Below are 56,697 nucleotides of genomic sequence, written 5' to 3' on the forward strand. Positions count from 1 at the left end.
TCTGTGCACGGCCGCATTGTGACAGTCATACCGATGCTTCGGTAAGGCGCCATTTCGTCATTTGGTCCTGCACTGAACTGTCCGTGGAGGAGTGCTCACGGACGCGGACTGCTCACGGACGGGGACCGTCGAACGCCGGGACGACGTCGGCCGGACCACCGACCCGAGGTCAGTGGTCCGGCCGATGCGGCTGGAAGGCAGACGAGACGCAGCCGGGACGCAGGTGGGCGACCGGGCGGGTGATCAGCCCCCGGCCCCGGCGCCCGCCCCGCTGAGCGCGTCCGTCCCGCCGGTGGGCTGGGTGGTCGGCTGCGTGGTCGGGCCGGTGGTGGGCTGGGTGGTCGGCGTCGGCCGGGTGGTGGGTCGGGTGGTGGGCCGGGAGGTGGGCTGGGTGGTCGGCTGCGTGGTCGGGGCCGTGGTCGGCCCGGTGTCGGAGCCGTCGGAACCGGAGCCGGAACCGGAACCCGTGCCCGAGCCGCCCGAGGAGGTCGCGCCGGAGTTGCCGCCCGACGGGTTGCCGGCGCCGGTGCTCGGCGTGGCGCCGCCGGTCGACGGGGTGCTGCTCGGCGTGCCCGGGGCGGTCGGCAGGTCGGTGGCGCCCGAGGAGTCGTCGCCGTCCGCCGGGGTCGGGAAGTCGCTGACCGGCTGGCCCTTGAGCGCGGCCTTCATGTAGCTGGTCCAGATCTGGGCCGGGTACTGGCCGCCCGCCGCGCCGTCGATCCCGCCGATGCCGCTGAGGCTGACCTGGGCGCCGGTGCCCGGGTCCTGGCCGAACAGGGCCACCGAGGTGACCAGTTCGGGGGTGTAGCCGACGAACCAGACGGACTTCTGGTCGTCGGTGGTGCCGGTCTTGCCCGCCACCGGGCGGCCCAGTGCCTTCGCCCGGAAGCCGGTGCCGCCCGGGTCGCTCACCACGCCCTGGAGCATCGAGGTGACCTGGTTGGCGGTGTCGGCGCTGATCGCCTGGGTGGCCTTGTGCGCGGGCAGCGACACGGACTCGCCCTCGCGGTCCACCGACTGCACCAGCCACGGGGAGATCTGCTTGCCGCCGTTGTCCAGCGTGGCGTAGACGCCGGCCATGTCGAGCACGCTCGGGGTGGCCGCGCCCAGCGGGATGGACGGCACCGGGTCGAGCCCCGGGGTGTTGGCGGGCAGGCCCAGCGCGACGCCCGTGTCCTTCACCTTCTGCAGCCCGGTGTCCTGCGCCAGCTGGGCGAAGGCCGAGTTGACCGACCAGTCGGTGGCCTGCTGCAGGCTGATCTGGCCGTAGCTCCTGTCGCCCTCGTTCGGCGGCGCGTACGGGGTGCCCTTGCCGCCGCGGACCTTGCGGCCGCTGGTGCCGTCGTAGACCGTGCGCGGGGTGACGGTCCGGCCGTCCTGGGTCTTGGCGTTGTTCTCGAAGGCGGCGGCCAGTGCGATCGCCTTGAAGGTCGAGCCGGCCTGGTAGTCGCGCCGGGTCGCGTTGTCGACGTAGTGCTTCACGTAGTCGACGCCGCCGTACAGGGCGACGACCGCGCCGGTCTTCGGGTCCACCGAGACGGCGCCGGCCTGGGCGGCCGCGTCCTTCTTCCGCTTGTCCGGGTTCAGCGTGTCGTGCAGCTGCGCCTGGACGGAGTCCTGGAGGGCCTGCTGGCGGTTCGGGTCGATCGTCAGCTTGATCGTGTAGCCGCCCTTGGCCAGCTCGGTCTCGCTGATGATGTTGTTCGAGGTCAGGTACTGGGTGGCCGCGTTGACCAGGTAGCCGGACTGGCCGGACAGGCCCGGGTTGGGCTGCGGGTCCTTGACGTCCGGGAAGGTGGCCTTGGCCCGGTCGTCGGCGGAGAGCCAGCCCTCCTTGACCATGCCGTCCATGACGTAGTTCCAGCGGTTGACGGCGTTCTGCTTGCCCGCCGGGGTTGCGGTGGCCACGTCGTAGGCGCTCGGGGCGTTCAGCAGGGTGGCCAGGTAGGCGCCCTGGGCCGGGTCGAGCGCGGAGGCGTCGATGCCGAAGTACGCCTGGGCGGCGGCCTGGATGCCGTACGCGCCGCGGCCGTAGTAGGAGGTGTTCAGGTAGCCGGAGAGGACTTCGTCCTTGCTCTCGGTGGCGTCCACCTTGATCGCGATGAAGAGTTCCTTCACCTTGCGGGTGATCGACTGCTTCTGGTCCAGGTACGTGTTCTTCACGTACTGCTGGGTGATCGTGGAGCCGCCCTGGGTGCCCTCGCCCTTGGCGGTGTTGAGGGCGGCCCGGGCCAGGCCCTGCACGTTGATGGCGCCCTCGTTGTAGAAGTTGCGGTCCTCGGCGGCCAGCGCCGCGTGCTGGGCGGCGGGGGAGACCTTGTCCAGGCCGACGTTCTGCCGGTTGGTCTGGCCGGTGCGGGTGATCACCGAGCCGTCGGCGTAGAGCCAGGTGTTGCTCTGGGCGGTCGCGGCGGCGTGCGCGTCCGGGACCTTCACCAGCGCGACACCCAGCGCGAACAGGCCGACGCCGAGCAGCAGCGCCGCGGCGAAGCCGAGCAGCGTCATCCGCCAGGTGGGTATCAGCCGGCGCCAGCCGGTGCGCTTGCGCTTGGGGCGGCGCGGCTTCCCGCCGCCGGACGTGGTGGCGGTGTTCTTGAGCCGCTTGACCGGGCGGAGGCCGATCGACGGCTTGGGACGGCCGCCGCTCTGGGCGTTTCGGAACAAGGCGCGGCCTTTCCTGCGGGCGGACCGGGCCAGCCTGCACGGACGGGGACATCGGCGGTTAGGGACCTTTGTCCCGATTCCGGTTTACTGCCCTGGACGCGTCGGATGGGCCCAATGGCTCCATCGGAACGACAATCGAGACCGACATCACACGCAAAACGGACGTCGAGGGCCAAAAAATCGGGGAGCCCCTCGCTGTTGCGAGAGGCTCCCCAACTGTCTGTGCGCCGCCAGGGACTCGAACCCCGGACCCGCTGATTAAGAGTCAGCTGCTCTAACCAACTGAGCTAGCGGCGCTTGCTGACCTGGAGAACAATACACGGTTCCGGGGGGTGCCTCGAACCGCGCCCGCTCCGCCGGGTGCCCCGCCAGTGCTCCGCCACCGCGAGAAGGCGCCCCGGTCCGCCCGTTTCCTCCCGGTTGGGAGGGAGTTCGTGCCCGGTTAGGGTGGAAACGTGCCCAGCTCCCGGCCGGACGACCGCGCGAGGGACGACCGCGCGCGGACGGCGGTCGCCGTCCTGCTGCTGCTCAGTGCCGTGGCGTACACCGCGTGGGTGCTGGAGGTGGTGCTGAGCACCGGGCTCGACCCGGTGCAGGCGTACATCAGCGAACTCGCGGCCGAGGACCAGCCGCTGGGCGGCCTGTTCCGGGCCACCGACCTGGTCGCCGGGCTCTGCGTGCTCGCCGCCGCCGTCACCGCCCTCGCCACCGGGCAGGCCCGACATCCCGGTGCACCCGGCAGGCCCCCCGGCGCCGACGGTTGGGACCGGTGGGCCCTGGTCGGCTGGTCCGCGCTGGCCCTGTTCGGCGCCGCGACCGCCGCCGACTCCCGGCTGCCGCTCAGCTGCGCCCCCACCAGCGACGAGATGTGCGCCGCCCGGGAGACCGCCGGGCTCGTCCCCGCCACCCACACCGCGCACGCCGTGACCAGCAGCCTCGCCATGCTCGGCGCGCTCACCGGACTGGTCGCGCTCACCGTCGCCGCCCGCCGCCACCACCGCTGGCCGGCCGTGCGCCGGCTCGGGCCCTGGCTGCTCGGTGCCGAACTGCTCGCCACCGGCTGGAGCCTCGGTGCGATCGCCGCCTTCCAGGCCGGTCGCGGCACCTGGGCGCTGGGCGCCGGGCAGCGGCTCCAGGTGTTGCTGGTCGCGTTCTGGCTGGGCGTCCTGGCGGTGGCCGTCGCCCGCGCGGACCGCTCCGGTGGGGCGGGCCGCCCGGCCCGGTCCGACGGCCGGCCCGAGGCCGCCCCGGATCGGCGGCGGACATGACCGAGCCCACCGGCCCTGCCGGCCCCAACGACCCCGCCGGCCCCAACGACCCCGTCGGCTCCGAAGGCCCCGCCCGCCCCGAGCCCCGGGCCCGCTTCCTGCGCATCGACGGCGTCCCGTTGCACGTCCGCACCGAGGGCAGCGGCCCGGTCTGCCTGCTCACCGGCGGCCTCGGCAGCAGCTGGTTCGACTGGGACCTGGTGGTCCCGTTCCTCACCCCGTACCGCACCGTGGTCCGCTTCGACCGGCCCGGCTACGGGCTCAGCGCCGCCGAGCCCGCGACCGGGAGGCGGCCCGCGCCGACGGTGGCCGGCGAGGTCGAGCGGATCCGCGCGGTGCTGGACGGCCTGGGGTTCGACGGGCCCTGCACCCTGGTCGGCCACTCGCTCGCCGGCTTCCACGTGGAGGCCTTCGCCCGGCTGCACCCCGAGCGGGCGGCCGGGCTGGTCCTGGTCGACAGCAGCGTGGAACCGGAGGCCCGCCCGTACCCGGCGCCCGTCGCGCGGGACCGGGCGGCCCGGGCGGTGGCGGGCGCCGCGACCGCGCTCGCCGTGCCGTACCTGCTCGGTCCGACCGTGCGCCGGATGACCGCCCGGCTGTCCACCGTCCGGCGCGAGGACCTGGCCCCGGCGCCGCTGGTCCGGCACTGCTACTGCACCGGACGGGCCCTGCGCGCGCTGCTCCGGGAGAACGGGCGGTACCTCGACATGGCCGCCGAACTGGACGGGTTGCGGCGCAGCCGGCCGCTGCCCGAGGACCTGCCGATCACCGTGCTGGCCGCCGACGACGGGTGCCGGAACAGTCGGACCGAGTCCTGGTTGGCCGAGCAGCGGGAGCTCGCGACGCTGCTCGGGGCCGACTACCGGACCACGGCCCCGGCCGGGCACCTGGTGATGTTCGACCGCCCGGACGCGGTGGCCTCCGCCGTCCTCGACACCCGCTGAGGCGGGGACGTGGGCGGACGGCCCCCGGAAACGCCTCAGGCCGCCCACCGGAGTGGACGGCCTGAGACCTTGCCATGTGCGCCGCCAGGGACTCGAACCCCGGACCCGCTGATTAAGAGTCAGCTGCTCTAACCAACTGAGCTAGCGGCGCTTGCTGACGTGGAAGACAGTACACGCCGCCGGGCCGATCCGCCGAATCGTATTCGGCCGATCACCCACCGCTATCATCCCGGGTGGTGGCAGGCGGCCTGGTGGTCCGTTGCGGCCCGGTCGCCGTCGAGCGTCGGCCGTTCCTGCTCGCAGCGCGCCCGGGCCGTCGCGTCCGCCAGTCCGGCGTAGAGCGGGCAGCGGGTGCGGAACGGGCAGCCGGTGCGGCGCTCGGTGGGGGAGGGCGGGTCCCCGGCGAGCAGGATGCGGTCGCGGGCGCGTTCGGCGGCGGGGTCGGGCAGCGGGACGGCGGAGAGCAGCGCCCGGGTGTAGGGGTGGCGGGGGCGGTCGAAGACGGCGGAGACCGGGCCCTGCTCGACCGTCCGGCCGAGGTACATCACGCTGACCCGGTCGGCGAGGTGCCGGATCACCGAGAGGTCGTGCGACACGAACAGGTAGGACAGCCCGAGCTCGGCCTTGAGCGACTGCAGCAGGTTGAGCACCCCGGCCTGGATCGAGACGTCCAGGGCGGAGACCGGTTCGTCCAACACCAGCAGCTTCGGCCGGACGGCGAGCGCCCGGGCGATCGAGACGCGTTGGCGCTGCCCGCCGGAGAACTGGTGCGGATAGCGGACCGCGTGGTCCGGGTCGAGGCCGACCTGGTGCAGCAGCTCGGGCACCCGGCGGGCGATCTCCGCGCGCGGGGCGCGCCGGGCGCGCAGCGGTTCGGCGACGATGTCGCCGATCGGCATCCGGGGGTCGAGGCTGGCCATCGGGTCCTGGAACACGATCTGCAGTTCGGACCGTAGGCGTTCGGCCTCGGCCCGGGTGAGCCGGGCGGTGTCCCGGCCGAGCAGTTCGATCCGGCCGGTCTCCGGGGCGCCCAGCTTGAGCAGTTCGAACAGGGTGGTGGACTTGCCCGAGCCGGACTCCCCGACCAGGCCGAGGGTCTCGCCCTCCCGCAGGTCCAGGTCGACGCCGTCCACCGCGTAGACCTCGCCGACCTTGCGCTTGAACACCGCGCCCTTGAGCAGCGGAAACGTTTTTCCGAGCCCGCTCACCGACAGCACCGACGCCCGTTCGGAACGGTCCCGCTCCGAATGGTCCCGGTCCGTCGCCCCCGTGGTCTGCAGCGGCACCGGCAGCGACGGCACCGGGTACACCTCGTGCGGTGCGGGCCGCCGCTCGGCCAGCTCGTCCGAGCGCACGCACGCGGCCGAGTGCCCGTCCGCGCCCGCCAGTTCGGGTTCCGCGGTCGAGCAGCGCGGCTCGACCAGCGGGCAGCGCGCGGCGAACGGGCAGCCGGGCGGCAGTTCGGCCATCGGCGCCGGGGTGCCGGGGATCGGTACGAGCGGACCGCCGGGCCCGTCCAGCCGGGGCAGCGCGCCGATCAGTCCGAGGGTGTACGGGTGGCGCGGGGCCGCGAACAGCTCGTCCACGCCCGCGGTCTCGACCACCCGGCCCGCGTACATCACGGCGACCCGGTCGGCGGCCCCGGCGATCACCCCGAGGTCGTGGCTGACCAGGACGAGGGCGGCGCCGGTCTCCGCGCGGGCGGTGCGCAGCACGTCGAGCACCTGGGCCTGGATGGTGACGTCCAGGGCGGTGGTGGGCTCGTCGGCGAGCAGGATGTCCGGCTGGTTGGCGATGGCCATCGCGATCATCGCGCGCTGGCGCATGCCGCCGGAGAACTCGTGCGGGAAGCTGTCCAGGGCCCGGTCGGGTGTCGGGATGCCGACCAGGTCGAGGAGTTCGGCGGCCCGGCGGCGGGCGGTGGCCCGGTCGACCGGCTGGTGGATCCGGACCGCCTCGGCGATCTGGTCGCCGATCCGGTAGACCGGGGTGAAGGCGGATAGCGGGTCCTGGAAGACCATGGCGACCCGGCGGCCGCGGATCGCGGCGAGCTCCTTGCCGGGCAGGCCGACCAGCTCCCGGCCGTCCAGCCGCACCGAGCCGGACACCCGGGCGGTGCCGGGCAGCAGGCCGAGCACGGACAGCGCGGTGACGGACTTCCCGGAGCCGGACTCGCCGACGATGCCTAGGGTCTCCCCGCGGCGCAGGGTGAGGTCCACCCCGCGGACGGCGGGCACCGGGCCGTGCGGGCCGGCGAAGTCCACCCGCAGGTCCCGGACGGCGAGCAAGGGGGTCTCGACGGCAGTGGTCACTTGGACTTCCTCGCAGGGCTACCGGGACGAGCGGAACGGCGGGAGCGGCGGGAACGGCGGGGCCCGGTCCCGGAGGTGGGGTCGAGGGCGTCGCGCAGCCCGTCCCCGACCAGGTTGACCGCGAGCACGAACAGCACCAGCAGCCCGGCCGCGAAGTAGAACATCCAGGGGAACACCGGGGCTTCGGAGGTCCCGGCGGCGAGCAGGGTGCCGAGCGAGACGTCCGGCGGCCGGACGCCGAAGCCGAAGTAGGAGAGCGCGGTCTCGCTCATCACCGCGCCGCCGACCGCGATGGTGGCGTCGACGATCAGGAAGGAGGCGACGTTCGGCAGGATGTGCCGGGTGATGATCCGCAGCGGCCGGACGCCCATGAACCGTGCGGCGCGGACGAATTCGCGGTCGCGCAGGGAGATGGTCATCGAGCGGACCACCCGGGCGGTGATCATCCAGTTGAACAGGGCGAGCAGCAGCACGAAGGCGATCCAGCCGCTGCTGCGCAGCCGGGGCGAGACCACGGTGATGATCAGGAAGCTGGGGAAGACCAGCATCAGGTCGACCAGGAACATCAGCGCCCGGTCGGCCCAGCCGCCGAAGTAGCCGGCGCAGGCGCCGACCAGGGAGGCCAGCACGGTGGAGAAGAGGGCCACCAGCAGGCCGATGATCAGCGACTTCTGCAGTCCGCGGACGGTCTGGGCGAACACGTCCTGACCGACCCCGTTGGTGCCGAACCAGTGCTCGGCGGACGGGGGTTGGTGCAGGGCGGTGAAGTCGGGGGCGGCGTAGTCCCAGGGGATCAGGTGGGGGCCGCCGAAGGCGAGCAGGAAGAGCAGCAGGATCAGCCCGGCTCCGACCAGGGCGCCGCGGGCGGCGAGCAGCCGGGCCAGGACGAGTCGGCCCCGGCCGGCGGCCCGCGGCCGCTCCGGGACGCTCATGGATCCTGCGGGTCCAGCAGGGCCGGCAGGTCCGGCGGGTCCGGAGGGTTCCTCGGGGCCAGTGGGTTCAGCGGCGACGACGGTCATCTCGGTCCACCTCCGGTCAGGACCGCACGCGCGGGTCGAGGGCGGCGTGCAGGGTGTCGGCCAGGAAGCCGGAGGCCAGGACGACGACGGCGGTGAACAGGTTGATCGCCACCACCGAGTTGACGTCCTGTTCGTTGATCGACTGGATCAGCCACTCGCCCATGCCGTGCCAGCCGAAGATCGTCTCGGTGAAGATCGCACCGGTGAAGATGCCCAGGAAGCTGTAGGCGAACATGGTCGACATCGGGATCACCGCGGTGCGCAGCCCGTGCTTGAGCAGGGCCCGGCGCCGGGTGAGGCCCTTGGCCTCGGCGGTGCGCAGGTAGTCGGAGCCGAGCACGTCGAGCATGGTGCCGCGCTGGTAGCGGCTGTAGGTGGCGAGGCCGCCGAGGGCGAGCGAGACGGTGGGCAGCAGCAGGTGCAGGGCCCAGTCGGTGAGGTGGGTGCCGAGGCCGCCGGCCAGTCCGGGGGTCTCGTAGCCGGTGAACGGGACGACCTCGTGGCCGGCCGCGTCCTTGGCGGCGATGGCGCCGTTCTTGAGGAACAGCGCGACCAGGAAGACCGGGGTGGAGAGCAGTACGAAGGACACCACGGTGAGCAGCCGGTCGGAGATCCGGTACTGGCGGACCGCGCTCCACGCCCCGGCGGCGACGCCGAGGAGCGTGCCGAGCAGGCTGCCGATCACCAGCAGTCGCAGCGACACCCAGACCCGGCGGCCGAAGTCGTCGGTGACCGGGGTGTCGTGGATGGTCCGGCCGAGGTCGCCGTGCAGCAGGTCGCCGGCCCAGTGGCCGAAGCGCTCGACGACCGGGGTGCGGTCGTTCAGGTTGAGCGCGGTGAGCTGGCGTTCGACCGAGGCGGCGGACGGGCGGGGGACCTTGGCGTCGAAGTAGGCCCGCGGCTGCAGGGCGCTCGCGGAGATCGCGTACGCCAGGAAGACGGCGGCGATCAGCAGCGCCGCGTAGTAGCTCAGCCGCTTCGACAGGTAGCGGAGCATCAGCGGCCGCCCGGGGTCGGGGCGGGGGCGACGCGTCTGGAGGGCATTGGGTGGTGGCCTTCGGTCGGGGCCCGATCGGGCGTCAGCTGGCAGGAGCGGCCGGGCGGTTGGGAAACCGCAGGTCAGAGTGAAGCACCGGGGTGTTGCGGCTGGATTGCCGCGTGTGACTTTTGGATCAGGTGTCCGGTCCTCCCCCTGGTGGCGGATCTGATCCGCTGTTACGTTCCTCTGGCTCGGTGCCGGATTGAGTGCCCACGCTCAAGCCCGGTCATGCCTGTCGCGCCCCAACTCCTGCTTCCCGTACCTGACGCATACCTGTCGCTCGCCCGACGGATGTCGGACGCCCACCTCGCGCCTACCTCGCGCCCACGCCGCGCAGACCTCACCAGGGGGACCCTCATGGACGCTGTCACCACGCCCCGTCGTCTCGGCCGGGCGCTCGCCCTCGCCGCCGCCGTCGCGCTGGCGGTCACCGCGTGCACCTCGGGCGGCGGCGGTTCGGCCGGTGACGTGGCCAAGAGCGAGCCGCCGAGACAGGACTCCGAGGACATCAACGCCAAGTCGCTGGACCAGATCAAGGACGGCGGCGAGGTGCGCTTCCAGCTGGACCAGTGGATCACCCAGTGGAACCCGCTCCAGGTGGACGGCGGCTCCTACAACGACACCGTGGACCTGATGCGCACGCTGGAGCCCACGCTGTTCAGCACCGACGCCTCCGGGACCTTCCGGGCGAACCCGAACTACCTGACGGAGGCCAAGGTCACCTCCGACTCGCCGCAGGTGGTCACGTACAAGCTGAACCCGAAGGCCAAGTGGTCGGACGGCAAGCCGCTCAGCTACCTGGACTTCAAGGCCGACTGGCAGGCCAGCAACGGCAAGAACCAGGCGTACAACCTCTACGACCCGTCCGGCTACGAGCTGATCTCCGCGGTCGAACAGGGTGCCGACCCGACCGAGGTGAAGGTCACCTTCTCGCAGCCGTACGCGGACTGGCAGAACCTGTTCCGCCCGTTGATCCCGGCGGCGGGCATCGCCACCCCGGAGGACTTCAACAAGGGCTGGGTGGAGAAGATCCCGATCACCGCCGGCGCGTTCAAGATCGGGACGGCGGACAAGACCGCGCAGACCATCAGTCTGGTCCCGGACCCGGCCTGGTGGGGGACCAGGGCCAAGCTCGACAAGATCACCTTCCGGGTGATGGACAAGTCGGCGAGCATCCAGGCCTACCTCAACAACGAGATCGACTTCGCCTCGGCCGGCACCGCCGCCGCGTACGGCCAGCTCAAGAACGCCAAGGACACCGTGATCCGGTCCGCCAGCCCGTGGGACGAGGTGCACATCTCCTTCGGCGGCACCGGCGCGCTGGCGGACCAGAAGGTCCGCCAGGCGCTCGGCAAGGCGCTCGACCGCTCGGCGCTGATCAAGATCGCCAACAACGGGGTGCCGGTGGAGTTCAAGCCGCTCGGCAACCACATCATCATGCCCAACCAGACCGGCTACCAGGACAACTCCGGGCAGTGGGCCACGTTCGACCTCGCGGCGGCCAAGAAGCTGCTGGACGACGCCGGCTGGAAGGAGGCCGGCGCCGGCCAGCCGCGCACCAAGGACGGGAAGCCGCTGGAGCTGCACTGGATCCTCAGCGACGGCACCGCGCAGGCCCAGCTCGACCTCGCCACCGCGGCGGCGGCGATGTGGCAGACCGCCGGGGTCAAGGTCGACCTGGACAAGGTGGCCGCCAACGACTACTTCGACAAGTACATCACCCCGGGCAAGTTCGACATCGCCAGCTGGCGCAACACGGACTCGTTCCCGAACTCCAAGAGCCTGGCCAACTTCCGCCTGCCGGTGGGCGACAACACCTTCAGCAACCCGTCCCGGCTGGGCACCCCGGAGATCGACGACCTGCTGAAGAAGGCCTCCGGGACGGTCGACCCGGCGGAGGCCGCGAAGCTCTACAACCAGGCGGACGCGAAGATCTGGGAGCTCGGCCACACCGTCGAGCTCTACCAGCGGCCCGCCGTGGTGGCGACCCGCAAGGGACTCGCCAACTACGGCGCCTTCGGCCTCGGCCAGGAGGACTACAGCACGGTCGGCTGGGAGAAGTAGCCCGAGCCGCCGGGGCGGCCGCAGCGACGGCGACGGCGAGGGCACGGCAGGCGCTGGCGAGCAGCGCGGTGATCACGAGGCCGGTGGTACGGACACGGGTGGGTCGGAACTGCCGCCCCCGCTGTCCTGCCACCGGCCTTGACCTTCCGCGTTGCCCGCAGGCCGCCCGTGTCGTGGGGCCCCGCAGGGGGCCCGCGCCCGCTTCCAACCGGGGACGAATCTAGCGGGGCGTTCCGGCCGCTCGCGGTGCAGCGCGCGGGGCGCGCCCGGAAACCCGCCGTGCTGTCACCCACTTCGCGCACCGGGGCGTCAACTCTCGCTGACGGCAAGGAGAAAAAGGGCATAATGGGGCATCGTGCCCCGGGTCGAACGGAGTTGCCGTCCGTGGACGCACCCGGCGGGCTCCCGCGGCGCACCCGTGGACGCACCCGCGCGCGGACGGGGTACCCGCGCCGCGCCGGTGCGTGCGCCGGGCCCGGACCGCTGCCAGGATGCGCGGGACGGCGCGCCCTCCCGGGCCCCGGCCGCCCTTCCCGCGGACCCCGTCCGCCTCCTCCCGACCCACCCGGAGCAGCACCGATGGCCAGTGACCCCGCCGCCGCGGCACCCCGAGCGCACCGTGTCGACCCGCCCCCGGTGCGCCGGATGGTCCCGCGCGACCGCGCCGAGCCGCACCGGGTCGCCACCCCGCTGGAACTCTTCTTCGACCTCTGCTTCGTGGTCGCGGTCGGCCAGGCGGGCCGCGAACTCGCCCACTCCCTCGCGGCCGGGCACTACGGCGAGGGCCTGCGCGGCTACGCCATCGCCTTTTTCGCCATCTGGTGGGCCTGGATGAACTTCACCTGGTTCGCCTCCGCCTACGACTGCGACGACGTGCCGTACCGGATCACCACGCTGGTGCAGATCGCCGGCGTGCTGATCCTCGCCGCCGGGGTGCCGAGGCTGTTCGCCACCCAGGACCTGCGGCTGTCGATCGCCGGCTACGTGGTGATGCGCCTGGCGATGGTCACCCAGTGGCTGCGCGCGGCGGCCGCCGAGCAGGGCGAGGCGCGCCGGGTCGCGCTGCGCTACGCGGTGGGGATCGCGCTCTGCCAGATCGGCTGGGTGGTGGTGGTGCTGCTGCCGGCCGCCGCCCGGCCGTGGGTCATCCCGATCGGGGTGCTGTGCGAGCTGGCCGTGCCGGTGGTGGCCGAGCTGCGGATGCAGACCTCCTGGCACCCGCACCACATCGCCGAGCGGTACGGGCTGTTCACCCTGATCGTGCTCGGCGAGACGGTGGCCGCCGCGACGGTGGCGGTGCAGTCGGCGGTGGACGAGCACGAGGAGCTGGGCCGGCTGGTGCCGGTGGCGGTCGGCGGGCTGCTGATCTGCTTCGCGGCCTGGTGGATCTACTTCGCCCGGCCGGTCCACGACCACCTGCGCTCCAACCGGCAGGCCTTCGCCTGGGGGTACGGTCACTACCTGGTGTTCGGCTCGGCGGCGGCGATCGGCACCGGGCTGGAGGTGGCGGTGGAGTCGGCCGTGCACCAGGCGGAGATCTCCCCGGCGGCCGCCACCGCGACGGTCACCGTGCCGACCGCGGTCTACCTGGTCACCGTCTGGTACCTGCACTCCCGGCACACCAAGCGCGGGGTGGTGGCCCAGTCGGTGGCGCCGGTCGGCGCGCTGCTGGTGCTGGCCTGCACGGCGCTGGGCGGCTCGGGGGTGCTGGCGGCGGGCCTGGTCTGCGCGCTGATGGTCGCGACGGGCGTGCTGATCCACGGCCGGGAGAGCCGGGCGAGCCGGAACAGCCGGGAGGGTCGGGAGGGCCGGGCCGGATCCTAGGCCGAGAGCCGCCCCAGCAGCACCGGTTCGTGCCGGGCCAGCCAGGCCAGGTACGCCGGGTTGACCTTGGCCAGATCCAGGTAGGCGGCGCGCAGTTCGCCGTAGAGCGCGTCCAGGGCGGGCGGGCTGAGCACCCGGGGGCGCCAGGTGAACAGCAGTCGGACGGCCAGCGGGTCCCCGTGCACCGGGCGGACCACGGTGCCGGGCCCGGGCAGTGAGGTGGGCTGGCAGGGGCGGACGGCCTCGCCGGAGGCGACCAGCTCGGCGGCGGTGGCGTTGTCCCGCACCTGGACCACCCGGGGGTTGAGCCCGGCCTCGCTGAACACCCGGCGCATCGCGGCGTACTCGTGGTCGGCGGTCGGGTCGACCATCCAGGTGTCCTCGGCCAGGTCGGCCAGGTGGACGACCGGGCGGGCGGCGGCCGGGTGCCCGGCGGCGAGCGCGACGAACTGCGGCTCGCGGGCCATCAGCACCCGGTGCTCGGCGTCCGGCGGCACCCGCAGCGGGAAGCCCTCGCTCTCGTACACGAAGGCCACGTCCAGCTGGTCGGCGGCGACCATCCGCAGCAGCGCGCTGGCGGAGATGTCGACGTGGATGGTGGTGTCGGTGTCCGGCAGCCGCTCGTGCACCCGGCGCAGCCAGGCGGCGACGGCCCGGCTGCCGACGCTGCCGATCCGCAGCCGCCGCTGTCGGCCGGGCCCGGTGGTGTCCCGGGCCTCCTGGCGGGCGGCGGCGACCAGGGCGGCCATCTCGCTGATCACCGGCCGGGCCCGGGACAGCACCGAGTGGCCGAGCGCGGTGGGCCGGCTGCCGGTCTGCTCCCGGGTGAACAGGGTTCCGCCGATGGCCCGTTCGATGCGGTGCAGCTGGGTGGTGAGGGAGGGCTGGGTCATGCCGAGTTGGAGCGCGGCCTTGCGGAGGCTGCCGGTGTCGGCGATCGCGCACAGCACCCGGAGGTGTCTCACGTCGAGCTCCACGACGGGAGCATAGACGTCATCGCGCCACATCGCCAAGGACATGACAGGGATTCAAGGGCGCGCTGACAGGACCGGCGGCGGACGCCCCGCCGGTATGCGGCCGGACTATCGCCGGTTGACATCATCCGCGACGGGCCCGGGCGGGTCGAAGCTCAGGGGCACCACACCGCCCCGGTGCCCCGCCGGGACGGCCCCCACCGCGCGCCGCCACCGTCCGGTCCGGCCCCCACCGGCCCCGGCGGACCGGCGCGCCGCGAATCCGGAGCCCCCACATGAAGCGATCCGTGCTGTCCGCGACCCTCGGCCTCGCCCTCGCGGCGGGCCTCGTCGCCCTGCCGGCCACCGCGGCCACCGCCGCCCCGACCCACGCGACCGACAGCCACGCCACCGACGGCCGGGCGGCCAACGCCCGGTCGGGCTACGCCGGTTCGGCCGACCGGGCCGCGAACGACCAGGCGTTCTTCCGGGCCGTGATGGCCTCCGCCCGGGCCCGGCAGGCCGCCGAACCGTGGCTGCAGACCGTCACCGTCACCTACGACACCACCCAGGCCCCCTCCTACACCGCCGACATCGCCAACGCCGTGCAGATCTGGAACAGCTCGGTGCACAACGTCCAGCTCCAGGAGGCCAGCGGCACCGGCGACTTCTCGTACACCGAGGGCGACGGCAGCGGCTCGTACGCCAGCACCGACGGGCACGGGCACGGCTACATATTCCTCGACCACCAGCAGACCCAGGAGTACTACTCGCTCCGGATCGTCGCCCACGAGACCGGACACGTGCTCGGCCTGCCCGACGACTACTCCGGTCCGTGCAGCGAGTTGATGTCGGGCCACGGCCCGGGCACGTCCTGCATGAACGCGCACCCCGACGCCAATGAGAGCGCCCAGGTCGACTCGCTCTGGGCGAACGGCGCGGCTCCGGCCAACTGACCTGCCCCGCCGGGGAATCGGGTGCGGCGGCCCGCCCGGCCGGAAACGGGCGGGTCGCCGCATGGGTACTTCCCCGTCCCGGAGCCTAGCCGCCCCCGGAACGGAATGCCAGGGGCATGGCTGGGTCAAGACGAGGAAAAGGCGACCCAATCCTCCGGGGGTCCGGGGGATTGGACCGGGCTATCGCGGGTTGACATCATCCGCCCGGCCGCCGGGCTGCCCGAAGCTCTGGGGACACCCGGTCGCCAGGTGTCCCCCAGAGGCCGTCCCCAACCGGCCGCGACACCCGGGACCGGAGCCCCCACCGTCTCCAGGACCCCTTCAGGAGCCCCCACATGAAGCGATCCGTGCTGTCCGCGACCCTCGGCCTCGCCCTCGCGGCCGGTCTCGCCGTGCTGCCCGCCACCGCGGCCACCGCCGCCCCGGCCGCGCCCGCCGCCCAGGCCGCGCCCGCCGCCCAGGCCGTCCAGGGCTACACCGCCTCGACCTACGCCGGTTCGGCCGAGGAGGCCGCCGACAACCAGGCGTTCTTCCAGGCCGTGATGGCCTCCGCCAAGGCCAAGCAGGCCGCCAGCCCGGGCCTGGCCACCGTGGTGGTCACCTACGACGCCAGCTCCGCGCCGTCCTTCCGCAGCCAGATCGCCAGCGCCGCGCAGATCTGGAACAGCTCGGTCGGCAACGTCCAGCTGCGGGCCGGCTCGGCCGCCGACTTCCGCTACTACGAGGGCAACGACCCGCGCGGCTCGTACGCCAGCACCGACGGGCACGGGCGCGGCTACGTCTTCCTCGACTACCAGCAGAACCGGCAGTACAACTCGGTCCGGGTCACGGCCCACGAGACCGGGCACGTGCTCGGCCTGCCGGACCACTACTCCGGTCCGTGCAGCGAGCTGATGTCCGGCGGCGGCCCCGGCCCGTCCTGCACCAACCCGTACCCGAACAGCGCCGAGCGCAGCCGGGTCAACTCGCTCTGGGCGCGCGGCTGACCGTCCTGAACCCCGGGTGAGCGCCCCCGGCCCGGCCGCGTCCGCAGCGGCCGGGCCGGGGGTGCGTCGGGCGGGCCCGGTCGGTGGTGCGTCGGGCGGGCGCTGTCGGTGGTGCGTGCGAGCATGCGGGCGAGACCCGTTCGTCCCCGTCCCGAAAGGCGCCGCCGCCATGCCCCGTCCCGTCCCCGAGCAGCTCACCGACCTCCCGTACGCCGAACTGCTGCGCCCGCACACCGGCCCGCTGCGCAGCGACGACCGGTACGACACCGCGCACTTCGACGGTGGTGAGCACACCGACGAGTCGGGCTCCGGGGCGGCGTTCCTGGAGTGCGCCTTCACCGGGGTCGCGCTCAGCGGGGTCAAGCTCCGCCAGGCCCGGTTCAACGAGGTCTGGGTGCAGGCCGGCCGCTGGGTGGCCTGCGACCTGAGCGACACCGAGTGGCAGGACAGCTCCTTCGTCGGCGGGGTGCTGGCCGGGGTCGCCGCGCACGGCTCGGCGCTGCGCCGGGTGGTGTTCCGCGGCTGCAAGCTGGAGGCCGTCAACCTGCGGGCGGCCGTCCTGCGGGACGTGGTGTTCGAGGACTGCCTGCTGCGCGACGTGGACTTCGGCGACGCCAAGCTGACCGGGGTGTCCTTCCCCGGCTCGACGCTGGAGGAGGTCCGGCTGCGCGGGGCGGCGCTGAGCAAGACCGATCTGCGCGGTGCGGTGCGGCTCGGCCTGGCGGACGGCCACCTGGGGTTGCGCGGGGCGGTCATCAGCTCCACCCAACTGCTGGAGCTGGCACCGCAGTTCGCCCATGCGCTGGGCATCGAGGTGAAGGACCGCTGACCGGGCCCCGGGCTCTCCCTGGCCTTCCCCGGTTCTCCGGGGTTCTCCGGGGTGGAGACGTCTCCCCGTCGGGTCGGCCGGGTGTTCAGCCCGGCGTCGCTCGGTGACACCCGGGCGAACAGTCCGACAACCCTGCTGCGCGCATCTGGTGGCCCGCTCCGGCTGCGGTGGACACTTCACCGCGATCGATGGCCCCGAGTTGTGTACACAACATCGCCAGTGAAGGGACGGACCGGTCTGATGGCCGAGTTGAGTCGTAGAAAGTTCGTCGCGCTGTCCGGCGCCACCGCGGCCGGTCTCGCGGTGGCCGGCGCCGACGTGGTGGGCGCCGCCACCCCGAGTGCCGCGGCCGCCTCCAGCACCACGCTGAGCACCACCGGCACCATCAACGACGTGCAGCACGTGGTGATCCTGATGCAGGAGAACCGCAGCTTCGACCACTACTTCGGCACCCTCAAGGGCGTCCGGGGCTACGGCGACAAGGCCACCATCCAGCTCTCCGGCGGCTACAGCGTCTTCAACCAGCCCAACGGGCTGTTCGCCCGCCAGTACCCGTGGGCCTTCAACCCCTCGGGCGCCAGTGGCAGTCCCGAGACCCAGGCCCAGTGCAACGGCGACCTCTCGCACGCCTGGTCGGACCAGCACAAGGCCTGGAACGGCGGCAAGATGGACTCCTGGGTGTCCGCCAAGGGCACCGTCCGCACCCTGGGTTACCTGCAGCGCGGCGACATCCCGTTCCACTACGCACTGGCCGACAACTGGACCATCTGCGACGCGTACCACTGCTCGGTGCTGAGCGCGACCGGCCCCAACCGGACGTACCACTGGAGCGGCATGATCGACCCGGCCGGCACCGCCGGCGGCCCCGCCTACGACGGCGGCTCCGAGTCCAGCCTGCGCTGGCAGACCTACGCCGAGGCGCTGGAGGCCGCCGGCGTCAGCTGGAAGGTCTACCAGAACGCCGCCGACAACTTCGGCGACAACGCCCTGGCCTACTTCAGCCAGTTCACCGGCGCCGCGGCCGGCAGCCCGCTCGCCGTCAAGGGCATGGGCTCCGTCCCCAAGGCCACCGGCCGCACCCCGGACGACATCGCCGCCGCGATCCGGGCCGACGTGCAGAACGGCACCCTGCCGCAGGTCTCCTGGATCGTCGCCGACCAGCAGTCCTCCGAGCACCCCTACGCCACCCCGCAGGACGGCGCGCACTTCGTCCACCTGGTGATGGACGCCCTGAACGCGGACCCCAACGTGTTCAACTCCACCGTCCTGCTGATCAACTACGACGAGAACGACGGCTTCTTCGACCACGTCCCGCCGCCGGCCGCGCCGGCCGGCACCGCGGGGGAGTTCTACAACTCCACCAACATCGGCCTCGGCTTCCGGGTCCCGATGCTCGCGATCTCCCCGTGGACCCGCGGCGGCTGGGTCAACTCCGAGACCTTCGACCACACCTCGGTGCTGCGCTTCCTGGAGGTGTGGACCGCCGCCCTCGGCACCCCCGCCACCAGCCCCAACATCAGCGACTGGCGCCGCAAGGCGTGCGGCGACCTCACCTCGGTCTTCGACTTCGCCAACCCGGTCTACGGCATGCCCGCGCTGCCCGACACCTCGCAGACCATCGGCCTGTCCACCTGCGGCCCGCTGCCCAACCCCTCGCCGAGCAACAACGCGCTGCCCGCCCAGGAGCCCGGCACCCGCCCGGCCCGCCCGCTGCCGTACCAGCCCAACGCCAACCTGGACCACTGGGACAGCAACTCCAGCGGGATCATGCACGTCTGGGTGAAGATGGCCAACGAGGGCGCCGCCCGGGCCGCGCACTTCTCCGCCTACGCCAACGCCTACCGCAGCGGCGGCCCCTGGCAGTACACCGTCGACTCCGGCAGCCCGGTCACCGACTTCTTCAACTGCGGCACCAACAACTTCGGCAACGGCAAGTACGACCTGACCGTGGTCGGCCCGAACCGCTTCCTGCGCCGCTTCACCGGCGACCTCACCAAGCCGGGCAAGAACGCCGCCGTCACCGCCTCGTACGCGGTCGAGCCGGGGAGCGGCCAGCTGGCCGTCTACTTCGCGATGGCGAACTCCGGCACCTCGCCGATCACCTTCACCATCACCTCCAACAACTACCGCACCGACGGCCCCTGGACGTACCAGGTGCCGGCCGGCGGCAGCGTCAGCGACTTCTTCAACGCGGTCGCCTACAACAACGGCTGGTACGACTTCACGGTCACCGTGAACACCGACAGCAGCTGGTCGCAGCGGTTCACCGGGCACCTGGAGACGGGCGCGCCGAGCGTCAGCGGCTGATCCGACGGGCCCAGACGACGGGTTCAGACGACGGGCCCGGACGACGGCTCCCGACGCCGGCTTCATACGGACGGGCCCCGGGGGAACCACGGATCGTGGACCTCCCGGGGCCCGTCCGGCGTCAGCAGGGTGAGGCCGCGCACCCCGGCCCCGGCCGCGTACTCGGCCAGCTGCACCGCGCCGTAGCGGGTCTCCAGTTCGGCCTGCACCGGCACCGGCAGCTTGCTCAGCGCCCGGCGCAGCTGCAGCGCGTCCCGTCGGCTGATCGGCTGCGGGGCGCGCAGCACCAGCCGCAGCGGGCTGAGCGGCCCGGTCACCGGGACGCCGGTGCCCAGTTCGTAGCCGACCGCGCCGATCGGCCCCCAGACCAGCCGGTGGTCCGCGACCAGTCGGCCGACCTCCGGCAGCAGGGCCAGCGCCGGGATCCCGGTGAGCCGCCCGGGGGTCAGCCGCTCCCGTCGGCCGGGCAGCCGCTCGGGCCGCAGGGTGCGGGCCACCGCGGCCCAGGGGGCCAGCGCGTCCAGTCGCTGTCCGGGGTGCGGGCCGCGCACGGTGACCGGGATCCAGTGCTCGGGCGCCGCCTCCGGGTCCCGGGTGCAGCGCTGGGGGCGGGGCAGGTCCAGCGGGGTGCCGACCACCGGGTGCGCCCGGCCGACGGTGACCCACGGGTGCGCCCGCAGCACCGGCCGGGCCCACTCCGGCAGCTCGCCGCCGGCCAGCGGGCGCAGCGAGCCGGGGCACTGCATCAGCAGCAGGTCGTGGGTGCCGGGCAGCCGTCCGTCCAGCGCGGCCAGCGCGCCGACCCGGCGGCGCGGTCCGTCGTGCAGTTCCTCGGTGGAGTTCCTCACACCGCCACCCTCCGCCCGTCGCCCGTTCCCGGCTACGGCCCTTGGGCGCGTCCACCCGGGACCAAAGGCTCAACGTGCGACCACTGGTCCCCGGTGTGAGAGTGGGGGCAGCCCGGTAATCCGTTCGGAGGAGGAGTCATGGGCATCCTGGACAGGCTGTTCCACCGTCCGCCGCAGCACGAGTCCACCGGCCAGGAGGCCGCCCAGCGCGCCGCCCTCGCCCACGACGAGGCCGCCGACGCGTACAGCGACGAGGTCGAGCGCACCCGGGACACCCAGGACCGGGTGTCCCGGGAACGGGCGGCCCAGGAGGAGGCGGACCGGCGCGCCGCCGAGAACATGACCTCCGAGGGCGACCCCTGGAGCTGAGCCTCCGCTGCCGCCCCGGGGTCATCCGCTCCGCGGCGGCAGCGGCGGTCGCCGCAGGTCCGGCCGGGGCGTGGACTCCGGCGGGGGTGCCGCCGCGGGCGCGTCCTCCAGCAGCTCCAGGGCCAGCTGGACGGCGGTGACCAGCTCCGGGTGGCGCCCCCGCGCCCAGTCCCGCGGGGTGCGCAGCACGTGCACGTCCGGCTCGACGCCCCGGTTCTCCACCGACCAGCCGAGCCCGCCGCCGAACCAGGAGGCGTTCTTCGGCACCGAGATCTGGGTGCCGTCGCCCAGGGTGTGCCGCCCGGTCATCCCGACCACCCCGCCCCAGGTGCGGTTGCCGATCACCGGGCCGAGGCCGAGCAGTTTGATCGCCGCGATGATCACGTCCCCGTCCGAGCTGGTCGCCTCGTCGGCGAGGGCCACCAGGGGGCCGCGCAGCGCGTGCCGGGGCCAGCGGACCGGCTGGCGGTCCCGGCTGAAGTCCCAGGCGAGGACGTGCCGGGTGAGCTTCTCCAGGACCAGTTCGGAGACGTTGCCGCCGGCGTTGCCGCGCACGTCCAACACCAGTGCGGGCTTGTCCAGTTCGCGCCGCAGGTCCCGGTTGAACTGTGCCCAGCCGGAGCCGCCGAGGTCCGGGATGTGCAGGTAGCCGCACCGGCCGTCGCTGAACTCCCGTACCAGGGAACGGCGTTTGGCCACCCAGTCCTGGTAGCGGATGGCCCGTTCGTCGGTCAGCGGGGTGACCGCGATCCGCCGGACCGGGCCGTCCGGGCCGCTGCGCAGGGCCAGTTCGACGGTGGTGCCGCCGGTGCCGGCCAGCAGCGGCAGCGGACCGCGCACCGGGTCCACCGGGCGGCCGCCGACCTCCAGCAGTTCGTCGCCGTCCCGGACGCCCTGGGCGGCCAGCGGGGCGCGGGCGCGCGGGTCGGAGGACTCGCCGGGCAGCACCCGGTCGACCAGCCAGCGGCCGTCGGGGGAGCGGTGGGCGTCGGCGCCGAGCAGGCCGAGCGGCTGCTGGGCGAGGGTGGGGCCCTCGGCGCGCCGGGAGGGGGTGACGTAGGCGTGCGAGGTGCCGAGCTCGCCGAGGAGTTCGCGCAGCAGGTCGGCGAAGTCGTCGGGTGAGCAGATCCGTTCCAGCAGCGGTTCGTACTGGGCGACCAGCGCGGGCCAGTCCAGGCCGGACATCCGCTCGTCCCAGAACTGGTCCCGGACGATCCGGGCTGCCTCGTGGTACGCCTGGCGCCACTCGGCGGCCGGGTGCACGGTGTGGGTGATCCGGCGCAGGTCGACGGACGTCCCGGCGGAGGGGGCGCCGACCGGGACGACCCGCAGGGTGCCGGCCGAGTAGACGACGATCGAGCCGCCGTCCCCGGAGACCGCGTAGCCGTCCAGCCGGTCGGCCAGGGTGCTGCGGGTGCCCCGGGCCAGGTCGAAGTGCTCCAGCGAGGGGCGGCCGGAGGTGTCCTCGGGGCTGGCGAAGGTCTGCCCGAGGGTGCCGGAGATCGGCCAGCGCAGCCAGACCAGGCCGCCGCGCACCGCGTCGGTGGCCGAGTACTTGGAGGCGATCACCGGGAACGGCAGCAGCCGTTCGCCGAGGCCCTCCGGGTCGACCCGGACGGTGCCGTCGCCGCCGCCGTCCCCGCGCGGGGCGCCGTCCTCGACGGGCGCGGCGAACGGGGAGGGGGTGTCGGCGGCGAGCGGGACGAGGTACGGGCGGCAGCCGAGCGGGAAGGAGAGGTCGCCGGTGTGCACGTCGTGGACCGGGTCGAAGCCGCGCCAGGACAGGAAGGCCAGGTAGCGGCCGTCCCGGGTGAACACCGGCTGCTCGTCCTCGAACCGGCCGTCGGTGACGTCGGTGGTCGGCCCGGGGGCGTCGGTGCGGGTGAGCCGGATCCGGCGCAGCGAGCGGCCGGCGGCGGGCTGGGACCAGGCGATCCAGTGCGAGTCGGGGGAGAACCGGGCGCCGGCGACCGGGCCGTGCTCGGAGGCGGCCAGTTCGCGCACCCCGCCGTCGTCGGCGGAGACCAGCAGCAGCCGCCCGTCCGAGGTGGTGGCGGCGAGCCGGGCGCCGTCGGGGGCGGCGGTGAGCTCCAGGACCCGGCCGAGCTTCCCGGCGGCGAGCACCCGGTGGCGGTGCCGTTCACCGCCGGTCGCCCCGGAGGGGCCGTCGTGGCCGGGCAGCGGCACCACCTCGATCGCGTCGGCGCCCTCGGCGTCGGTGATCCAGGCGGCCTCGCCGGTGTGCCCGAGCACCACCGGCAGCCGGGTGCGCACCCCGGGGGTGTCGGCGAGCGCGCGGGCCGGGCCGTCCTTGTGGGTGAGCCAGTACTGGCTGCCGCGCACGGTGATCACCCCGGCCCGGCCGGTCTGGTCGCAGGCGAGGTCCTTGACCTGGGAGGCGGCGCCGACCTGGTACGGGCGGCGGCCGGCCCGGGCGCCGCCGAGCGGCACGTGCAGCCGGCGCGGGCCGGGGGCGTCCAGTCCGTCCAGCAGCCAGAGGTCGCCGGCGTGCTGGTAGACGATCCGGGTGCCGTCGGTGGCGGCCTCGCGGGCGTAGTAGGAGGCGTGGTCGGTGTGCCGGCGCAGGTCGGTGCCGTCCGGGCGGCAGGAGTAGACGTTGCCGATGCCCTCGTGGTCCGAGAGGAAGGCGATCCGGTCGTCGGGGGGTTCGCCGACCGGCATGGGGGAGGCGAGGTGGCCGGTGTGCCCGGTCAGGACCGGTTCGCCGTCGACCCAGAGCCGGCCGATCGCGCCGCCGCGGTAGCGCTTCCAGGCGGCGGGCTCGTGCGGTGCGGAGCCGGTGAGCAGGACGGTCCGGTCCCGGCTCAGCTGGGCGTCACCGACCGGCCCCCAGGGCATCCGGCGGCCGGGGGAGCCGTCCGGGGGCAGGGCGTGCGCCCAGGTGTAGTGGCCGAAGGGCTCGTGGTAGGAGGTGACGGCCAGCACCTCGCCGTCCGGCAGCCAGCCGCGCACCCGGGTGTCCTGGCTGCCCCAGAAGCTGAGCCGGCGGGCCTCGCCGCCGTCGACCGGGGCGGTCCACACCTCGGGGGTGAGGCCGAGCCAGCTGGTCCAGGCGAGGGTGGTGCCGTCGGGGGAGAAGCGGGGGTGGCTGACCCGGGTGCGGTCGCAGCCGACCCGCCAGGCCCGGCCGGTGGCGGCGGCGCCGGCGTCCAGCGGGGCGATCCAGACGTCGTCCTCGGCGGTGAAGGTGAGCAGGCCGCCGTGCAGGTGGGGGTGGCGGAGGTAGCCGGGCGGGGTCACCCCTCCATCCTTCGACGGGGTGTCACCCCCGGCAACCGGGGCGGTCCTCCCGGACCCCTCTCGACCGGTCTGGACCATTGACGGCACACTGCCGGATCCGCTTCAGTGGTCTAGTCCAACTTGGGTGCCAGGCCGGGCCGTTCCCCCCACTGGCGCGTGCTCCGGCGTGCCCTCGGACGTCCCCCACGACCGCGCCACCGCAGGAGCACCCCGCATGCGCAGATCAACCGTGCCCAGATCAACCGTGTCCGGACACCGCCGTGCCGCGATCGCCGCCGGCACCGCCTCCGCCGTCGCCGCGGCCACCCTGGTCGGCGTCACCCTGGGCCTGGCGCCCGCCGCCTCGGCCGGCGAGTTCCTGGTCAACGGCGGCTTCGAGTCCGGCTCGCTCGGCCCCTGGAGCTGCACCGGCAACTCCGGCAGCGTCGTCACCGCCCCGGTGCACAGCGGCGGCTACGCCCTCGCCGCCGCGGCCACCGCGGCCGACACCGCCCAGTGCTCGCAGACCGTCGCCGTGGCGCCCAACACCACCTACACGCTGAGCGCCTGGGTCAACGGCTCGTACGTCTACCTGGGCGTGGACGGCGGCGGCCCGAGCACCTGGACGCCCGGCACCGGCGGCGCGTACCAGAAGCTCAGCGTCGGCTTCACCACCGGCGCCACCCAGACCACCGCCACCGTCTACACCCACGGCTGGTACGGACAGGGCACCTACTACGCGGACGACGTCTCGCTGGACGGCCCGGGCGCCCCCAGCCCTTCGCCGACCCCGACCCCGACCGGCACGCCCACGGGTACGCCCACCGGCACCCCGACGGGTACGCCCACGGGAACCCCGACCGGCACGCCCACGGGTACGCCCACCGGCACCCCGACCGGTACGCCCACGGGAACCCCGACCGGCACCCCCGGCGGCAGCCACACCCTGGTCGGCTACCTCCACGCCAGCTTCGCCAACGGCGCCGGCTACACCCGGATGGCCGACGTCCCCAACTCCTGGGACATCATCGACCTCTCCTTCGGCGAGCCCACCTCCCCGACCTCCGGCGACATCCGCTTCAACCGCTGCTCGGCCACCGACTGCCCGACCGTCGAGTCCGACGCCGACTTCAAGGCCGCCATCGCCGCCAGGCGCGCCCAGGGCAAGAAGGTGCTGATCTCGATCGGCGGCCAGAACGGCCAGGTGCAGCTGACCACCATCGCGGCCCGGGACACCTTCGTCAGCTCGGTCTCGGCGATCATCGACAAGTGGGGCCTGGACGGCCTGGACATCGACTTCGAGGGCCACTCGCTCTCGCTCGACACCGGCGACACCGACTTCAAGAACCCGAAGAGCGCGGTCATCGTCAACCTGATCTCGGCACTGAAGACCCTCAAGGCCAAGTACGGCCCGGGCTTCGTGCTGACCATGGCGCCGGAGACCTTCTTCGTCCAACTCGGCTACCAGTACTACGGATCCGGCCCCTGGGGCGGCCAGGACCCGCGCGCCGGGGCGTACCTGCCGGTCATCTACGCGCTGCGCGACGACCTGACCCTGCTGCACGTCCAGGACTACAACTCCGGCTCCATCATGGGCCTGGACAACCAGTACCACTCGATGGGCGGCGCCGACTTCCACGTCGCGATGACCGACCTGCTGCTCAACGGCTTCCCGGTCGCGGGCAACACCGCCAACATGTTCCCGCCGCTGCCCGCCTCGAAGGTGGCCATCGGGATGCCGGCCACCGTCAACGCGGGCAACGGCTACATCGCCCCGTCCGAGGTGGACAAGGCGCTGGACTGCCTCACCAGGCTCGCCAACTGCGGGACGTACGTGCCGCGTTCGGGCGCCCAGCCGAACCTGGCCGGACTGATGACCTGGTCCGTCAACTGGGACCAGTTCGGCGGCCGGGAGTTCTCCAAGAACTTCGACGGCTACTTCGGCCGCTGACCCGGCGGTGGGGCCCGCAGGACGCGGGCCCCACCGCCCGGTACGGTCCGGTCAGGGCGCCAGCAGCAGCCGCGCCTGCTCGACCACCGACGGCGAGGCCTTGGCCAACGAGCCCGTCCCGTACGGCGGTTGCGGGTCGTACTCGATGAGCAACTGGATCGCCTGGGCCGTCCCGTCGCCGGCGATCAGGCCGGTCAGCCGCAGGGCGAGGTCGATCCCGGCCGAGACCCCGGCCGCCGTCGCGTACTTGCCGTCGACCACGATCCGCTCGGTGCCGGTCGGCTCCGCCCCGAACCGGGGCAGGGCGTCCAGCACGCCCCAGTGGCTGGTGGCCCGGCGACCGCCGAGCAGCCCGGCGGCGCCCAGGATCAGCGAGCCGGAGCAGACCGAGGTGGTCCAGGTGGTGGTCGCGTCCACCCGGCGCACCCAGTCGAGCACCGCCCCGTCGGTCAGCTGTGCCTCCGTCCCGGGACCGCCGGGCACCAGCAGCAGGTCGGCCGAGTCCACCTCGTCCAGGGCGGCGTCCGCGGTCAGCGCCAGGCTGGCCATGTCGGTGCGGACCGGGCCGCGCTTCGCGGCGGTGAACACCACCTCGGCCCCGGGGATCCGGGACAGCACCTCGTAGGGGCCGACCGCGTCCAGCGCGGTGAAGTCGTCGTAGAGCAGGATCGCGATGCGCATCACTGACCTCCATCGGGTCGGGAACGGAAGCGGCGTCGGTACTCGGCGGGCGGAGCGGCCAGGGCCCGGACGAAGGCGCGCCGCATCGCCTCCGGGGTGCCGTAGCCGCAGGAGCGCGCGATCTCCTCGATGCCGTCGTCGGTGTCCTCCAGCCGCCGCCGGGCGGCCTCCAGCCGGACCCCGTCGACGTACCGGCCCGGGGTCGCCCCCACCTCGGCCGCGAAGGCCCGGGCGAAGTGCCGCGGTGACAGCGCCGCCCGGCCGGCCAGTGCCTCGACCGACAGGTCGGCCTCGGGGTGCTCGGCGATCCACCGCTGGACCTCGCGCAGCGGCTGCCGGGCCGCCACCTGGGCGGCCAGCTGGGTGCTGAACTGCGCCTGGTTGCCCGGTCGGCGCAGGAAGACCACCAGATGACGGGCGATCAGCAGGGCGGCGTCCCGGCCGAGGTCCTCCTCGACCAGGGCCAGCGCCAGGTCGATCCCGGCGGTGACCCCGGCGGAGGTGGCGACGTGCCCGTCCCGGACGTGGATCGGGTCGGGGTCGACCGTCACCTCCGGGAACCGCCGGGCCAGCTCCGCGCAGTACGCCCAGTGGGTGGTCGCCCGGCGCCCGGACAGCAGCCCGGCCTCGGCGAGCAGGAAGGCCCCGGTGCACACCGACACCACCCGCTCGGCCCGACCGGCGAGCTCCCGGACCCGCGCCACCAGGGCGCCGTCCGGGTGCTCCACGTCCAACCCGCCGGGGATCAGCAGGGTGTGCACCGGCCCGACCTCGGCCAGGTCGACGTCCGGCAGCAGCCGCAGCCCGCTGCAGCTGCGCACCGGCCCACCGCCGGGGGAGGCCGTGGTCACCCGGTACGCCCCCGGCCGCCGGGCGGCCGCGCCCGCCCCCGCGAACACCTCCAACGGGCCGGTCACGTCCAGGCTCTGCACGCCGTCGTAGAGGACCACGACCACGCTGCGCTCTCTCATGCGGTCAGCCTGACAGCGGGCGGTGACGGCAGCAATGACCGGTTTCCCACCTTTCCTGCCACGCGCGGCGCGGGAACGCCGAAACGCCGGAAGGCCCCTTGCTTTCGCAAGGGGCCTTCCGGCTGTCTGTGCGCCGCCAGGGACTCGAACCCCGGACCCGCTGATTAAGAGTCAGCTGCTCTAACCAACTGAGCTAGCGGCGCCTGCTGACGTGGAGAACATTACCTGGTCAGCAGCCGAAACACACAATCGGCCCGGAGCGCCCGGAGAGCTGGGAGAGCCCGGGGCGGTCCGCCCGGAGGCTCCCGGGTCGGCCCGCCCGCTCAGGCCGTGAGCACCACCTTGCCGCGGACGTGCCCGCCGCCGACCAGCCGGTGCGCCTCCCCGGCCTTCTCCAGCGGCAGCGACTCGGCGATCTCGATCCGCAGCCCGCCCGCCTCCCACAGCCGCACCAGCTCGGCCAGCCGTTCGGCGGTGCGCGGCCCCCGCAGCCCCCGGACGCCCAGCCGCTCGGCCTCCGGGTAGTCGACCACGGTGCCGATCCGGTCCCGGTCGGCGACCAGGTCGACGGAGGCGGCCAGCGCGCCCCGGCCCGCCGCGTCGAAGGCCGCGTCCACCCCCTGCGGGGCGACCGCCCGGACCCGCTCGACCAGCCCCTCCCCGTACGCGACCGGGATCGCGCCCAGCCCGCGCAGGTAGTCGTGGTTGCGCTCGCTCGCGGTGCCGATCACAACGGCGCCCCGGGCCCGGGCGAGCTGGACGGCGACGGTGCCGACCCCGCCGGAGGCGCCGTGCACCAGGACGGTGTCGCCGGAGCCGACCCCGAGCAGTTCGAGCGCCAGGTGTGCGGTCTGGCCGGAGGCGGAGAGCGAGCCGGCCTGCTCCCAGGGCATCCCGGCGGGCTTGGCCACCAGCTGGCCGGCGTCCACCGTGACCAGCTCGGCCTGGCAGCCCAGCACCCGGAAGCCCAGCACCTCGTCGCCGACCCGCCAGGCCCCGGCGTCCGGCCCGAGCCGGTCCACCACCCCGGCGAACTCGTTGCCGAGCACGAGCGGCGGCTCGACCGTGAGCCCCGGCGGGCGGAAGCCCTCCCGGATCGCCAGGTCCACCGGCTGCACGGCGGCGGCGTACACCCGCACCCGGACCTCGCCCGGGCCGGGCTCCGGGTCGGTGACCCCGGTGACCCGCAGGACCTCCGGACCGCCGGACCTGGGGACGGTGACCGCCTTCATGGGGGGGCTCCTTCGCGCTCTCGCATCGTTTCGGTACCGCCGATCCTCGAACCTGAAGTGCACTGGAGGTCAAGCACTCGTTCGGCGTGTCTTCACGTATGGGCGCATTGTCAGATTTATCCTGGGCGGCGCTCAGCCGTCCGCCGTCGACCGGTCGCCCGTCCCCGTTCGGGCCGCCGCCGATCCGCCGTCGAGAGGAACCTTCCCGTGGGCCAGCTGCCCCTGTTCTTCCTGGTGCTGCTCGCCTCCGTGGTGACCATGCCACTCGCCCGCAGGACGGGTGTGCCGCAACCGGTCCTGATGACCCTGCTCGGCATCGTGATGGCGCTCGTCCCGCAGATCCCGGACGTCAAGATCGAGCCCGAGCTGATCCTCCCGCTGGTCCTGCCACCGCTGATCTTCGCCGTCGCCCGGCGCTCCTCGGTGCGCTACTTCAAGGCCAACGCCCGCTCGATCCTGCTGCTGGCGATCGCCCTGGTGGCGGTCACCACCATCGCGGTGGCCGGCACCGTGCACTGGCTGCTGCCCGCCCTGCCGCTGGCCGCCGCGATCGCGGTCGGCGCGCTGGTCTCCCCGCCCGACCCGGTGGCCGCCGTCGCGGTGGCCGGCAGCGTCGGGCTGCCCCGGCGCCTGGTGGCGATCCTGGAGAGCGAGGGGCTGTTCAACGACGTCACCGCGATCGTCATCTACTCGCTCGCCATCGAGGCCGTGGTCAGCGGCGACTTCTCGGTCGGCCACGCGGTGCTGCGCTTCGTGCTGTCCGCGGTGCTCGCGGTGGTGGTCGGCGTGGTGCTCGGCTGGGTGAACGCCAAGCTCGCCGACCGGCTGGACGACCCGACCCAGCAGGTCGCGCTCAACCTGCTGGTGCCCTTCGCCGCCTACACCATCGCCGAGGAGATCCACGGCTCCGGCGTGCTCGCCGTGGTGGTCTGCGCGCTCTACCTCGCCGAGCGGGCCGCCGACGCCGACGCGGTCGCCTACCGGCTGGTCGGCAACGCCTTCTGGGAGGTGGTCGAGATCCTGATCACCGGCGTCGCCTTCGGCCTGATCGGCCTGGAACTGGCCACCGTGCTCAAGGAGGCCGGCCGCGGCTGGACCGGCTTCCTCGGCGACGCCGCCGTGGTCATCGCGGTCGTGGTCGTGGTCCGGCTGCTCTGGCTGCTGCCGGCCGGCTGGCTGTCCAAGAAGCTGCGCAAGGGCGACGAGGAGGACACCCCGTTCAGCTGGCGGGAGAGCGTGATCCTCTGGTGGTCCGGCATGCGCGGGGTGGCGACCGTGGCGCTGGCCCTCGCCATTCCGCTCTCCCTGAACTCCGGCGAGGACTTCCCGGAGCGCGGCCGACTGGTCTTCATCGCCTTCAGCGTGGTGCTGTTCACCCTGCTGGTCCAGGGGCTGACCCTGCCCTGGCTGGCCAAGCGGCTCGAACTGGACATCGACCAGGACCAGCACGAGCAGGCGGTGCGCCGGCTCTGGTGGCGGGCCGCCAAGGCCGGGCTGCAGCGGCTCGGCGAACTGGAGGAGCAGGACAAGCTGCCCGCCGAGGTCGCCGACCGGCTGCGGGACCGTCAGCACGACCGGCTGGCCCGGCTCTGCCCGGAGAACTACGCCGAGGAGGAGGCCGCCGAGGCCAAGCAGCGGGTCGCCCAGTGGCGGGCCGCCGTCGAGGTCGAGCAGGAGATGATCGCCGCCTCCCGGCGCGAGATGCTGATCGCCCGCAGCGAGCTCGGCGCCGACCCGGAGCTGGTCGACCACGTGCTGCGCGGGCTGGACCTGCGCTCGGAACGGAAGTAGCGGCAGCGGCGGAGGCGGTGGGCGCGGCGGAAGTGACGGACAGTCCGGCCCGCCCGCCGCCGACGGTGCGGAATGTGCGCGACCCCCTCCGGGGTTGCATAGGCTGAACCCGGGCAGGCCGTCAACGGAGTCGGCGCACCACCAGTACCGCCACGACCTCGCGAACAGGCGCTCACCGCCTGGCCCTCACGCCTGGCCCTGCCGGTTTCTGCACCCAGATGAATCGAGGACCCACCGATGTCGGAGACCCGCGCCGACGCCCGTACCCCGCTCGACCGCACCCCGCAGTGGGCCGCCCTGGCCAAGCACCGGGCCGAGCTGGGCGAGACCCACCTGCGTGAGCTGTTCGCCGCCGACCCCGAGCGCGGCCGCAGCCACACCCTCCAGGTCGGCGACCTGCACGTGGACTACGCCAAGCACCTGGTCACCGCGGAGACCCTGGAGCTGCTGCGCGAGCTCGCCGCCGCCACCGGTGTCGCCGGGCTGCGGGACGCCATGTTCCGCGGCGAGAAGATCAACGTCACCGAGCGGCGCGCCGTGCTGCACACCGCGCTGCGCGCCCCGCGCGACGCCGTGATCGAGGTCGACGGCGTCAACGTCGTCCCCGGGGTGCACGCCGTCCTGGACAAGATGGCCGCCTTCGCCGACCGGGTCCGCAGCGGCGAGTGGAAGGGCCACACCGGCCGACGGATCCGCGCCGTGGTCAACATCGGCATCGGCGGCTCCGACCTCGGCCCGGCGATGGCCTACGAGGTGCTCCGCCCGTACACCCAGCGGGACCTGGACGTCCGCTTCGTGTCCAACGTGGACGGCGCCGACCTGCACGAGGCGGTCCGCGACCTCGACCCGGCCGAGACGCTGTTCATCGTCGCCTCGAAGACCTTCACCACCATCGAGACCATCACCAACGCGGTCTCCGCCCGGGCCTGGCTGCTGGACGGCCTGGGCGCCGGCACCGAGGCGGTGGCCAAGCACTTCGTCGCGCTGTCCACCAACGCCCAGGGCGTGCAGGACTTCGGCATCGACACCGCCAACATGTTCGAGTTCTGGGACTGGGTCGGCGGCCGCTACTCCTACGACTCGGCGATCGGCCTCTCGCTGATGATCGCGATCGGCCCGGACGCCTTCCGCGAGATGCTGGACGGCTTCCACCTGGTCGACGAGCACTTCCGCACCGCCCCGCCGGAGCAGAACGTCCCGCTGCTGCTCGGCCTGCTGGGCGTCTGGTACGGCGCGTTCTTCGACGCCCAGGCGCACGCGGTGCTGCCGTACTCGCACTACCTGTCCAAGTTCACCGCCTACCTCCAGCAGCTGGACATGGAGTCCAACGGCAAGTCGGTGACCCGCGACGGCACCCCGGTCGACTGGCAGACCGGCCCGGTGGTCTGGGGCACCCCCGGCACCAACGGCCAGCACGCCTACTACCAGCTGCTGCACCAGGGCACCAAGGTGATCCCGGCCGACTTCATCGGCTTCGCCCGGCCGACCCCCGACCTGCCCGCCGGACTGGTGGCCCAGCACGACCTGCTGCTGGCCAACTTCTTCGCCCAGACCCAGGCGCTGGCCTTCGGCAAGACCCCGGAGGAGGTCGCGGCCGAGGGCGTGCCGGCCGAGCTCGTCCCGCACAAGACCTTCCAGGGCAACCACCCGACCACCACCATCCTGGCCGCCGAGCTGACCCCCTCGGTGCTCGGCCAGCTGGTCGCGCTGTACGAGCACAAGGTGTTCGTCCAGGGGGCGGTCTGGAACATCGACTCCTTCGACCAGTGGGGCGTCGAGCTGGGCAAGGTGCTCGCCAAGCGGATCGAGCCGGTGCTGGTCACCGGCGAGGGCGGCGAGCAGCTGGACAGCTCCACCGCGGCGCTGGTCGCCCGCTACCGCGCACTGCGCGGCCGCTGAGCCCCGGCCGGGCCGTCCGCCTCCTCCGGCGGCCGGCCCGGCCGCCCTTCCGGGTACGGCGGAACGCCGAGAGGCCCCTTGCTTTCGCAAGGGGCCTCTCGGCTGTCTGTGCGCCGCCAGGGACTCGAACCCCGGACCCGCTGATTAAGAGTCAGCTGCTCTAACCAACTGAGCTAGCGGCGCCTGCTGACAGAGAAGACTCTAGCAGTGGCCCGCGGTCGGGCCAAAATCGAATACCGGCCGCCCCCCGTTCACCCGCCGGTCACGACCGCCGGCTCGGCCGGGACGGCCCCGCCGGGCTCGCGCGCCGCCCGTACGCAGGCCCACAGCACCACCGAGGCCCCGGGCAGCCAGGGCTCCCGGTCCTCCGGGGCGACGATCCAGCGGCCCGACCCCTGGCCGGGGGACTCCGGGCCGTGCACCATCCGCTGCAGCGGCGGCACCGTCACCGCGTCGCCCCTGCCGTGGCAGAGCAGCGGCGGCACGTCCCGGGCCCATTCCTCCCAGGCCAGCAGCCGGCGCAGCCGCGGCGCCGCGCCGGGCTGGACGAACAGCAGGGTGCGCCCCCGGTAGCCGGCCACCGGGCCGCAGCCGGGGCCGGAGGCCCACAGTTCGTCCAGCACCCGGCGGCCGAACAGCGACGGCATGCTGATCACGTCGAAGGCGCGCCCGCAGGGCAGCACCGAGGGCGCCCACGGGCGGGCCTCCCAGAGGGCGCGCATGCTGCGCGGGTACTCGCTGGCGGAGGCCAGCCAGGCCTCCCCGGCCACGGTGACGTACTCCACCGACTGGTGCGTCCAGATGTCCACGCCCAGCAGCCTGCGCCGTGCGCGCCCCCGGTGGGGCGGAAAGCGCCGTTCGCCGGACAGGGCGGCGGCCGATCCCGTACCCTCCGCCGCTGGCATATGCCAGCGGCCGCAGGTCGAGGTCTTCAGTCCTCGTGGCGGCGCGGCTGGAGCAGGCCGCGTCCGTACTCGATCATCTTGGTGGCGTAGTCCGGGGTCCAGTCCGCCCGCGCGGCCACCTCGGTGTTCGACAGCGCGTCGAACCGGCGCGGGTCGGCCAGCTGGGCGGCGGCGACGGCCTGGAAGTCGGTGGCCCGCTCGGCGGCGGCCCGGAAGGCCAGGGCCAGCTCGGTGGAGCGGCGTAGCAGCTCCGTGGGGTCGTCGATCGATTCCAGGTCGAAGAATCGTTCCGGCTCCGGTTCGGCGGACTGCGGCTCGAACAGGAGCTGCGCGGGGCGCAGACGCCTGGTGGACTCGGGCGTCTTGGCGGGGGAGTCGGGCATGGACGGACACCTCCGGGGTCTCGGTGAGGGTGGGCGGCGGGCTGCTCCGGGCCGCACCGCCCGGTCGTGGCCGTCGTCCATTGTCTCGCGGCGGCGGCCGGTAGCGGAACGGTGCGCATGCAGGCGCTATTCCCGGGCACGCGCCGGAAGGGCGCTCCGGGCGCCGCGCTTCCGGATCGCATGCGAACCGGTTGTTCCGGGTGCAGCAGTCGCCCACCGAACCGGGAGCCCCCCATGCGTGCACTGTCCACCGGCCTCCTGCCGGCCGTCGTCGTCCTCGCCCCCGTCGCCGCCGTCGCGCCCGCCGGGCCCGCCTTCGCCGCCGAGACCGCCAAGGTGGTCACCGGGGAGCCGAGCAGCCCGGGCGGCGTCTCGACCGCGACCTGCCCGGCCGGCAGCCACCTGACCGGCGGCGGCTACCGCCTCCAGCCCGACGCGGCCGGACCGGTGCGCGTCAACGGGCCGACCGCCGACGCCACCGGCTGGAGCGCCCGGGCCGAGCAGGGCTCGGTGGTGGCCTACGCGGTCTGCGAGACCGAGGACTGACCGTCCGGGACCACCGCCGACCGCCTCAGCGCAGGCGCACCCGGTGGCCGCTCAGGTGCTGGAGGACCTGATGGTTGGCCTCCCAGCCGTCCGGGAAAGCGACCGGGACGCCCAACTGCACCGGCTCGGTGGAGGGGTGTTCGTCCAGCAGCTCGGCGATCCCGGCCCGGGCCACCACGATGCAGGCGTGCCGGTGCCGGGAGGCCAGCACGCAGAGCCGTCCGGTCTCCAGGTGGAAGGCGGTCGCGTCGGGCCGTCCGGACAGCGGGTGCAGCACGACCGTGACGTCGTACTCCCGGCCTTGCAGCCGGTTCGCGGTGTCCACCGTGACGGCCGGACCGGCCGAGCCGTCCACCGGGACGCCCACCTTGAGCAGCGCCGCCCGGACGGCCGCCGCCTGGTCCCGGTGGGCCGTGCCGACGGCGATCCGGTCCGCGGTGAGCGGGGCCTCGCCCTGCTCGGAACTGCCGGTCAGCCCGCGCTCCAGCAGCCGCCGGACCGTCGCCGCGACGGCCGCCACCGCCTGCGGGTCGGTCCGCACGGTGTGCCGGGCGGGCAGCTCCAGCAGCGCCCAACCGTGCTCGGCCGCCCGGTCGATCACCGCGTCCAGCGCCGAGCCGTCCGGGCGGACGGCGGCGGTCAGCCGGCGGTCGTCCGGCCCGGTGCCGGAGCGGAACGGCGTGTAAGGGTAGAACGCCCGCGAGATCAGCGGCGCCGCGCTGGCCGGCAGCCGCCAGGAGACCGGCAGCCGGTGCGGCTCGATCTGCGGGTTGTGCGCCAGCATGGTGACCACGGCGCTGCTGGACGGGTCGTAGGACAGCCCGGCCCACTGCTCGGTGCCGACCACGGTGAACGGGTCCAGCTGGCCCGGGTCGCCGACGAACAGCGCCCGCTCGAACAGCCGGGCCACCGCGAGCAGGGCGTCCGAGCGCATCTGGTACGCCTCGTCCACGATCGCGTGCCGCCACGGCGCCTCGGCCCGCACCCACTGCCACTTGGCGGCGGTGGAGATCACCACGTCCTGCTCGACCAGGTCGGCGACCTTGTCGGAGGGCGTGACGTTGGGGTGCCGGAGCACCTCCGGGCCGGGCCGGGCGTCCGCCGCGTGCAGTCGGCCGATCGTCAACTCCGGGGCCTTCTCGGCCAGTCGGCCGACCAGGTCGTCCACCTGGCCGTTGGTCTGGGCGACCACCATCAGCCGTTCGCCGGCCGCCACCAGCTCGCGGGCGGCCCGCACCACCAGGGTCGACTTCCCGGCGCCGGGCGGGGAGTCCACCACCACACCGCGCGGCGCGCCGGCCGGCGGGTGGACGGTCGCCGCCAGGATGCGGGCCACGGCGGCGTCGGCGGCCGCGCCCGGGGACTGCGTGCTCATCATTCCCAATCCTCGGTGGCGGTGGCGGTGGCGGACGGGGTGGGCGCGGGCGCGGTGCCGGGCGGGCCGCCGTGGGTCCACGGGGTGTCGTCCGGCTCGGGCAGCGGCGCGGACTGCCGGACCGTCAACTCGAACAGGGTGTACGTGACCGGCTCGCCGGGCTCGGGCAGGCTGCCCGGCTCGGGCTCCTTCTTGCGGCCCATCCCGGACAGCACCCGCAGCGTGATGGTGCCCTCGGCCGGGTCGACCGCGACGATCTCGGTCTTCTGCGCGGACGGCCCGTGCACCCGGTGGGCCTCCCGGCCGAGGTCGGCGTGCGGGCGGTCGGCGGTGCGCAGGGTGACCAGCGGGCGCGGCTTGGGGGAGCGGCCGGTGGTGTCGTACTCCAGCACCACGTCCGTCACCACCCCGCTGAACGCCTCGCCGGACAGCCGGTGTTCGGCCATCGCCAGCGGATCGTCCAGTGCCTCCTGGACGTCCAGCCGGGCCTGCTCGCGCTCGCGCTGGGCGAGCTTGCGGGCCGCCGTGACGGCGTCGTCCTGCCGGGGCTGCGGCGGCTCGCCGGCCACCAGTCGGTCCCGGTGGCCGGTGTAGGACCAGCGGTCGCCGGTCCAGCGCTCCTCCAGGTGGCCGGCCGGCGGCAGGGCGCGCAGCAGGTCCAGGCCCCGCCAGACGTCCCGCCAGGTGGGCAGCAGGACGGCGGAGAACATCTGCTCCAGCTGTTCGACCGCCGCGCGGACGGCCGCCCGGGCGCGCTCGGTGCCGTCCGGGTCGTCGCCGTGCTGAAGCGCGGTGACCGCCGCGTCGTAGCGGGCGATCGCCGGGGCGAGCACCCCCTCGTCGAAGGCCGGGTCGGTGGCCGGCCCGGCCGGCGGGTGCAGCAGTTGCCCCCGCTCGTCGCGGGCGGTCTCGGCCAGTTCGGCGGCCCGGGCCCCGGTCAGCCCCGGCGGCGGGCCGTGCCAGGCCAGCCGGGCCGCCAGGTGCTGGTCCTCCAGGTGGCTCTGGCCGGTGGCCCAGTGCCGGGCGAGCAGGCCGGTCATCGGCAGCAGCAGGCTGGAGCCGGGCACCTGGGCGCGGTCGGTCAGGTGGGTCAGCCAGCGGCCGAGCAGCGGCACCCGCAGCGGTGCCGGGTGCGGTCCCGGGTCCGCGTCCTCGGCGGTGCGACGGAACCGGGTCGAGCGGCCGAGCAGCGCGAGGTGGTGCACGCCCGCACTGTTGGGAACGATCAACTGCGGCGCGTCGGTGCACAGTTCGCGGAACACCTGGGTCTTCTCGCCGGTCTCCGGATCCTTCTCGGAGCCCTCGATCTGCTCGACGTCGGCCCCGAAGGACTCCAGGTAGGGCAGCAGGTCGGCGGCCAGCGCGGCCAGGTAGTCGAACCGCAGGGTGCGGTTGAGCGGCTGCGGCACCAGGTGCAGCCGGGGAGCGTCCCGGTCGGTGCCCAGCAGTACGGCCAGCGGCGCGCCGGCCTCACCGGCGGCGGTCAGCGGGACGAGCACCATCGGGCGCTCCGACAGGTGCCGGTGCCGGACGGTGGCCAGCGGCTCGGCCCGTCCGCTGCGGACGGCCTCCAGCCGGGCGAGGGTGGTCAGCAGGCTCATGCCCCCACCCCCAGGGCCTCGGCGCGCAGGGCGGCTGCGTACGCCAGGCGCTCGGCGGCCTCGCGCGCGCCGTCGGCCGCAGCGTCGCCGTCGCTGTCGGCTCCGTGGCCGTCGGCGGGACGTCCGGTGCCGGCGGCCGCGGCCAGCGCCTCGGTGACCGTACGGATGCTGCCCAGCTCGCCGCGCACGCCCCGGCCGAGCTGCTCGACCCGGTCGTCGCAGCGGGCCCGGGCGCGGCAGTGGAAGCCGAGCTCGCAGGTGGAGAGGCAGTCCGGACTGTAGGCGGCGGGCACCGCCTCGACCGAGGCGGTCAGTTGGTCGGCGGTCCGGGCCGGGGTGCCGTCCCCGTCGGCGGCCAGGTCGAAGTCGGTGCCCGCCGGCAGCTCCGCCAGCAGCCGGCCGATGCCGGTCATCCGGCTCAGCTGGCGGCGGGTGGTGGCCAGTTCGCGGCGGACGTCGACGGTGACCGCGGTCGGCCGGTTGCCGAAGTCCTTGGGGCAGACCAGCAGCACGGTGGTGCGCGGGCTGCCCGGCAGCCGCTGCTCGGTGTACGGGTCGTCGCCGAGCGACGTTCCGGCGGCCGCCGCGGCGGCGTGCTGGAGCGCCAGCACGTACACCGCGGCCTGGCGGGCGGCGGCGCCGACCTTGGCCGGGTCCGCGCTGCCGTCCAGCACCGGGAAGGACTTGATCTCGACCACCGTGCACCGCCCGCCGTGCACCACCAGGGCGTCCGGCTCCAGGTAGGCGGTGCTGCCGGCCACGGAGAGCCGCAGCATCGGGTGGTCCAGCAGCGTCCAGGCGTCCGGATCGGCGGCGGCCCGGGCCAGCACCTCGGTCGTCCGGTCGGCGCGGACGGCCGGGCCGGAGCGGTGCAGCAGGTCCGGCACCAGCAGCGGGGTGCGGTCGTCGGCCGGGACGCCGAGGTGGGCACGGAGCGGCTCCAGCAGGGCGGTGTGGTCGTCCGCCTTCAGCCGGGACTCGAAGATCACGCCGCGGGCGATCGCGAACGGGGACTGCCCGAAGGGGGCGGGGCGGCCGAGCCGGGCGGCCAGCACCGACTTGTCCACCCCGGCCGCGTCCAGCACGGCGCGGCGGTGGCAGCCCGGATTGGCGGCCAGCGCGGCGAGGGAGCGGGCGTTCAGACTGCGCTGCGGGGCCGGTCCGCGCAGCTCGGCGAGCCGCTGGGCGAGCGGCTCAGCGGACCCGCTGAGCGGGACGTTCGTCGAGACGTTCATGGTGCGGCCCAGTGTCGCACCCGGGTCCGACAACGCGGTGCGGACCGGCCCGTTCCGGCCGCAACCGGCCGTTTCCCCCTGCTCTCCCGGGGCCGTCCGGACCCCTGCCCCGGGCCGGGTCAGAGCCAGGTCCGGGCCGGGCCCCGGGCCCGCGATCGTGGCCGCCCTCCGGGTGGGGGATCATGGAGACCGGTGCTCAAGGGTGAGACCGACCGTTGACCGCCCTGCTGCGAGGAGTCCCCCATGCCCGCCCGAATCGTGCTGGTCCGCCATGGCGAGACCGAGTGGTCGGCCACCGGCCGCCACACCGGCCGCACCGACATCCCGCTGACCGAGGACGGCCGCGCGATGGCCCGGGCGCTCGGCGCCCGCCTCGCCAAGGCCCCCTGGAACGGGCTGCCGGACGCGCTCGTCTACACCAGCCCGCTCGGCCGGGCCAGGGAGACCTGCGAACTGGCCGGCTTCGGCGACCGCGCGGTGGACCGCCCGGAACTGCTGGAGTGGGACTACGGCCAGTACGAGGGCCGCACCGGCGCCGACATCCGGGCCACCGACCACCCCGGCTGGCTGATCTGGCGCGACGGCGTGCCCGGTGGCGAGAAGCTCTCCGAGGTGGCCGCCCGGGTGGACGCCTTCCTCGCCGAACTCAACGACGAGCACGGTGTCCCGGAGTCGGACACCACCGTCATGCACTGCGCCGACCGCGACGTCGTCCTGTTCGCCCACGGCCACCTGCTGCGCATCCTGACCGCCCGCTGGCTGGGCCTGCCGCCCGAGTTCGCCCAGCGGTTCAAGCTCGGTACGGCGGCGCTGTGCGTGCTGTCCTGGGAGTACGGCGCCCCGGCGGTGGAGGTCTGGAACGACCTGTCCCACCTGGAGGGGCTGAAGTCCGGCCACTGAGGCCGATGTCGACGGCTGCCGGTCGACCGACCGGCAGCCGTCGCGGTCGGCGGTGGCCCGACCGTCCGTCAGGCCGCCGCGGCCCGGTCGTACCCGTTCAGGAAGCCGCGGACCTCGGGCACCGAGGCGTGCGGACGCAGCCGTCCCGCGGTGTCCGCCAGCATGCTGCGGATCCGGGCCGAGCGGACCTCGCCGAACAGCGCCACGGCGGCCGAGCCGTGGTGCGCCGCCCCGGTCAGGTCCCCCCGGCCGAGCCGGTCGTGGGCCAGTTCGGCGGTGTACAGCACCCGATTGCGCACGAAGTGCGGCTCCTGCAGCGCTATCGCCAGTGCGGCCTGTTCGCTGGCGCGGTCCCAGTCCTCCAGCGCGGACCAGCACTGCGACTGCAGGCCGGCGATCTCCGCCTCGCCGAAGAAGGACATCCACTCCGGATCGGCCTCCGACGGCCCCCGGTCGAACAACGAGTAGGCCCGGCCGATCGCGCGTTCGCAGGAGGAACGATCCCGCAGTACGGCCCAAGCGCCGGCCTCGCGCATGGCCAGCAGGGCGAGCAGCCGGGCGGAGCCCAGCTCCCGGGCGGCGGACTGCCCGGCCTGCGCGGCGCGCAGCGCCTCGCGCGGTCGCCCGGCGTCCCGGGCGAGGAAGGCGCTGTTGCAGAAGACGTGCGCCTCCAGTGCGGAGTCCCCGGCCATCCGGGAGGTGGCCAGGGCCTCGGCGTAGAACGAGCGGGCGTCCGCGAGCCGGTTCGAGTCGTGGGCCAACCAGCCCACGGAGATGGCCAGTTCGCCCGCCCCGGCCTGGAGTCGGCGCTCGGTCTCGGCGCTGTACTCGCCCTCGTTGAGCAGCAGGTAGGCGGTGCGCAGGGACTGCCCGGCGAGTTCGTACAGGGCGTCGGCGCCGTGCGCGTCGTCGGCCAGTCTGATCTCCCGGACGGCCTGTTCGACACCGGACACCTCGGCGGCGCCGACCTTGCGCGGTGGCGGCACCGGGCCCGGCCGGCCGGGCACCACCGGCTCGTCACCGAGCAGCGCGGGCACGGTGAGCTCCGCGCGGGGGAAGACCGTCCGGTCTGGAGCCGGGCCGAACCGGGCACCGGTGACCGGGTCGTAGCCGGCGCCGGTGGCCGGGGTGAAGCCGACACCGGTGACCGGGCCGGCGGCGGCCGGCCGGTCGATGCCGATCACGGTGGCCAGCGCGGTCGAGCCGCCGGCCAGGAACGTACGGCGACGCACGTCGTCGTTCTCCTCGTCGGGGTAGGGCGATCCATCGGGCCCCCGGGGCACCGCGCCGGCCATCGGCCACGGGGGCCCGTCCGGAGCGGCTGGATCCGCGTACGGCGAGGCAGCGTACGGGAGTTGGGTGGAGAGTGGTGAGCGCGGGCCGGGCAGGGGCGGGAACGTCGGATGGATCGGAGGGTGGGGCGGGGCTCCGGCCGCGCCGACCGGGTCGGCCGCCGTCCGGCGGCGGACGGCGGTGCGCGGGGCGAAGCCGAGTTCGGTGAGCGTGCGCCCCGGCCACATGTGCCGGAAGACCCGCTCGTAGGCGTAGTTGGGGCAGCGGATCTCACCGGACTCGACCCGGCCGACGTAACGGGCGTCGCAGGACACGTGCTCGCCGATCTCGCGAGCGGCCCGGCGTACCGCCACGGCGAACTCGCCGGGTGAGCGGTCGCCGCGCAGTGCGCGCATCACGGGGTTGGGGGACGGTCGGTTCGGCTCGGCCGGTGGGGTGGCTGCCATGGCGCCGAGAGTACTCGGAGTCACCGGTCGGCCACAGTCGGTTCGTGCGACATCTCCGGTCAATCCGGGGCGAAGCGGGCGTAGTTGCCGGATATCCGCCATGAAATGCCATGCCTTGCTGTAAGGCGCCCCGTGGCTTCCGGTACTCCTGCCGCGTTGTCCTGATACCTGGAAGCCCAGGCCGTCCCCCGGCCCGTCCCCCGGTCCGCGGCCCCACCCGCGGCGGCACCGCTTCCGCCCCGACGAGGTACAGGAGGGCCCATGATGGCCACCGGACTGCCGCAGCACCGACCCGTCGCCGGGGGTGTGCTCGCCGCCGCCGTCCCCGCCCTGCTCCCCGAGCCCGCCGACGACCGGTTCCCCGGCCGGGGCCCGGTCGAGGGCGGCCGCAGCTCCTGCGGCGGACCGGGCCGAGGCCGCGCCGTCCCCGTCGAGGACACCCTCGTCACCGGCTGCGACACCGTGACGGTCGCCCTGCGGCACGGCCTGGAGGCCGTCGACATCCTGCGGCTGCGCCGGGCCTGCGGGGCCGTCCTGCAGAGCCGCAACGGCAGCACCGTCTCCTTCCTCGTCCCGGCCGGCACCTGGGAGACCTGGCACCTGCCCGGCAGCTCCTGTACGGCCGGCGCCCTGGTGCCCGGCGCCACCGACCCGCGCTGGGTGATCCCGCCCGCCGGTTCCGCACGCGCCACCCGCCCCACCGACGCCTGGGTGCTCCGCTCCGCCCTCTGCGAGGCCGCCTGCACGCTCACCGCGGGCGGCCTCGGCCCGTTCTAGCGGGCGTGCCGCGCGGATCCCGCCGGGCCCGTACGCCCACCGGCCGGATCCCCGCAGCACGCCCCTGACCTGGGCGGGCGCCCCGTCGGCCGGGGCGCCCGCCCAGGTCGCCCGCGGCGATAATGGCGGGTATGGGACGAAGCAACAGGGCCGCGCGCAGCCCCGAACCGGCGCTCACCACCGGCACGGACGGCCGCAGCCACGCCCAGGGGCCGCTCCTTCGCGCGGTCGGCTCCGGCCGGGCCGAACTGCGCCCCGACCGCGACCGCCCGCAGGCCTGGTCGCTGCTCGTCGACGGCGCCCCGCAGTCCCTGGTCGACCTCGCCGACCCCACCCACCTGGGCTTCGAGTACCAGCGCCGACTCGGCCACCTGATCGACCTGGTCGCCCCGCCGGGCCGTCCGCTGACCGTCCTGCACCTGGGCGGCGGCGCCCTCACCCTGGCCCGCTACGTGGCCGCCACCCGGCCGCGGTCCCGCCAGCAGGTCGCCGAGATCGACACCGCGCTCACCGAACTCGTCCGCACCGAACTCCCGTTGGAGCGCGGCTGGCAGATCAAGGTGCGCGGCGCGGACGCCCGCAGCGTGCTGGAACGCACCCCCGAGGGCAGCGTCGACCTGGTCATCACCGACGTCTTCTCCGGCGCCCGCACCCCGGCCCACTGCACCACGGTCGAGTTCACCACCGTGGCCGCCCGCGCCCTCGCCCCCGGCGGCTGGTACGCCGCCAACCTCGCCGACGGCGGCGCCCTGCCCTTCGCCCGCTCCCAAGTCGCCACCGTCGGTGCGGTGTTCCCCGAACTGTGCCTCACCGCCGACCCCGCCGTGCTGCGCGGCAAGCGCTTCGGCAACCTGATCCTGGCCGCCGCCCACACTCCGCTCCCGATCGCCGACCTCACCCGCCGGGTCGCCTCCGACTCCTCCCACGGACGGGTCGAACACGGCCGCGCCCTGGCCGACTTCACCGCCGGCGCCGTCCCGGCCACCGACGCCACGGCGAGCCCTTCCCCGGAGCCGCCGCCGAGCGTCTTCCGCTGACCGGCTTCCGTTGACCGTCTTCCGCTGACCGGCTTCCGTTGACCGTCTTCCGCTGACCGGCCGACCCTTCGGCGTCCCGGACCCTCCCGGGCACACCCGGGCACACCCGGCCCGGGTCCCGCCGTGCGCCGTGCTCAGTGCCCGCGCGGCAGTCCGCGGTGCTTGCACATCGCCGCGCCGGTGAGCAGCAGTCCGGCGGCGATCGGGGCGAGTACGGCGGTCGCGGTGGCGGACCCGTCCACGGCCGCTGTGACGGTCGCCGTGTCGGCGAGGGCGAGCGCCTCGGCGGTCCCGTCGCCCGGCGGGGGGGGGCCGGCCCCCCCGGGGGCCCCCCCCCCCGGGCCCCCCGGGGGGGGGGGGGGGGGGCGGCGCCCCGGGGCCGCCGGCGGCGGGGGCGGCGGCGCGGCCCGCGGGGGCGGGGCCGCGGGGGGGGGGGGGGGGGGGGGGGGGGGGGGGGGGGGGGGGTTGGGGGGGGGGCCGGCGGGGCCCCCCCCCCCCCCCCCCGACGGGTTCCGGTGCGACCGTCCCCTCGCGGGCCGCGGCCTCCTGGACGGCGGGAGTGCCGTTCGGTGCGGGCCCGGTCCGGCCGGCCGGGTCGGCGGTGCCGCCGGCGCGAGGCCGGGGGACGGCGGGCAGCGCGGTGGGTTCGCCCTCACGGGAGGCGCGGGTCCGGTCGGGTCGGTCCTGGGCGGGGACGGTGCCGAGCAGCCCGGAGGCGAGGGCGAAGGCGTCGGGGAGGGCGGCGCCCTGGCCGGGCAGCGGGAGTCCGCCGGCCCGGATGCGTTCCTGGAGGGCCTCGCCGACCGTTCCGACCTCCCCGCCCGGCGCGGTTCCGTCGGTCAGCCCCCCGACGAGCCCGCCGTCACCGCCCGGTCCGCCGGGTCGGACGGCTGACGGCCCGTCCAGCGCGGGTGGACCGTGCAGGCTCCGGCGGACGGCCGCTCCGGGCTGCCCCGGGGAGGGTTCGGCGGTGGCCGCGTACGCGCCGGGGGCGCCGATGCCCCAGAGCTGTACGAGCAGGGCCCCGCCGGCGGCGACGGTGCGGGGGCGGGGGAGCCACCGGGCGACCGCCCGCCGTGCTCCGGCGTCGCCGCTGGGGGCGGGTTCCTGGGGCTCGGTCGCGTGATTGGCTCGCACGTGAGTTGAGAACGAGCGGGCGGGGGGTGAGGTCACGCCCGCCGTCACGGACAGTCATCGCACGGTCGGCCCCGGGGCCGTGTTCCCGGGGCCACCGGCCGTGCGGCGGTCAGGAGTTGGGGCGCAGGGTCCAGGTGATCGTCATCACACCGGTGACCGCGCCGTCGGCGCGGGTGATCTCGACGGTGACCGGGAACACGGGGCGGCCGCCGGCGTCCAGCTCGGCGACGACCTCGGCGACCGGGCGGCCCAGCACGGCGGTGGCGGTGACCTCGCCCATGGCCAGCTTCTTGTAGGCGATCTCGGCGTTCACGGCGAGCGGCACGGCCCGGGACATCTGGTCCCCGAAGGCGGCGATCACGATGCAGCCGCTGGCGGACTCGGCGAGGGTGAACATCGCGCCGGCGTGCGGGCCGCCGACGTGGTTGTGGAACGCGGGCTGGTCGGGCAGCCGGAGCACGGCGCGCTCGGCGGTGGTCTCCAGGTACTCGAGCTTGAGGGTGTGCGCCATCGGCACGGTGGAGTCGAGCATCTGGCCGATCGAAGGAGTGGTCATGGCGAAGATGTTACTAGCCGGTAGCTTATTGCGGCAGGGGTCGGTCGGAAAACCTCGGCCACCGGGCCACCGGGTGGAACCGGGAGCGCATCCGATCGGGCGGCGTGCGGGAACGCCAAAACGCCTGAGGGGCCGATCTCTTGAAGAGATCGGCCCCTCAGGCTCTGGGGTGAGTAACGGGACTCGAACCCGCGGCCACCTGGACCACAACCAGGTGCTCTACCAACTGAGCTATACCCACCATCTGTCCGGTCCGTTCGCGCTTCCGCGTTCCCGTTCCGACAGGAAGAACTGTACAGGATCCGAGGGGGTGCTCGCGCCGGGGTTCCGCCCCGGTGGACGAGGGCACCCCCTCCGACCCTGCGACGGGCCCCGTCAGTCGGTCGCGGCCCGGTACTTCTCGGCGATCGTGCGCGCGGTCTCGGCGTCCGGACCGGGCTGCGGGACGAACACCGCCTCGCGGTAGTAGCGCAGTTCGTCGATGCTCTCGCGGATGTCGGCGAGCGCCCGGTGGTTCCCGCCCTTCGGCGGGCTGTTGTAGTACGCCTTCGGGTACCAGCGGCGGGCCAGCTCCTTGATCGAGGAGACGTCCACGATCCGGTAGTGCAGGTGCTTCTCCAGCGCGGGCATGTCCCGGGCCAGGAAACCGCGGTCGGTGGCCACCGAGTTGCCGCACAGCGGCGTCTTCCCGGCCTCCGGCACGTGCTCGCGCACGTACGCGAGGACCCGATCCTCGGCCTCGGCCAGGGTCACGCCCTGCTCCAGCTCCTCCAGCAGGCCGGAGGAGGTGTGCATCTCGCGCACCACCTCCGGCATGTTCGCCAACGCCTCCGCCGGCGGGCGGATGATGACGTCCACGCCCTCGCCGAGGATGTTCAGCTCGGAGTCCGTCACCAGCACCGCGACCTCGACCAGGGCGTCCCGGTCGAGGTCGAGGCCGGTCATTTCACAGTCGATCCATACCAAACGGTCATTCACGCAACTCACCCTACGGCGCGATCACGCGCCGCGGGGACCGGTGGAGCCGACCGGGGTGCCGTCGCGGCGGCCTCGGACTGGTGCTCCTCCGCCCCGGCGTGGGTGCCGCGGCCCTCCGGGTGGTCACCCTCCCGGTCGGTCCGGACCGCGTGGCCGTCCCGCCCGGGACGGGCCTCGCGCGTCGCCCGTCCGCCGTCCGGGGCGGCCGCCCGGGCCCCCGCCGGGGTACGGACCTGCGGCGCCCGGGCCTGCCGGCCCCGGAGCTCGCCCGCCCCGGCCGCCGGCTGCCCGGCGGCACCGGCCGGCACCCGTCCGGTCGGAGCACCGTGCGCCCGCCCGGCCGCACCCGGCTCGTCCCCGGGCCGCTCGACCGCGCTGCGGTGCCCCTGGCCCTGACCGCGCGCCCCCGGCTGGGGGTGGCCGTCCTCCGCCGCGGCGTGCTCGGCGGTGCGCGGCGGACGCCCCGCACCCGGAGCGGCCTGCGGCGGGACCAGCGGCGTCCGCAGCTGACCGCGTGCCGCACCCTGCTGCCCGGGGTGCGACTGCTGCGCGGCCTGCTGGTGCGGGTACGGCTGGCCCGCGCGCCCGTGGAAGCCCTGGCCGGCCGGCGTCCCGACCTGCCCCGGACCGTACGGACCGGGCTGCCCGTGCTGGCCCGGCTGGCCGCCCGGCACCTGTGCGCCCGGACCGGCCGGGAACGGGTGGGCCTGCGGACCGCCGTGCACCCCGGCGCCGAACGGCCCGCCCGCCGCCGCTGCGGCCGCGGCCGCAGCGTGCTGCAGCGCGCCGGGCAGCCGGAGGTCGGCCCCGTGCGCCCCGGCGGGCGTCGGCGCCTGCTGCCCGGGCCGACGGGCCCGGTAGCTGGTCCGGTACGCGGCCGGGGAGACCCCGAGCTGACGGCGGAAGTGCCCGCGCAGCGCGACCGGCGACCGGAACCCGCACCGGCGCGCCACGTCGTCCACCGACAGCTCCGAGGTCTCCAGCAGCCGCTGCGCCTGCAGCACCCGCTGGGTGATCAGCCACTGCAGCGGCGCACTGCCGGTGAGCGTGCGGAAGCGGCGGTCGAAGGTGCGCCGGCTCATGTAGGCGCGGGCCGCCAGCACCTCGACGTCGAACTGCTGGTTGAGGTTCTCCAGCGCCCAGGTGACCACCTCGGCCAACGGGTCGTTGCCGATCTCCTCCGGTAAAGACTGATCGATGTACTGGGCCTGTCCTCCGCCGCTGCGGCGACTGGGCACCACCAGGCGGCGGGCCAGCGCGTTGGCGGCCTCGGCGCCGTGGTCGCTGCGCACCACGTGCAGGCACAGGTCGATCCCGGCGGCGGTGCCGGCCGAGGTCAGCACGTCGCCGTCGTCCACGAACAGCTCGCGGGGGTCGACGTGCACCCGCGGGTAGCGCTTGGCCAGGGTCGGCGCGTACATCCAGTGGGTGGTCGCCGGGCGGCCGTCCAGCAGGCCCGCCGCGGCGAGCACGAAGGCGCCGGTGCACAGGCCGATGATCCGGGCGCCCTCGTGGTGGGCCTTGCGCAGGGCGGTGATCGCCTCGACCGGCGGCGGCTGGGAGATCGAGCGCCAGGCTGGTACGACGATCGTGCCGGCCCGGGCGAGCGCCTCCAGGCCGTACGGCGCCGAGAGGGTCAGGCCGCCGGTGGTGGCCAGCGGGCCCTCCTCGCCGGCGCAGACCAGCAGCCGGTAGCGGGGGACCCCGGCGTCCTGGCGGTCCACGCCGAAGACGGAGAGCGGGATGGAGCTCTCGAAGATCGGTGCACCGCCGAAGATCAGCACCGCGACCGTCTCCCGGCGGCGCCGGCCGGACAGCTTGCGCGGGGCGCCGACCGCCGACGGGGAGCTCGGGGAGCCGCTGCCGCCCGGCCCGCCGTGACCCAGCGGGCCGTGGCCGGGGGCGGTGCCCAGGGCGAGGCCGCCGCCGAGCGGGCCGGTGCCGGCGCCGTTCAGCCCGGGGGTCGCGCCGCCGGCGGGGTAGACCGGGTGGCCGGGGTAGCCCGGGGTGCCGGCGTGGGCCGGGCTCCCGGGGTGGCCGGGGTGTCCCGGGTGGGCCGGGTACTCGCCGCCGTAGGTCGGGGCGGGGCCGCCGTAGGCCTGGGCCGGACTGACGGGTCCTCGGCTGACGGGCTGTCCGAGCGGGTTCGGGTGGCCGCCCTGGTACGCCGGGGCGCCGTAGGGCGCCGGTCCGCCGTGCGTGGCGCTCCCGTGCGTCGGGCTGCCGTGCTGCGGACCGCCGTGCTGTGGACCGCCGTGCTGCGGGCCGCCCGGTTCGGCCTGGGCGTGGCCGGCGGGCGACGGCACGACCGGATAGGAGGAGTGCGAGGCGGGGCCCGAGGTGCTCGGGGTGCCGGAGGTGCGGGTGGTGGCGGCGATCGCGGAGTTGCCGGTGCTTCTGACGGTCCGACTCGCGGTGCCGGCCGGCGCCTGGCCGCTGTCAGGACCCGCGTCGCTCCTGCTCACCCTGCTCAAGGCGCTCAAGCCCCCTCGGTGGTGTGGTGTGGGTGGTGCGGCACTGCTGGCCAAGATCGAAATCTATCGGGTGGACCGTTGCCGTTGTGACAAGTTCACCATCCGACGCTATGTCGACATGGCAATTTGGCGTGATGCATTCGATCACGAAGCGTGGCACCCGTCGACCCTTCTGGGAAGAGGGCCGGTGCAACGGTGGCTGGTTGTCGCGGGGCGGTTCCTGGGGCGTCCGGCTTCCGGGCGCCCGGTCGGCGGGTCTGGGCTGCGGATTTGCCCAAGCGGGAGGGCGAGGCGCGAAATTGACCGAAAATCGGCGGTGCACGAGAGGGCGCACGGGCGCCGACCGTGCGCCTCCCGGGCTCCATCCGGCCAGTGCCCGGACGGCCCGACCGGCGACACCGCCACCGGGCTACCGTCCTGCCGTGAACACCGACAGCCGGCTCGAACAGGCCAACGACAACGCCGCCGCCTTCTGGCTCACCCAGGCCCGTGTGCACGGCTGGCGCTCCCACGTCCGACCGGGCCTCACCGCGGTCCGCTGCGCCCGCACCCCGGACGACTCGCAGCGCTTCGTGGTCACCCGCCCCTACGCCGAACCGGCCGACGTGGAACAGCAGTTGGCCGACCTACTGGACGAATGGAAGACCGTCCGCTTCACCCTGGAAGACCCGTACGGCGGGCTCGACCTGACCCGCTTCGGGGCCGTCCGGATACCGATCATGCCCGTGATGGCCCGGGAGTTCGGCCCGGTCGAGGGCGTCGCCGACGGGCTGCCGGCCGTCTCCAGGGCGCACGGCGGCGGCGCCCTGACGGTCGATGAGGTGCTGGACGACGACACCTTCGCGCTGGTCGAGCGGACCGTCGTGGACGGCTTCCCGCTGCCCGCCCGACAGCCCTGGGTGCGGGGTGACGCCCTCCCGGCGCAGCTGCTGCGCGAACCCGGCTGCCGGGCCTGGGCGGGCCGGATCGACGGTGCGCCGGCGGGCGCCTGCCTCACCTTCGACGACGGGACCGCCACCGGGGTGTACTGGGTCGCCACCCTGCCTGACCAGCGCGGTCAGGGTGTGGCCAAGGCCGTCCTGCAGACCGCCCTGGCCCACGTCCACCCGGGTCGCCCGGCCACCCTGGTCGCCACCTCGGCGGGCGAACCGCTCTACCGCAAGCTCGGCTTCACCGCCCTCGCCCCCACCTGCTGGTGGAGCCGTACCTCGGTGGGCGGCTGACCGGCGGGGGCGCGGTCGGCTGCGCCCCGGGGGTGACTGCTACTGGCCGACCGCCGCCGCCGCGGCGGAAGCGGTGGCGGGGGCCGGTGTCGCGGCGAGGGGTCCCGTGGTGCGTGGTGCCGCGCCGACCGGAACCACAACAGCGCGTGCTGCCAGGGTAGTTGGAGCGGTGCCCGGCACCGCGGCGAACACGGTTCGCGCCAGTCCGGCCCCACGCGTACCACCGGTCCCACCAGTACCCCCGGCCCCACCGGCCTCCGTACGCAGGGGCGTCGGCCGCGCCGTCGCGCCCGGCCGTTCGCCGTTCGCGCCCGGCGCCGCCCCGTCGCCCGACCGCAGGTCGGCGCCCGTCCCGGCCCCCGGTCCTCCGGGGACTCCGGAGCGCTGGAGGCCGTCGGCGCTCGCGGCAAACCCGCCTGATCGGTTTCGGACACCGGATCCGGCTCCGGAACCCGCGGCAACCGCCGTCCCGGTGTCCACGGAAACGGGCGCATTCGGTCTTCCCGGGGCGGATGCCGTCGGGCGTGCGCCGGGCCGCGAGCCGAGCAGCGCCGTCGCGCGGAGCGCGGCCCCGGCCGCCTGCCGTCGACCCGGCCCGCCCGCGCGGACCCCCGTCTGGACCCCGGCCTGAACCCCCGCCTGGACGCCGGGCCGCATGCCCGGCCGGGCCGAGGGTGCGTTGCGCGCGGCCAGCACCAGGCCGACCGCCTCCGGCAGACCGGCCGCCTTCAGCGTCGGCCGGTAGCCGTTCTCGGCCCACGGCCGGCCGTGGTGCAGCCAGACGCTGCGCAGCCCGGCCAGTTCGGCACCGGCGATGTCGGCCGGCGCGTGGTCCCCGACCATCCAGGTGTGCGCCGCCCAGTCCCCGGTCGGCCGGATGCCGCACCGCCGGGCGGCTATCTCGAAGATCAGCGGATCCGGTTTGACGCAGTCGGCCTCCTCGGAGATCACCCAGCCGTCGACCAGTGGCCCCAGCCCGGTCCGTCGGATCTTCTCCAACTGCGGTCGGGTGCCGCCGTTGGAGACGATTCCGAGCGTCCACCCGGCCGCCCGCGCCGCCCGCAGTGCCTCGATGTTCCGGATCGGGCAGTGGATGTGGGAGTTGATGCCGCGTCGGAAGTGCGCGAGCAGGAACTCGACGGAGGCGTCCAGGCCGTAGCGGCGCCGAACGGCGGACAGTACGGTGCTGCGCGGCACGTAGCCGCCGCCGTCGAGGGTGACGAACCAGTCCAGGTCGCCGGGCGGCAGGCGGTGTTCGGACAGGAAGTCCTGCGCCCAGGCCCGGTAGGCGGCGTCCCGGGGGAGCAGCGTGTTGTCGAGGTCGAACAGGAGCAGGGGCATGCCGAGCATGGTGCCAGCGGCCGCGCCTATGCATCTGGCAAATGCCGGACTGCGTCGCGAAGCCGTACGAAGTGGCTGAAACGGCCCGGACACCGGACGGACGGGGTGGTCCCGGACGGACCGGAGCGCCGACGGGGACGCGCGGGGCGTGACGGTTGGCGACGTGCCGCAACGGATCGTCGCCAATCCATGACAGTCCGGTCACGGTGTCCCACGGGCCTGTTGCGCCTCCCGGCCCGCTCAGTCAAGCTCCTTAGAACCTCCGTTCTGGAGGGGGCGCGATCGCCTGCGGGCAGGGCGCACTTCCGCGGCGGGCGCATCCTCCTTTCGCGGGAACAACGTCGCTCCGGGGCTTCGCCGCTGGGCTGGGCCCCTTGCCCGTCGTACTCTGAAAGGAACAGGTCACATACGGTGCTGCGCGGCGCTGACCGACGTCATCCCGTGAGCGGGCCTGCTGCCCGGGCAGCGTTGTCCTCTCCTGTCGGCCCCTCTCCCTTGAAGAGCCGTGAGCCATGGCTGGTTTTGAGTCGTCCCGACCGGTCGGACCGGACACGTCCCGCGGTGCGGGCGCAGGCCCCCGGGAAGACGGCGTCCATCCGCACCTCGACCCGGTCGACGGGCAGCCCGACGAGCGCCGCGACGAACGGCCGGACGGACACGCCGAAGGCCGTACGGGCGACCGCGCCGACTTGGACGACCGCGCAGGCCTGGACGATCTCGCCGACCCGGGTGACGGCGCCGATGTGGCGGGCCGCGCGGATCCGGCCGAACTCACCGACCCTGCCGAGCTCGCCGGCCGACGTGACGGCTCGGCCGACCCACCCGGCGAGCCGACCGGAGCCCCGCAGCACGACCCGCGTCGCGATTCACCCGACGGTCCAGCCGCTGCCCCGCACGCCGAACTCCCGCCCGGCCGTGGGTCGGTCGGTGGATCGGACCGGGAGCGGACCGGTGCCGGCGAAGCGGCCCGACCCGTCGCCGCGAACCCCGAGCACCCCGAACCCCGAGGCTTGGCGCGCGCTCTGCGCAGCCTCAGCCGGGTCGGCCTCGCCCGCCGTGACCGCTCAGCGCCCCGCCAGCGGAGCGACGGGCGACCGGGCGCCGCTGCGGAGTCCCCGGTGACGGGCCACCCCGGCCCCGGTGCCGATCGTCCGGACACGGCGTCCGGCCGGGTCGGCGGGCACACCGGGCCGTCGGGGAAGGACGCGCCCGGGCACGTCCTCGATCCGGTGTTCCAGCATGGCGTCGTGGTCGGCTTCGACGGTTCGCTGTCGAGCGAGCGCGCCCTCGCCTACGCGGTCGGCATGGCCCGCAGGTCGCAGTGCGGCCTGGTGATCGTGCACGTCGCCAACCGTCTGCCCGCCACGGTCTGGGCAGGCTGTGAACCTCCCGTCTTCGTCGACCTCCCGGACCACCGCACGGAGGTGCTCGGCCTGGAGCTCGCCTGTGCGGACTTCCTCGCGGGGGTGCCGTGGATCCTGATCGAGCGGGGCGGCGACATCTGCCACGAGATCGAGGAGGTCGGCCGTGAGTACGCCGCCGACGCGATCGTCGTCGGCACGACGCACGGCCTGCTCGGCAAGATCTTCGGCTCGGTCTCCGGGCGGCTGGCGCGGCGGGCCAACCGCCCGGTGATCGTGATCCCCTGAGGGTTCCGCGGACGCCCGCGAGCTCCGGTCAAACCCCTTGAACGCCTTGCCTGTTGCTGCTCCTGATGCCTCCTCCGGGGTCTCCTCCTGTGCCTTCCGTGGCGGCCTGCGCCGCCCCGGTGCGTCCCTGGGCTTGTTCGGTCGGCTCCTCAACACCCGTTGCGGAGCGGTGGGTCGGCCCGGTCGGCTCGGCTCAGGAGGTGACCCTCAGGAAGGGATCGTCACGAAGTGACGCCGAGCTGCCGGGCGATGAGCATGCGCTGGACTTCGGACGTGCCCTCCCCGATTTCGAGAATCTTGCAGTCGCGCCAGAAGCGGGCGACCGGGAATTCGTTCATGAAGCCGTACCCGCCGTGGATCTGGGTCGCCTCGCGGGCGTTGTCGACGGCGGCCTCGGACGAGTACAGCTTCGCGATCGCGGCCTCCTTCTTGAACGGTTCGCCGTGCAGCAGCCGGGAAGCGGCGTCCCGCCAGGCCAGGCGGGAGGTGTGGGCGCGCAGCTCCATGTCGGCAAGCTTGAACTGGATGGCCTGGTTGGCACCGATCGGGTGGCCGAAGGCCCGCCGGGTGCCGGCGTACTTGACGGACTCGTCGACGCAGCCCTGGGCCAGGCCGGTGGCCAGGGCCGCGATCGCGATGCGGCCCTCGTCGAGGATCCGCAGGAACTGGGCGTAGCCTCGGCCACGCTCGCCCAGCAGGTTGGCCGCGGGGACGCGGCAGTCGGTGAAGGACAGTTCGCGGGTGTCGGATGCGTTCCACCCGACCTTGGAGTACTTCTTCGAGACCTGGAACCCGGGGGTCCCGGTGGGCACGATGATGGAGGAGATCTCCCGTACGGGCGAGCGGAATTCGCCTTCTTCACTCGAACGAGCGAGCGGTTCGGTGAGCGCGGTGACGGTGACCAGTCCGGTGATGTCGGTGCCGGAGTTGGTGATGAAGCACTTGGTGCCGTTGATGACCCACTCGTCGGTGGCCTCGTCGTACCGCGCGGTGGTGCGGGTGGCCCCGGCGTCCGAACCGCCCTCGGGTTCGGTGAGGCCGAAGGCGCCGAGGAGCTCGCCCGAGGTCAGCCGGGGCAGCCACTCGCGCTTCTGCTCCTCGGTGCCGAAGCGGTGGATCGGCATCGCGCCGAGCGAGACGGCGGCCTCCAGGGTGATCGCCACCGAGGAGTCCACGCGGGCGAGTTCCTCCAGGACGAGGCCGAGCGCGAAGTAGTCGCCGCCCATGCCGCCGTACTCCTCCGGGAAGGGCAGACCGAACAGGCCCATCCGCCCCATCTCGCGGACGATCTCGTACGGGAACTCTTCCCGCTCGTAGAACTCGCCGATCTTCGGGGCCACCACGTCCTTGGCGAACTCGGCGACGGTGCGCCGCAGTTCCTCGTACTCGCTGCTGAGCCGGTGGTCGAGCATCTGATCCTCCTGGTGCCCGGCCGGGGCGGCCGCGGGCGGTGAGCGGATGACCGGCGTCCGTCTGACGGTGTGACGGTCGCACGGTGTGGTTGGCGGATGAACGTGGACGGAGACGGAAGAAGGCGGACGACGAGGTGCCCCGGCACCGGCCCCGGGTCGGGAAGGCCGGCCCCGGTGGGGGAGCGGTCAGCCCCGGGTGGTGCCGAGCAGCGCCTGGACGGTGCGGGAGGGGCTCGGCCGGCCGAGGCGCTCGGCCATCCAGCCGCTGGTCGCGACCAGTGCGCGCAGGTCGACACCGGTCCGGATGCCGAGTCCGTGCAGCATCCACACCAGGTCCTCGGTGGCCAGGTTGCCGGTGGCGCTCTTCGCGTACGGGCAGCCGCCCAGGCCGCCGGCCGAGGCGTCCACCGTGGTGACGCCCTCGCGCAGCGCCGCCAGGGTGTTGCTGAGCGCCTGGCCGTAGGTGTCGTGGAAGTGCACGGCGAGTCGGCCGACGGGCACGCCGGCCTGGGCGAAGCCGCCCAGCAGGGCGCCGACCTGGCCGGGTGTGGCCACGCCGATGGTGTCGCCGAGGCTCAGCTCCGCGCAGCCCATCTCCAGCAGTTGCACGCCGTACCGGACCACCTGGTCCAGCGGGACGGGCCCCTCCCAGGGGTCGCCGAAGCACATCGAGAGGTAGCCGCGGACCGCGACCCCGGCCTCGGCGGCCCGGGTCACGACCGGGCGGAACATCGCCATGGCCTCGTCCGCCGAGCGGTTGAGGTTGCGCCGGGCGAAGGTCTCGGTGGCGCTGGCGAACACCGCGACGTCGGTGGCGTGGTGGGCCAGCGCGCGGTCGAGGCCGCGCTCGTTGGGCACCAGGACCGGCAGCCGCAGGCCGGGGTGGCGGTCCGGAAGGTCGGCGAGCCGGGGCATCAGGTCCTCGGCGTCGGCGAGCTGGGGTACCCATTTCGGGTGAACGAAGCTGGTCGCCTCGACGGTCCGCAGCCCGACGGCGGCGAGTCGGCCGATGAACTCCGCCTTGACCTCGACGGGCACCAGGGAGCTCTCGTTCTGCAGCCCGTCGCGCGGTCCGACCTCGTGGATCCGGACCGCCTCGGGCAGGCCGGGGGCGCGGACCGGGGAGGGCAGGCCGAGGTCGAGGGTGTCGGGCTCGCGGGCCGGGGTCCCCTGGTCCGGGCGCTCTTGGGACGTCATGACCGCACCTCCACGGGCTCGGCGGCCGGCTCGGCCGGGGCCACCACGACCAGCAGGTCCTCCATCGCGACGGTGGCGCCCGCGGTGGCCCGCAGCTCGGCCACCACGCCGTCGTGCGGTGCGGCGATCACGTGTTCCATCTTCATGGCCTCCAGCACGAGCAGGGGCTGGCCCTTGCGGACCGTCTCGCCCGCCGTGGTCTTGACGACCGTGACGGTGCCGGGCATCGGGGCGGTCAGCGCGCCGTGGTGCGCCGAGGCCCCGGCGGCGCTCTCGACGACCGGGTCGTAGCCGTGCATCGGCCAGGCGTCGCCCTCGACGCCGAGCCAGGTCACCGGGCCGCCCGCGAGACCGGGGGTGGCGTCGGTGGCCAGGGCGAACGCGGTCTGCAGGCCGTCGACGGTCAGGTGCAACCGGTCGGCCGCCAGGGTCGCGCGGGCGCGGTGCACCGGGCCGGCATCGAGCCGGAGCTCCACCTCGCGGGCGCTCCCGGGGGAGTTGTCAGTGGGGTGGGTTACGTTGCCCGCAGTGATCGAACGGATGCGCACCGAGACCGGGTCCTGGCCGGGGGTACGGAGTCGGTGGGTGGTCCAGGCGGGGGTGCCGACCAGGCGCCAGCCGGAGGGAAGGGAGAACGGGTCGGTCCAGCCGCCGGGGTCGGCGGCCGGGGTGAGTTCCAGGTGCCGTGCCAGCGCGGCCGCGAAGTAGAGGAGGTGGGCGGGTGACGGCGATTCGGTCGGCGCGACGGCGTCCAGGTCCGCGGCCCCGGTCGGGGCGGTCGCTTCCGGGATGGCCGTGTCCGATGGTGCCGCGCTCGACGTCGCTGCCGCGACCGACGACGCCGCCGCGTTCGACGGCGAGTGGGGCGCCACGAGCAGGGCCGGCTGCTGCTGGGCCGTCTGTTCCACCAGGCCGGTGTCCAGTCGGCCGGCGACGACCTCGGGGTGGGCGAGCAGTCGGCGCAGGAAGCCGGTGTTGGTGGTGACACCCAGGATGCGGGTGTCGGCCAGCGCGGCGCGGAGCCGGCGCAGCGCGGTCGGGCGGTCGGGCCCGTACGCGATGACCTTGGCGAGCATCGGGTCGTAGGCGCTGGTGACGACGGTTCCGGGGGCGATCCCGGAGTCGACGCGGATGCCCTCGCCCCGGGGCTCGTCCAGGGTGAGGATGCGACCGCCGGTGGGCAGGAAGTCCCGTTCCGGGTCCTCGGCGCAGATGCGGGCCTCGATGGCGTGGCCCAGGAAGGAGATGTCGGACTGGGTGAAGGAGAGCGGCTCGCCCGAGGCGACGCGCAGTTGCCACTCGACCAGGTCCAGTCGGGCCGCGTCCGGCCCGACGGCGACGGCGAGTTCGGTGACGGGGTGTTCGACCTGGAGGCGGGTGTTCATCTCCATGAAGAAGAAGTCCCGCACCCCCTCGGCGGCGGAGGCGGGGGCGTCCGGGTCGATGCCGGGGACGATGAACTCCACGGTGCCGGCCCCGGTGTAGCCGCAGGACTCGGCGGCACGGACGGCCGCGGCGCCCATCGCGGCGCGGGTCTCCGCATTGAGCAGAACGGAGGGAGCCTCTTCGATCAGTTTCTGGTGGCGGCGCTGCAGGCTGCACTCGCGCTCGCCGAGGTGGACGGTGGTGCCGTGGGCGTCGGCCAGCACCTGCACCTCGATGTGGCGCGGCCGGTCGACCCAGCGCTCCAACAGCAGGGTGTCGTCACCGAACGCGGTCCGGGCGACGCGGCGGGCGGCGGCGATCTCGGTGGGCAGCTCGGCCGGGTCCCGCACCAGACGCATGCCCTTGCCGCCACCACCGGCGGAGGGCTTGAGCAGGACGGGGTAGCCGATCTCGTCGGCGGCGGCGACGAGGTCCTCGTCGGTGGGCGCGGTGGCCTGGCTGCCGGGGACCACGGGGACGCCGGCGGTCCGGACGGCCTCCTTGGCGTTGATCTTGTCACCCATCAGCTCGACCGCACCGGGAGGTGGTCCGATGAAGACGAGGCCCGCGTCGGCGCAGGCGCGGGCGAAGCCGGGGTTCTCGGCGAGGAAGCCGTAACCGGGGTGGACGGCCTGGGCGCCGGTGCGGTGGGCGGCGGCG

General features: G+C 74.3%; 42 protein-coding genes, 5 tRNA genes and 1 pseudogene (2 of these 48 running past the window's edge). 18 read left to right on the top strand and 30 right to left on the bottom strand.

The genetic code is table 11. The features are described 5' to 3' along the window. From ACIP4P_RS31655 to ACIP4P_RS31665, 3 genes are all read right to left on the bottom strand, one after another. Positions 1-9, bottom strand: partial view of an EamA family transporter gene (locus tag ACIP4P_RS31655; RefSeq protein ID WP_400924341.1) — the start only. The gene continues 1,056 nt to the left of window position 1, outside the view; 9 of the gene's 1,065 nt are visible here — the first part of the coding sequence; its start codon is at positions 7-9; its stop codon lies off the left edge, out of view. A gap of 234 nt (positions 10-243) precedes the next feature. Further along, positions 244-2,664 carry a transglycosylase domain-containing protein gene (locus ACIP4P_RS31660; RefSeq protein WP_400924343.1) on the bottom strand — a complete coding sequence of 807 codons (2,421 nt, stop codon included), beginning with the start codon at positions 2,662-2,664 and terminating at the stop codon, positions 244-246. 223 nt (positions 2,665-2,887) lie between these two features. Further along, positions 2,888-2,961, bottom strand: a tRNA-Lys gene (locus tag ACIP4P_RS31665). A gap of 158 nt (positions 2,962-3,119) precedes the next feature. Here ACIP4P_RS31665 and ACIP4P_RS31670 point away from each other — a divergent pair. Both ACIP4P_RS31670 and ACIP4P_RS31675 read left to right on the top strand, forming a co-directional pair. Then, the gene (locus tag ACIP4P_RS31670) at positions 3,120-3,932 is read left to right on the top strand and encodes a DUF998 domain-containing protein (protein WP_400924345.1); all 813 of its coding nucleotides are present in this window, start codon (positions 3,120-3,122) and stop codon (positions 3,930-3,932) included. Then, positions 3,929-4,876: an alpha/beta fold hydrolase gene (locus tag ACIP4P_RS31675; RefSeq protein WP_400924347.1), complete on the top strand. Its 948-nt coding sequence runs from the start codon at positions 3,929-3,931 to the stop codon at positions 4,874-4,876. The genes ACIP4P_RS31670 and ACIP4P_RS31675 overlap by 4 nt, the downstream gene beginning before the upstream one ends. A gap of 77 nt (positions 4,877-4,953) precedes the next feature. On the opposite strand, the gene ACIP4P_RS31680 is transcribed toward ACIP4P_RS31675, so the two are convergent. The 4 genes from ACIP4P_RS31680 to ACIP4P_RS31695 all read right to left on the bottom strand — a co-directional run bounded on the left by ACIP4P_RS31680 (position 4,954) and on the right by ACIP4P_RS31695 (position 9,204). Next, positions 4,954-5,027 (bottom strand) — tRNA-Lys (locus tag ACIP4P_RS31680). Positions 5,028-5,100: 73 nt separating this feature from the next. Next, complete coding sequence (locus ACIP4P_RS31685) at positions 5,101-7,188, bottom strand: dipeptide ABC transporter ATP-binding protein (RefSeq protein ID WP_400924349.1); 2,088 nt, start codon at positions 7,186-7,188, stop codon at positions 5,101-5,103. Beyond that, entirely contained in the window at positions 7,185-8,120 is a 936-nt protein-coding gene (locus tag ACIP4P_RS31690; protein ID WP_400924351.1) for an ABC transporter permease, read from the bottom strand. The genes ACIP4P_RS31685 and ACIP4P_RS31690 overlap by 4 nt, the downstream gene beginning before the upstream one ends. Positions 8,121-8,223: 103 nt before the next feature. After that, entirely contained in the window at positions 8,224-9,204 is a 981-nt protein-coding gene (locus tag ACIP4P_RS31695; protein WP_400924353.1) for an ABC transporter permease, read from the bottom strand. Between the two features lie 399 nt (positions 9,205-9,603). Here ACIP4P_RS31695 and ACIP4P_RS31700 point away from each other — a divergent pair, with 399 nt between their 5' ends. Then, complete coding sequence (locus ACIP4P_RS31700; protein ID WP_400924355.1) at positions 9,604-11,310, top strand: ABC transporter family substrate-binding protein; 1,707 nt, start codon at positions 9,604-9,606, stop codon at positions 11,308-11,310. A 579-nt stretch (positions 11,311-11,889) separates the two neighbouring features. Then, positions 11,890-13,134 carry a low temperature requirement protein A gene (locus ACIP4P_RS31705; RefSeq protein ID WP_400924357.1) on the top strand — a complete coding sequence of 415 codons (1,245 nt, stop codon included), beginning with the start codon at positions 11,890-11,892 and terminating at the stop codon, positions 13,132-13,134. On the opposite strand, the gene ACIP4P_RS31710 is transcribed toward ACIP4P_RS31705, so the two are convergent. Next, on the bottom strand, positions 13,131-14,141 hold the full coding sequence (locus tag ACIP4P_RS31710; protein ID WP_400924441.1) for a LysR family transcriptional regulator: 1,011 nt from the start codon (positions 14,139-14,141) through the stop codon (positions 13,131-13,133). The genes ACIP4P_RS31705 and ACIP4P_RS31710 overlap by 4 nt on opposite strands. 242 nt (positions 14,142-14,383) lie before the next feature. On the opposite strand from ACIP4P_RS31710, the gene ACIP4P_RS31715 reads away from it, so the two are divergent. From ACIP4P_RS31715 to ACIP4P_RS31730, 4 genes are all read left to right on the top strand, one after another. After that, a complete protein-coding gene (locus ACIP4P_RS31715; protein WP_400924359.1) occupies positions 14,384-15,043 on the top strand; it encodes a snapalysin family zinc-dependent metalloprotease in 660 nt (219 codons plus the stop codon). Positions 15,044-15,378: 335 nt separating this feature from the next. After that, positions 15,379-16,029, top strand: a complete 651-nt coding sequence (gene snpA / locus ACIP4P_RS31720) for a snapalysin (protein ID WP_400924361.1) — start codon at positions 15,379-15,381, stop codon at positions 16,027-16,029. Between the two features lie 169 nt (positions 16,030-16,198). Next, positions 16,199-16,858 carry a pentapeptide repeat-containing protein gene (locus tag ACIP4P_RS31725; RefSeq protein ID WP_400924363.1) on the top strand — a complete coding sequence of 220 codons (660 nt, stop codon included), beginning with the start codon at positions 16,199-16,201 and terminating at the stop codon, positions 16,856-16,858. Positions 16,859-17,098: 240 nt separating this feature from the next. Further along, positions 17,099-19,165, top strand: coding sequence for a phosphocholine-specific phospholipase C (locus ACIP4P_RS31730; RefSeq protein ID WP_400924365.1), 2,067 nt, complete (start codon positions 17,099-17,101; stop codon positions 19,163-19,165). 62 nt (positions 19,166-19,227) lie between these two features. On the opposite strand, the gene ACIP4P_RS31735 is transcribed toward ACIP4P_RS31730, so the two are convergent. Continuing rightward, positions 19,228-20,013 carry a phosphoribosyl-dephospho-CoA transferase MdcG domain-containing protein gene (locus ACIP4P_RS31735; protein WP_400924367.1) on the bottom strand — a complete coding sequence of 262 codons (786 nt, stop codon included), beginning with the start codon at positions 20,011-20,013 and terminating at the stop codon, positions 19,228-19,230. Positions 20,014-20,151: 138 nt separating this feature from the next. Here ACIP4P_RS31735 and ACIP4P_RS31740 point away from each other — a divergent pair, with 138 nt between their 5' ends. Continuing rightward, entirely contained in the window at positions 20,152-20,382 is a 231-nt protein-coding gene (locus tag ACIP4P_RS31740; RefSeq protein ID WP_350516351.1) for a hypothetical protein, read from the top strand. A 21-nt stretch (positions 20,383-20,403) separates the two neighbouring features. Here the strand turns inward: ACIP4P_RS31740 and ACIP4P_RS31745 are convergent, their stop codons facing one another. Then, positions 20,404-23,643 (bottom strand): S41 family peptidase, encoded by a 3,240-nt coding sequence (locus ACIP4P_RS31745; protein ID WP_400924370.1) that lies wholly within the window; start codon positions 23,641-23,643, stop codon positions 20,404-20,406. Positions 23,644-23,857: 214 nt separating this feature from the next. On the opposite strand from ACIP4P_RS31745, the gene ACIP4P_RS31750 reads away from it, so the two are divergent. Next, positions 23,858-25,573, top strand: coding sequence for a chitinase (locus tag ACIP4P_RS31750; RefSeq protein ID WP_400924372.1), 1,716 nt, complete (start codon positions 23,858-23,860; stop codon positions 25,571-25,573). A 51-nt stretch (positions 25,574-25,624) separates the two neighbouring features. Here ACIP4P_RS31750 and ACIP4P_RS31755 read toward each other — a convergent pair whose 3' ends face one another. The 4 genes from ACIP4P_RS31755 to ACIP4P_RS31770 form a co-directional block, all read right to left on the bottom strand. Further along, positions 25,625-26,254, bottom strand: coding sequence for a DJ-1/PfpI family protein (locus tag ACIP4P_RS31755; RefSeq protein ID WP_400924374.1), 630 nt, complete (start codon positions 26,252-26,254; stop codon positions 25,625-25,627). Further along, positions 26,254-27,225 carry a GlxA family transcriptional regulator gene (locus ACIP4P_RS31760; RefSeq protein WP_400924376.1) on the bottom strand — a complete coding sequence of 324 codons (972 nt, stop codon included), beginning with the start codon at positions 27,223-27,225 and terminating at the stop codon, positions 26,254-26,256. Before ACIP4P_RS31760 ends, ACIP4P_RS31755 begins: the two co-directional genes overlap by 1 nt. 129 nt (positions 27,226-27,354) lie before the next feature. Then, positions 27,355-27,428: transfer RNA gene (locus ACIP4P_RS31765), tRNA-Lys, on the bottom strand. A gap of 120 nt (positions 27,429-27,548) precedes the next feature. After that, positions 27,549-28,457 (bottom strand): NADP-dependent oxidoreductase, encoded by a 909-nt coding sequence (locus ACIP4P_RS31770; RefSeq protein WP_400924378.1) that lies wholly within the window; start codon positions 28,455-28,457, stop codon positions 27,549-27,551. A gap of 207 nt (positions 28,458-28,664) precedes the next feature. Between ACIP4P_RS31770 and ACIP4P_RS31775 the strand changes: the two genes are divergently transcribed. Further along, positions 28,665-30,248 carry a Na+/H+ antiporter gene (locus tag ACIP4P_RS31775; RefSeq protein WP_400924380.1) on the top strand — a complete coding sequence of 528 codons (1,584 nt, stop codon included), beginning with the start codon at positions 28,665-28,667 and terminating at the stop codon, positions 30,246-30,248. A gap of 237 nt (positions 30,249-30,485) precedes the next feature. Then, entirely contained in the window at positions 30,486-32,147 is a 1,662-nt protein-coding gene (pgi, locus tag ACIP4P_RS31780) for a glucose-6-phosphate isomerase (RefSeq protein WP_350516344.1), read from the top strand. Between the two features lie 109 nt (positions 32,148-32,256). Here the strand turns inward: pgi and ACIP4P_RS31785 are convergent. The 3 genes from ACIP4P_RS31785 to ACIP4P_RS31795 form a co-directional block, all read right to left on the bottom strand. After that, positions 32,257-32,330: transfer RNA gene (locus ACIP4P_RS31785), tRNA-Lys, on the bottom strand. Positions 32,331-32,398: 68 nt separating this feature from the next. Continuing rightward, positions 32,399-32,956 carry a bifunctional DNA primase/polymerase gene (locus tag ACIP4P_RS31790; RefSeq protein WP_350516343.1) on the bottom strand — a complete coding sequence of 186 codons (558 nt, stop codon included), beginning with the start codon at positions 32,954-32,956 and terminating at the stop codon, positions 32,399-32,401. A 122-nt stretch (positions 32,957-33,078) separates the two neighbouring features. Continuing rightward, a complete protein-coding gene (locus tag ACIP4P_RS31795) occupies positions 33,079-33,435 on the bottom strand; it encodes a hypothetical protein (RefSeq protein WP_400924383.1) in 357 nt (118 codons plus the stop codon). A 234-nt stretch (positions 33,436-33,669) separates the two neighbouring features. Here ACIP4P_RS31795 and ACIP4P_RS31800 point away from each other — a divergent pair, with 234 nt between their 5' ends. Then, positions 33,670-33,981 (top strand): hypothetical protein, encoded by a 312-nt coding sequence (locus ACIP4P_RS31800; protein WP_400924385.1) that lies wholly within the window; start codon positions 33,670-33,672, stop codon positions 33,979-33,981. 25 nt (positions 33,982-34,006) lie between these two features. Here ACIP4P_RS31800 and ACIP4P_RS31805 read toward each other — a convergent pair whose 3' ends face one another. The 3 genes from ACIP4P_RS31805 to ACIP4P_RS31815 are packed head-to-tail and all read right to left on the bottom strand — an operon-like array spanning position 34,007 to position 38,192. Continuing rightward, the gene (locus tag ACIP4P_RS31805) at positions 34,007-35,359 is read right to left on the bottom strand and encodes an AAA family ATPase (RefSeq protein ID WP_400924387.1); all 1,353 of its coding nucleotides are present in this window, start codon (positions 35,357-35,359) and stop codon (positions 34,007-34,009) included. Further along, positions 35,356-36,957, bottom strand: a complete 1,602-nt coding sequence (locus tag ACIP4P_RS31810) for a hypothetical protein (RefSeq protein WP_400924389.1) — start codon at positions 36,955-36,957, stop codon at positions 35,356-35,358. The genes ACIP4P_RS31805 and ACIP4P_RS31810 overlap by 4 nt, the downstream gene beginning before the upstream one ends. Then, positions 36,954-38,192, bottom strand: a complete 1,239-nt coding sequence (locus tag ACIP4P_RS31815; RefSeq protein ID WP_400924391.1) for a hypothetical protein — start codon at positions 38,190-38,192, stop codon at positions 36,954-36,956. The genes ACIP4P_RS31810 and ACIP4P_RS31815 overlap by 4 nt, the downstream gene beginning before the upstream one ends. A 243-nt stretch (positions 38,193-38,435) precedes the next feature. Between ACIP4P_RS31815 and ACIP4P_RS31820 the strand changes: the two genes are divergently transcribed. Continuing rightward, positions 38,436-39,092 carry a histidine phosphatase family protein gene (locus ACIP4P_RS31820; RefSeq protein ID WP_400924393.1) on the top strand — a complete coding sequence of 219 codons (657 nt, stop codon included), beginning with the start codon at positions 38,436-38,438 and terminating at the stop codon, positions 39,090-39,092. Positions 39,093-39,160: 68 nt separating this feature from the next. Here ACIP4P_RS31820 and ACIP4P_RS31825 read toward each other — a convergent pair whose 3' ends face one another. Next, entirely contained in the window at positions 39,161-40,831 is a 1,671-nt protein-coding gene (locus ACIP4P_RS31825; RefSeq protein ID WP_400924395.1) for a tetratricopeptide repeat protein, read from the bottom strand. Positions 40,832-41,092: 261 nt separating this feature from the next. Here ACIP4P_RS31825 and ACIP4P_RS31830 point away from each other — a divergent pair, with 261 nt between their 5' ends. Together ACIP4P_RS31830 and ACIP4P_RS31835 are read left to right on the top strand one after the other, a co-directional pair. Further along, on the top strand, positions 41,093-41,608 hold the full coding sequence (locus tag ACIP4P_RS31830; protein ID WP_400924397.1) for a hypothetical protein: 516 nt from the start codon (positions 41,093-41,095) through the stop codon (positions 41,606-41,608). A gap of 131 nt (positions 41,609-41,739) precedes the next feature. Beyond that, complete coding sequence (locus ACIP4P_RS31835; protein ID WP_400924399.1) at positions 41,740-42,645, top strand: spermidine synthase; 906 nt, start codon at positions 41,740-41,742, stop codon at positions 42,643-42,645. A gap of 1,246 nt (positions 42,646-43,891) precedes the next feature. Here ACIP4P_RS31835 and ACIP4P_RS31840 read toward each other — a convergent pair. From ACIP4P_RS31840 to ACIP4P_RS31855, 4 genes and pseudogenes are all read right to left on the bottom strand, one after another. After that, the gene (locus ACIP4P_RS31840; protein ID WP_350518078.1) at positions 43,892-44,338 is read right to left on the bottom strand and encodes a DUF4442 domain-containing protein; all 447 of its coding nucleotides are present in this window, start codon (positions 44,336-44,338) and stop codon (positions 43,892-43,894) included. Positions 44,339-44,503: 165 nt separating this feature from the next. Next, positions 44,504-44,579 (bottom strand) — tRNA-His (locus tag ACIP4P_RS31845). A 134-nt stretch (positions 44,580-44,713) separates the two neighbouring features. Then, complete coding sequence (gene orn, locus ACIP4P_RS31850; protein ID WP_400924401.1) at positions 44,714-45,316, bottom strand: oligoribonuclease; 603 nt, start codon at positions 45,314-45,316, stop codon at positions 44,714-44,716. Between the two features lie 832 nt (positions 45,317-46,148). After that, positions 46,149-47,202 (bottom strand): annotated as a pseudogene (locus ACIP4P_RS31855) (helix-turn-helix domain-containing protein); the annotation flags it as partial. 1,010 nt (positions 47,203-48,212) lie between these two features. Here ACIP4P_RS31855 and ACIP4P_RS31860 point away from each other — a divergent pair. After that, positions 48,213-49,013: a GNAT family N-acetyltransferase gene (locus ACIP4P_RS31860; RefSeq protein ID WP_400924403.1), complete on the top strand. Its 801-nt coding sequence runs from the start codon at positions 48,213-48,215 to the stop codon at positions 49,011-49,013. Between the two features lie 39 nt (positions 49,014-49,052). Here the strand turns inward: ACIP4P_RS31860 and ACIP4P_RS31865 are convergent, their stop codons facing one another. Next, complete coding sequence (locus tag ACIP4P_RS31865; protein WP_400924405.1) at positions 49,053-50,354, bottom strand: HAD family hydrolase; 1,302 nt, start codon at positions 50,352-50,354, stop codon at positions 49,053-49,055. Positions 50,355-50,788: 434 nt separating this feature from the next. Next, positions 50,789-51,205: a hypothetical protein gene (locus tag ACIP4P_RS31870; protein WP_400924408.1), complete on the bottom strand. Its 417-nt coding sequence runs from the start codon at positions 51,203-51,205 to the stop codon at positions 50,789-50,791. Positions 51,206-51,472: 267 nt separating this feature from the next. Between ACIP4P_RS31870 and ACIP4P_RS31875 the strand changes: the two genes are divergently transcribed. Continuing rightward, positions 51,473-52,003 (top strand): universal stress protein, encoded by a 531-nt coding sequence (locus tag ACIP4P_RS31875; RefSeq protein WP_400924411.1) that lies wholly within the window; start codon positions 51,473-51,475, stop codon positions 52,001-52,003. Between the two features lie 221 nt (positions 52,004-52,224). On the opposite strand, the gene ACIP4P_RS31880 is transcribed toward ACIP4P_RS31875, so the two are convergent. From ACIP4P_RS31880 to ACIP4P_RS31890, 3 genes are all read right to left on the bottom strand, one after another. Beyond that, positions 52,225-53,415 carry an acyl-CoA dehydrogenase family protein gene (locus tag ACIP4P_RS31880; RefSeq protein WP_350518074.1) on the bottom strand — a complete coding sequence of 397 codons (1,191 nt, stop codon included), beginning with the start codon at positions 53,413-53,415 and terminating at the stop codon, positions 52,225-52,227. Positions 53,416-53,601: 186 nt separating this feature from the next. Beyond that, complete coding sequence (locus ACIP4P_RS31885) at positions 53,602-54,612, bottom strand: hydroxymethylglutaryl-CoA lyase (RefSeq protein ID WP_400924414.1); 1,011 nt, start codon at positions 54,610-54,612, stop codon at positions 53,602-53,604. Continuing rightward, positions 54,609-56,697 carry the 3' portion of an acetyl/propionyl/methylcrotonyl-CoA carboxylase subunit alpha gene (locus tag ACIP4P_RS31890; protein ID WP_400924416.1) on the bottom strand. Its footprint extends 215 nt past the window's final position, so 2,089 of the gene's 2,304 nt are visible here — the last part of the coding sequence; its start codon lies off the right edge, out of view — the gene reads right to left on this strand; it ends in the stop codon at positions 54,609-54,611. The genes ACIP4P_RS31885 and ACIP4P_RS31890 overlap by 4 nt, the downstream gene beginning before the upstream one ends.

It is taken from the genome of Kitasatospora sp. NPDC089509, from assembly GCF_044749365.1.
GTDB lineage: Bacteria > Actinomycetota > Actinomycetes > Streptomycetales > Streptomycetaceae > Kitasatospora.

Bases quoted from the DNA above. Each gene is read 5' to 3' on its own strand.
- ACIP4P_RS31675 (WP_400924347.1), top strand. From the start codon at position 3,929: ATGACCGAGCCCACCGGCCCTGCCGGCCCCAACGACCCCGCCGGCCCC.
- ACIP4P_RS31690 (WP_400924351.1), bottom strand. From the start codon at position 8,120: ATGAGCGTCCCGGAGCGGCCGCGGGCCGCCGGCCGGGGCCGACTCGTC.
- ACIP4P_RS31695 (WP_400924353.1), bottom strand. From the start codon at position 9,204: ATGCTCCGCTACCTGTCGAAGCGGCTGAGCTACTACGCGGCGCTGCTG.
- ACIP4P_RS31700 (WP_400924355.1), top strand. From the start codon at position 9,604: ATGGACGCTGTCACCACGCCCCGTCGTCTCGGCCGGGCGCTCGCCCTC.
- ACIP4P_RS31705 (WP_400924357.1), top strand. From the start codon at position 11,890: ATGGCCAGTGACCCCGCCGCCGCGGCACCCCGAGCGCACCGTGTCGAC.
- ACIP4P_RS31710 (WP_400924441.1), bottom strand. From the start codon at position 14,141: ATGTGGCGCGATGACGTCTATGCTCCCGTCGTGGAGCTCGACGTGAGA.
- ACIP4P_RS31715 (WP_400924359.1), top strand. From the start codon at position 14,384: ATGAAGCGATCCGTGCTGTCCGCGACCCTCGGCCTCGCCCTCGCGGCG.
- snpA (WP_400924361.1), top strand. From the start codon at position 15,379: ATGAAGCGATCCGTGCTGTCCGCGACCCTCGGCCTCGCCCTCGCGGCC.
- ACIP4P_RS31725 (WP_400924363.1), top strand. From the start codon at position 16,199: ATGCCCCGTCCCGTCCCCGAGCAGCTCACCGACCTCCCGTACGCCGAA.
- ACIP4P_RS31730 (WP_400924365.1), top strand. From the start codon at position 17,099: ATGGCCGAGTTGAGTCGTAGAAAGTTCGTCGCGCTGTCCGGCGCCACC.
- ACIP4P_RS31740 (WP_350516351.1), top strand. From the start codon at position 20,152: ATGGGCATCCTGGACAGGCTGTTCCACCGTCCGCCGCAGCACGAGTCC.
- ACIP4P_RS31750 (WP_400924372.1), top strand. From the start codon at position 23,858: ATGCGCAGATCAACCGTGCCCAGATCAACCGTGTCCGGACACCGCCGT.
- ACIP4P_RS31755 (WP_400924374.1), bottom strand. From the start codon at position 26,254: ATGCGCATCGCGATCCTGCTCTACGACGACTTCACCGCGCTGGACGCG.
- ACIP4P_RS31760 (WP_400924376.1), bottom strand. From the start codon at position 27,225: ATGAGAGAGCGCAGCGTGGTCGTGGTCCTCTACGACGGCGTGCAGAGC.
- ACIP4P_RS31770 (WP_400924378.1), bottom strand. From the start codon at position 28,457: ATGAAGGCGGTCACCGTCCCCAGGTCCGGCGGTCCGGAGGTCCTGCGG.
- pgi (WP_350516344.1), top strand. From the start codon at position 30,486: ATGTCGGAGACCCGCGCCGACGCCCGTACCCCGCTCGACCGCACCCCG.
- ACIP4P_RS31795 (WP_400924383.1), bottom strand. From the start codon at position 33,435: ATGCCCGACTCCCCCGCCAAGACGCCCGAGTCCACCAGGCGTCTGCGC.
- ACIP4P_RS31800 (WP_400924385.1), top strand. From the start codon at position 33,670: ATGCGTGCACTGTCCACCGGCCTCCTGCCGGCCGTCGTCGTCCTCGCC.
- ACIP4P_RS31805 (WP_400924387.1), bottom strand. From the start codon at position 35,359: ATGATGAGCACGCAGTCCCCGGGCGCGGCCGCCGACGCCGCCGTGGCC.
- ACIP4P_RS31810 (WP_400924389.1), bottom strand. From the start codon at position 36,957: ATGAGCCTGCTGACCACCCTCGCCCGGCTGGAGGCCGTCCGCAGCGGA.
- ACIP4P_RS31815 (WP_400924391.1), bottom strand. From the start codon at position 38,192: ATGAACGTCTCGACGAACGTCCCGCTCAGCGGGTCCGCTGAGCCGCTC.
- ACIP4P_RS31820 (WP_400924393.1), top strand. From the start codon at position 38,436: ATGCCCGCCCGAATCGTGCTGGTCCGCCATGGCGAGACCGAGTGGTCG.
- ACIP4P_RS31825 (WP_400924395.1), bottom strand. From the start codon at position 40,831: ATGGCAGCCACCCCACCGGCCGAGCCGAACCGACCGTCCCCCAACCCC.
- ACIP4P_RS31830 (WP_400924397.1), top strand. From the start codon at position 41,093: ATGATGGCCACCGGACTGCCGCAGCACCGACCCGTCGCCGGGGGTGTG.
- ACIP4P_RS31835 (WP_400924399.1), top strand. From the start codon at position 41,740: ATGGGACGAAGCAACAGGGCCGCGCGCAGCCCCGAACCGGCGCTCACC.
- ACIP4P_RS31840 (WP_350518078.1), bottom strand. From the start codon at position 44,338: ATGACCACTCCTTCGATCGGCCAGATGCTCGACTCCACCGTGCCGATG.
- ACIP4P_RS31865 (WP_400924405.1), bottom strand. From the start codon at position 50,354: ATGCCCCTGCTCCTGTTCGACCTCGACAACACGCTGCTCCCCCGGGAC.
- ACIP4P_RS31880 (WP_350518074.1), bottom strand. From the start codon at position 53,415: ATGCTCGACCACCGGCTCAGCAGCGAGTACGAGGAACTGCGGCGCACC.
- ACIP4P_RS31885 (WP_400924414.1), bottom strand. From the start codon at position 54,612: ATGACGTCCCAAGAGCGCCCGGACCAGGGGACCCCGGCCCGCGAGCCC.